The sequence below is a fragment of the Arthrobacter echini genome (assembly GCF_004803505.1).
GTDB lineage: Bacteria > Actinomycetota > Actinomycetes > Actinomycetales > Micrococcaceae > Arthrobacter_D > Arthrobacter_D echini.
On the sequence record NZ_SSWH01000004.1, the window covers coordinates 229,780 to 272,985 of the forward strand.

At 65.7% G+C, this 43,206-nt stretch carries 35 protein-coding genes and 1 pseudogene (1 of these 36 only partly in view); 16 read left to right on the top strand and 20 right to left on the bottom strand.

What is annotated here, in order from left to right:
• The 3 genes from ctaD to E8P82_RS06665 form a co-directional block, all read left to right on the top strand.
• Positions 1-1,476, top strand: partial view of an aa3-type cytochrome oxidase subunit I gene (gene ctaD, locus E8P82_RS06655; protein ID WP_136453702.1) — the 3' portion only. It extends 252 nt beyond the left edge of the window; only the last 1,476 of its 1,728 coding nucleotides appear in the window; its start codon lies beyond the left edge, outside the window; its stop codon occupies positions 1,474-1,476.
• Positions 1,473-1,874 carry a cytochrome c oxidase subunit 4 gene (locus E8P82_RS06660; RefSeq protein WP_136453703.1) on the top strand — a complete coding sequence of 134 codons (402 nt, stop codon included), beginning with the start codon at positions 1,473-1,475 and terminating at the stop codon, positions 1,872-1,874. Before ctaD ends, E8P82_RS06660 begins: the two co-directional genes overlap by 4 nt.
• A 135-nt stretch (positions 1,875-2,009) precedes the next feature.
• On the top strand, positions 2,010-2,795 hold the full coding sequence (locus tag E8P82_RS06665) for a GntR family transcriptional regulator (protein ID WP_136453762.1): 786 nt from the start codon (positions 2,010-2,012) through the stop codon (positions 2,793-2,795).
• A 337-nt stretch (positions 2,796-3,132) separates the two neighbouring features.
• Here the strand turns inward: E8P82_RS06665 and qcrB are convergent, their stop codons facing one another.
• The 4 genes from qcrB to ctaE all read right to left on the bottom strand — a co-directional run bounded on the left by qcrB (position 3,133) and on the right by ctaE (position 7,435).
• A complete protein-coding gene (gene qcrB, locus E8P82_RS06670; protein ID WP_136453704.1) occupies positions 3,133-4,815 on the bottom strand; it encodes a cytochrome bc1 complex cytochrome b subunit in 1,683 nt (560 codons plus the stop codon).
• Between the two features lies 1 nt (position 4,816).
• Positions 4,817-5,839 carry a cytochrome bc1 complex Rieske iron-sulfur subunit gene (gene qcrA / locus E8P82_RS06675; protein ID WP_246021030.1) on the bottom strand — a complete coding sequence of 341 codons (1,023 nt, stop codon included), beginning with the start codon at positions 5,837-5,839 and terminating at the stop codon, positions 4,817-4,819.
• Between the two features lie 78 nt (positions 5,840-5,917).
• The gene (gene qcrC, locus E8P82_RS06680; protein ID WP_136453706.1) at positions 5,918-6,709 is read right to left on the bottom strand and encodes a cytochrome bc1 complex diheme cytochrome c subunit; all 792 of its coding nucleotides are present in this window, start codon (positions 6,707-6,709) and stop codon (positions 5,918-5,920) included.
• Positions 6,710-6,796: 87 nt separating this feature from the next.
• Entirely contained in the window at positions 6,797-7,435 is a 639-nt protein-coding gene (ctaE, locus tag E8P82_RS06685; RefSeq protein ID WP_136453707.1) for an aa3-type cytochrome oxidase subunit III, read from the bottom strand.
• A 147-nt stretch (positions 7,436-7,582) separates the two neighbouring features.
• Between ctaE and trpD the strand changes: the two genes are divergently transcribed.
• The gene (gene trpD, locus E8P82_RS06690) at positions 7,583-8,644 is read left to right on the top strand and encodes an anthranilate phosphoribosyltransferase (protein WP_136453708.1); all 1,062 of its coding nucleotides are present in this window, start codon (positions 7,583-7,585) and stop codon (positions 8,642-8,644) included.
• A gap of 146 nt (positions 8,645-8,790) precedes the next feature.
• Here trpD and E8P82_RS06695 read toward each other — a convergent pair whose 3' ends face one another.
• The 4 genes and pseudogenes from E8P82_RS06695 to E8P82_RS06710 form a co-directional block, all read right to left on the bottom strand.
• Entirely contained in the window at positions 8,791-9,072 is a 282-nt protein-coding gene (locus tag E8P82_RS06695; RefSeq protein ID WP_136453709.1) for an Lrp/AsnC family transcriptional regulator, read from the bottom strand.
• A 119-nt stretch (positions 9,073-9,191) separates the two neighbouring features.
• Positions 9,192-9,731 (bottom strand): annotated as a pseudogene (locus E8P82_RS06700) (MOSC domain-containing protein); the annotation flags it as partial.
• A gap of 91 nt (positions 9,732-9,822) precedes the next feature.
• Positions 9,823-10,602: a glucosamine-6-phosphate deaminase gene (locus E8P82_RS06705; RefSeq protein WP_136453710.1), complete on the bottom strand. Its 780-nt coding sequence runs from the start codon at positions 10,600-10,602 to the stop codon at positions 9,823-9,825.
• Positions 10,599-11,336, bottom strand: a complete 738-nt coding sequence (locus E8P82_RS06710) for a FadR/GntR family transcriptional regulator (protein WP_136453711.1) — start codon at positions 11,334-11,336, stop codon at positions 10,599-10,601. The genes E8P82_RS06705 and E8P82_RS06710 overlap by 4 nt, the downstream gene beginning before the upstream one ends.
• Before the next feature lie 219 nt (positions 11,337-11,555).
• Between E8P82_RS06710 and E8P82_RS06715 the strand changes: the two genes are divergently transcribed.
• From E8P82_RS06715 to E8P82_RS06760, 10 genes are all read left to right on the top strand, one after another.
• Positions 11,556-13,166 (top strand): ABC transporter substrate-binding protein, encoded by a 1,611-nt coding sequence (locus E8P82_RS06715; RefSeq protein WP_136453712.1) that lies wholly within the window; start codon positions 11,556-11,558, stop codon positions 13,164-13,166.
• Positions 13,167-13,234: 68 nt separating this feature from the next.
• Positions 13,235-14,194: an ABC transporter permease gene (locus tag E8P82_RS06720; protein ID WP_136453713.1), complete on the top strand. Its 960-nt coding sequence runs from the start codon at positions 13,235-13,237 to the stop codon at positions 14,192-14,194.
• Between the two features lie 2 nt (positions 14,195-14,196).
• Positions 14,197-16,338 carry a dipeptide/oligopeptide/nickel ABC transporter permease/ATP-binding protein gene (locus tag E8P82_RS06725; RefSeq protein ID WP_136453714.1) on the top strand — a complete coding sequence of 714 codons (2,142 nt, stop codon included), beginning with the start codon at positions 14,197-14,199 and terminating at the stop codon, positions 16,336-16,338.
• A complete protein-coding gene (locus tag E8P82_RS06730) occupies positions 16,335-17,135 on the top strand; it encodes an ATP-binding cassette domain-containing protein (RefSeq protein WP_136453715.1) in 801 nt (266 codons plus the stop codon). The genes E8P82_RS06725 and E8P82_RS06730 overlap by 4 nt, the downstream gene beginning before the upstream one ends.
• Positions 17,136-17,155: 20 nt before the next feature.
• Positions 17,156-18,088, top strand: coding sequence for a dihydrodipicolinate synthase family protein (locus E8P82_RS06735; protein ID WP_136453716.1), 933 nt, complete (start codon positions 17,156-17,158; stop codon positions 18,086-18,088).
• A gap of 5 nt (positions 18,089-18,093) precedes the next feature.
• Entirely contained in the window at positions 18,094-19,059 is a 966-nt protein-coding gene (locus E8P82_RS06740; RefSeq protein WP_136453717.1) for an ROK family protein, read from the top strand.
• Complete coding sequence (locus E8P82_RS06745) at positions 19,043-19,717, top strand: N-acetylmannosamine-6-phosphate 2-epimerase (RefSeq protein WP_136453718.1); 675 nt, start codon at positions 19,043-19,045, stop codon at positions 19,715-19,717. The genes E8P82_RS06740 and E8P82_RS06745 overlap by 17 nt, the downstream gene beginning before the upstream one ends.
• 88 nt (positions 19,718-19,805) lie before the next feature.
• Positions 19,806-20,156, top strand: coding sequence for a Sec-independent protein translocase subunit TatA (gene tatA / locus E8P82_RS06750; protein ID WP_136453719.1), 351 nt, complete (start codon positions 19,806-19,808; stop codon positions 20,154-20,156).
• Positions 20,157-20,218: 62 nt separating this feature from the next.
• Positions 20,219-23,146 carry a sialidase family protein gene (locus E8P82_RS06755; RefSeq protein WP_246021032.1) on the top strand — a complete coding sequence of 976 codons (2,928 nt, stop codon included), beginning with the start codon at positions 20,219-20,221 and terminating at the stop codon, positions 23,144-23,146.
• A gap of 160 nt (positions 23,147-23,306) precedes the next feature.
• The gene (locus tag E8P82_RS06760; RefSeq protein ID WP_136453721.1) at positions 23,307-23,936 is read left to right on the top strand and encodes a hypothetical protein; all 630 of its coding nucleotides are present in this window, start codon (positions 23,307-23,309) and stop codon (positions 23,934-23,936) included.
• Positions 23,937-24,014: 78 nt separating this feature from the next.
• On the opposite strand, the gene efeB is transcribed toward E8P82_RS06760, so the two are convergent.
• Genes efeB through efeU form a run of 3 tightly spaced genes read right to left on the bottom strand, consistent with a single transcriptional unit; the run spans position 24,015 to position 27,366 of the window.
• Entirely contained in the window at positions 24,015-25,304 is a 1,290-nt protein-coding gene (gene efeB, locus E8P82_RS06765) for an iron uptake transporter deferrochelatase/peroxidase subunit (RefSeq protein ID WP_136453722.1), read from the bottom strand.
• Positions 25,301-26,467 carry an iron uptake system protein EfeO gene (efeO, locus tag E8P82_RS06770; RefSeq protein WP_136453723.1) on the bottom strand — a complete coding sequence of 389 codons (1,167 nt, stop codon included), beginning with the start codon at positions 26,465-26,467 and terminating at the stop codon, positions 25,301-25,303. Before efeO ends, efeB begins: the two co-directional genes overlap by 4 nt.
• A 35-nt stretch (positions 26,468-26,502) precedes the next feature.
• Positions 26,503-27,366 carry an iron uptake transporter permease EfeU gene (gene efeU, locus E8P82_RS06775; RefSeq protein WP_136453724.1) on the bottom strand — a complete coding sequence of 288 codons (864 nt, stop codon included), beginning with the start codon at positions 27,364-27,366 and terminating at the stop codon, positions 26,503-26,505.
• Between the two features lie 157 nt (positions 27,367-27,523).
• Between efeU and E8P82_RS06780 the strand changes: the two genes are divergently transcribed.
• Both E8P82_RS06780 and E8P82_RS06785 read left to right on the top strand, forming a co-directional pair.
• Complete coding sequence (locus E8P82_RS06780) at positions 27,524-28,168, top strand: NADPH-dependent F420 reductase (protein ID WP_168796505.1); 645 nt, start codon at positions 27,524-27,526, stop codon at positions 28,166-28,168.
• Positions 28,169-28,259: 91 nt separating this feature from the next.
• Complete coding sequence (locus E8P82_RS06785) at positions 28,260-29,147, top strand: aldo/keto reductase (protein ID WP_136453726.1); 888 nt, start codon at positions 28,260-28,262, stop codon at positions 29,145-29,147.
• A 235-nt stretch (positions 29,148-29,382) separates the two neighbouring features.
• Here the strand turns inward: E8P82_RS06785 and E8P82_RS06790 are convergent, their stop codons facing one another.
• From E8P82_RS06790 to E8P82_RS06830, 9 genes are all read right to left on the bottom strand, one after another.
• Entirely contained in the window at positions 29,383-30,432 is a 1,050-nt protein-coding gene (locus E8P82_RS06790; RefSeq protein WP_136453727.1) for a hypothetical protein, read from the bottom strand.
• A 31-nt stretch (positions 30,433-30,463) separates the two neighbouring features.
• A complete protein-coding gene (locus tag E8P82_RS06795; protein WP_136453728.1) occupies positions 30,464-31,093 on the bottom strand; it encodes a hypothetical protein in 630 nt (209 codons plus the stop codon).
• A 157-nt stretch (positions 31,094-31,250) separates the two neighbouring features.
• Positions 31,251-36,470, bottom strand: a complete 5,220-nt coding sequence (locus E8P82_RS06800) for an endo-alpha-N-acetylgalactosaminidase family protein (protein ID WP_136453729.1) — start codon at positions 36,468-36,470, stop codon at positions 31,251-31,253.
• A 102-nt stretch (positions 36,471-36,572) separates the two neighbouring features.
• On the bottom strand, positions 36,573-37,484 hold the full coding sequence (locus E8P82_RS06805) for a carbohydrate ABC transporter permease (protein WP_136453730.1): 912 nt from the start codon (positions 37,482-37,484) through the stop codon (positions 36,573-36,575).
• A gap of 3 nt (positions 37,485-37,487) precedes the next feature.
• Entirely contained in the window at positions 37,488-38,447 is a 960-nt protein-coding gene (locus E8P82_RS06810; protein WP_136453731.1) for a carbohydrate ABC transporter permease, read from the bottom strand.
• A 74-nt stretch (positions 38,448-38,521) separates the two neighbouring features.
• Positions 38,522-39,835 carry an ABC transporter substrate-binding protein gene (locus tag E8P82_RS06815; protein ID WP_136453732.1) on the bottom strand — a complete coding sequence of 438 codons (1,314 nt, stop codon included), beginning with the start codon at positions 39,833-39,835 and terminating at the stop codon, positions 38,522-38,524.
• Positions 39,836-39,975: 140 nt separating this feature from the next.
• Positions 39,976-42,186 carry a 1,3-beta-galactosyl-N-acetylhexosamine phosphorylase gene (gnpA, locus tag E8P82_RS06820; protein WP_136453733.1) on the bottom strand — a complete coding sequence of 737 codons (2,211 nt, stop codon included), beginning with the start codon at positions 42,184-42,186 and terminating at the stop codon, positions 39,976-39,978.
• 87 nt (positions 42,187-42,273) lie between these two features.
• A complete protein-coding gene (locus E8P82_RS06825; RefSeq protein ID WP_136453734.1) occupies positions 42,274-43,059 on the bottom strand; it encodes a DeoR/GlpR family DNA-binding transcription regulator in 786 nt (261 codons plus the stop codon).
• A gap of 25 nt (positions 43,060-43,084) precedes the next feature.
• The coding region (locus tag E8P82_RS06830; RefSeq protein ID WP_136453735.1) for an integrase core domain-containing protein at positions 43,085-43,206 on the bottom strand (122 nt) is incomplete at its 5' end.

The window sequence follows — 43,206 nt, forward strand, 5'->3', positions numbered from 1 at the left end:
ACGATGCACGGCACCGTGATGCTCCTGATGTTCGCCACGCCGTTGTTCGCGGGTTTCGCGAACGTGATCATGCCGCTGCAGATCGGTGCGCCCGACGTCGCCTTCCCGCGTCTGAACGCACTGGCCTTCTGGTTCTTCCTCTTCGGCAGCACCATCGCTGTCTCCGGGTTCATCACCCCGCAGGGCGCTGCCTCCTTCGGCTGGTTCGCCTACGCACCGCTCTCCAGCACCACTTTCTCCCCGGGCATCGGTGGTGACCTGTGGGTGTTCGGGCTGGCGCTGTCAGGGTTCGGAACCATCCTCGGATCGGTCAACTTCATCACGACGATCATCTGCCTGCGCGCGCCGGGCATGACCATGTGGCGGATGCCGATCTTCACCTGGAACACACTGATCACCGGCATCCTCGTGCTGATGGCGTTCCCCCCGCTGGCGTCGGCTCTGTTCGCCCTGGGTGCGGACCGTCGATTCGGAGCGCACATCTTCGATCCCGAGGCAGGCGGCGCCATTCTCTGGCAGCACCTGTTCTGGTTCTTCGGCCACCCGGAGGTCTACATCATCGCGTTGCCGTTCTTCGGCATCGTGTCGGAGATCTTCCCGGTCTTCAGCCGGAAGCCCATCTTCGGGTACAAGGGCATCGTCTTCGCGACCATCGCCATCGCTGCGCTGTCCATGACGGTGTGGGCGCACCACATGTACGTCACCGGAGCCGTGCTGCTGCCGTTCTTCGCGTTCATGACCATGCTGATCGCTGTTCCCACGGGTGTGAAGTTCTTCAACTGGATCGGGACGATGTGGCGGGGCTCCATCACCTTCGAGACGCCCATGCTGTGGAGCATTGGCTTCCTGGTGACCTTCCTCTTCGGAGGTCTTACGGGGATCATCCTGGCCTCGCCTCCGCTCGACTTCCACGTCTCGGACACGTACTTCGTGGTGGCCCACTTCCACTACGTGGTGTTCGGTACGGTCGTCTTCGCGATGTTCGCGGGCTTCTACTTCTGGTGGCCTAAGTTCACCGGGAAGATGCTGAACGAGCGACTCGGCAAGATCCACTTCTGGATGCTCTTCCTCGGGTTCCACGCCACCTTCCTGATCCAGCACTGGCTCGGTGTCGACGGTATGCCCCGACGCTACGCGGACTACCTGCCGGAGGACGGCTGGACCGCCATGAACCAGTTCTCCACGGTGGGATCCTTCGTCCTCGGCGCATCGATGATCCCGTTCTTCTGGAACGTGTACATCACCTGGCGGACCGGCAAGAAGGTGGACGTCGACGATCCGTGGGGCTTCGGGGCCTCACTCGAGTGGGCAACCTCGTGCCCGCCGCCGCGCCACAACTTCACCTCACTTCCCCGGATCCGTTCCGAGCGGCCGGCGCTGGACCTCCACCATCCGGAGCTGCAGCAGACACACACCCCCGACGAGAGTGCCGCCGGCTTCATGGGAGCGGCTGACCGACAGGACACGAACGCATGAAGATCGAGGCCAAACTCTTCTCCCTCCTCATGCCGTTCTTCTTCCTGGTCGGCACGGTGTATGGGTTCCTCGTCGAGTGGACGGAGCCGGTGGGCTTCCTCGCTCTCTACCTGACCGGTGGTCTGGCCGGAATGATCGGCTTCTACCTGGCCTTCACGGCCAGGCGGGTGGGGATGCGACCGGAGGATCGGCTCGACGCCGAGATCCACGAGGGATCCGGCGAGCAGGGACACTTCAGCCCCTGGAGCTGGTGGCCCCTCGTGCTGGCTCTCGCTGCAGCCACCGGATTCCTCGGAATCGCGGTCGGATTCTGGATCCTCTACATCGGGGTCGGCTTCGCGGCGATCGCCCTCGTCGGGTGGGTCTTCGAGTACAGCCGCGGGGACCACGCCCACTAGGACGAGGTCAGGCACGAGCAGATCGTCAATTCGAATCGGGAAGCCCGCCAGCGGCGGGCTTCCCGTCGTTCGGGTACTTCGCCACCGACGCCGCCGTCCGCGGTGGTGGGAAAACCGGCGTGAGGAGTCATCGTGATACGGCCGCGGCCTTTCGATGCCGAGCTCCTCGACGAGGACTCCGCCGAGGCGAAGCATGTGCAGCTCCGCAAGAGTCTGAGGAGCTACGTTCAGCAGCACGGTGAGCCGGGCGCGGCGATCCCGTCCGAGCGGCAGCTGAGCGAGTATTACTCCGTGGCGCGCATGACTGTACGCCAGGCCATCGATGCGCTCGTCGCCGAGGAGATCCTGGAACGCGTCGTCGGCCTCGGCACCTTCGTGGCGCGGAGCAAGCTCGACCTCCAGATGAAGCTCACCTCCTACACCGAGGAGATGATCCGCCGCGGCATGGTGCCGGACGCCCGCGTACTCAGTTTCGAGCAGCAGGCCGCGACGCCTCTCGTCGCCAGGGAGCTGCAGATCGAGATCGGCCAGCCCGTCATACGCTTCCGCCGACAACTCCTCGCCGACGGCGAGCCCATGAGCGTCGACGAGAATTTCATTCCCGCACATCGGGTCAGAGGGATTCTCGACGATCCTCCTCCGACCTCGCTCTACAACGTGCTGAGCGAGAAGTACGGACTCGTCATGGAGTGGGGCGAGGACACCATCGAAGCCACGGCTGCCTCACCCTCCATCGCCCGGCTCCTCAACGTGGAGATGAACGCGCCGCTGCTGAGGATCCAGCGACACGCGTACGTGGCACGCACCATGATCGACTATTCCGTGTCCTACTACCGGGCGGACCGGTACAAGCTCTGGGTGCCGCTGCAGCGTCCCGGGGTCAGGACACCCCGAGGGTACAGCTCCAAGCGCCTCGGCTGAGTCCGACGGCGAAGCCGAATATTCAGAAGCCACATACCGGTGGATCTCACCTCGTCACCGGCTGCCATATCGGCGACCACGAACGACCGCCGGCTGTACCCGCTTAACCAGGAGCAGGGACACCGTGGCGTCCTTCACCGGGCGAGCGGAGCGACGGGCGCGCTCCTCGGATCTCCACCGTCACGGCGCCGTGCACGAACTGCTGCGCCCAAGATCTCGAAAGGCAATTCTGTCGTGGCGAGTGCAGGATACAACTCGGTCGATCGGGTTGACCTCCAAGCGAACGAGGAGGGGCCCGGGCGCTGAACGCCCGGGCCCCTCCTCGTTGAACCGTGAACTACCGGCTGGCGATGGACTCGCGATCCTTCGTACCGGCGACCTCGTCGTGATGATCGTCGTGGGAAGCGGCCAGTTCGCTGGGCCGGACCGGAGCCACCCTGTCCTCGAAGAAGAACCGGGACAGACGGCCGTGGACCTTGTCGAGGCGGCTGACCTTCCCGTTCTCGTCCGGCGTCGGCTGCGATACCCGGGGCGAGTCGAAGCTCGTCAGCGTGTAGAGCTTGTAATCGTCGACAGGCTCGTGGACCTCGATGAACTCGCCGTGGGGCAGACGCACAATGCGCCCGGTCTCACGACCGTGGAGGGCGATCTCGCGGTCCTTGCGCTGCAGCGCCAGGGAGATCCGGCGCGACACCATGAATCCGAGGATCGGCCCGATGATCACGAGCGCTCTCAGCCAGTACGTGACGTCGTTGAGGGACACCATGAAGTGGGTTGCGATGAGGTCGGAGCTTGCAGCCGCCCACATCACGCAGTAGAAGACCACTCCCGCGACACCGATAGCGGTACGTGTAGGAGCGTTGCGCGGCCGGTCGAGCAGATGATGCTCACGTGTGTCCTTCGTGACCCACCCTTCGATCCAGGGCCAGGCGAACATCAGGGTGAAGAGGATGATCGCGGGTACCAGCGCCGGTATCAGTACATTGAGCGACAGTGCATTGGTTCCCCAGGGGAAGGGGATCATGAACTCGAGGTCGAAATTCCCGAGCGTCCCGGGCATCAGGCGTAGCGCGCCGTCGACCCAGCCGATGTACCAGTCCGGTTGCGTACCGGCGGACACGGGGGAGGGGTCGTACGGCCCGTAATTCCAGATCGGGTTGATGGTGAATGCTGCCGCGATAGCGGCGAGGACGCCGAACACGATGAAGAAGAAGCCGCCGGCCTTCGCCGCGTAGACCGGGCCGACGGGGTATCCCACGACGTTCGTGTTGGTCCGTCCCGGACCGGGGTACTGCGAGTGCTTGTGCAGGACCACCAGGAACAGGTGCAGCCCGATCATCAGCAGGATGACCGCCGGCACCAGCAGGATGTGGAGGACGTAGAGTCGCCCCACGATCGCCGTACCCGGGAACTCGCCACCGAAGAGGAAGAAACTCAGGTAGGTACCGATCACGGGGATGGCCTTCATCACCCCGTCGATGATGCGCAGACCGTTGCCCGAGAGCAGATCATCAGGCAACGAGTATCCGGTGAATCCGGCCGCCAGGCTGAGGATGAGCAGGACACAACCGATGATCCAGTTGAACTCACGGGGCTTGCGGAACGCACCTGTGAAGAAGACGCGCAGCATGTGGACAGCCACCGCGGCGACGAACAGCAGGGCCGCCCAGTGGTGTACCTGACGCATGAACAGTCCGCCGCGGACGTCGAAGGAGATGTCGAGAGTGGAGGCGTACGCCACCGACATCTCCACGCCCCGCAACGGCAAATAGCTACCGTCGTACTCCGTCTCGGCCATCGAGGGATCGTAGAAGAAGGTCAGGAACGTGCCGGAGATGAGCAGGATGACGAACGTGTAGAGCGCCACCTCACCGAACATGAACGTCCAGTGATCGGGGAAGATCTTGCGCCCGAACTCCTTGACGAGGCTCGAGCCGCCCACGCGCGAGTCGACATAATCGGTGACCTTGCCGACGCGCGTCTTCGGCACGAAGTCTTGCGTCGCAGTTGAGCTGCTCATGTCAGCCTCGCTCCCAGAAACTAGGTCCTACGGGTTCTTGAAAATCGCTCGAGGCGACCAGGTAGCCCTCGTCGTCCACCTCGATGGGCAGTTGGGGCAACGGACGAGCCGCTGGGCCGAAGATGACCTTCGCCTCCTGCTCGACGTCGAAGGTCGACTGGTGGCAGGGGCACAGCAGGTGGTGTGTGTGCTGTTCGTAGAGAGCTACAGGACAGCCGACGTGCGTGCAGATCTTGGAGTAGGCCACGATCCCGTCGTAGCCCCAGTCCTCGCGTCCGGGGGACGGGTTCAGATCGTTCGGATCGAGACGCATCAGCAGCACAACGGCCTTGGCCTTCTCCTCGAGCATGTCCTCGACCTCGTTGAGACCCTCGGGAATGACGTGGAACGCCGAACCGATGGTGACGTCCGATGCGCGGATGGGGGTGCCGCTGGGGTCGCGCGTCAACCGCACTCCGGTGTCCCACAGCGTCTCCTTGAGGACGTTGCCGGGAAGCGGACCGAGGTCGCGGAAGATCGCGATGGCGGGAAGAGGTGCCAGCAGGACCGCGCCGAGGAGCGTGTTGCGGATCAGGGGACGACGCTTGATACCGGATTCTTCGAGAATGTCGTTGACCATCTGCTCGGCGTCCTGGCGGTCGCTCTCCGGGCGGATGTCGTGACGGTCCTCGGTGACCTCGTGGTCGGGCATCAGGGTCTTGGCCCAGTGGACGATGCCGACGCCGATGCCGAGCATCGCGAATGCCGTACCCAGCCCGAGCGTCAGATTCTGCAACCTGAGGCGCTCGATCGTGTCGTTGAGGGGAATGAAGAAGTAACCGACGAAGAACAGGACGGTGCCGATGACCGAGATCGTGAAGAGGAGGGCGACCTGGCGCTCCGCACGCTTCTCGGCACGCGGGTCCCGGTCCGCGAGGCGCGGCCGGTGCGGCGGGATACCCGGGTTCTCGAACTCGTCCACCAGTTCGTTCGGCGAGCCGAATTCGATCGTCGTTCCCGGGGTGCCGTGACTAGCGTCGGCCATGATCCCTCGCATCCTTCATGGGCTGGTGAGTTGTTCGGCAGTATGCAGGTGATTCGTGACCGACGGGCTTCCGGATGGTCATGACGACCTCGATGTCAGCCAGACGGTGAAGGCGATGATGACGCCCAGCCCGGCCACCCAGATGAACAGGCCTTCGGACACTGGTCCGAGCGACCCGAGATCGGCGCCTCCGGGCGAGCCCTGCTCCCCGATGGTGTCGAGGAAGGCGATGATGTCCTGCTTGTCCTCGGGCGTGATGTTGGCGTCGTTGAAGACCGGCATGTTCTGCGGCCCGGTGACCATGGCCTCGTAGATGTGCTTCGCGCTCGTACCATCGAGCGCCGGGGCGTACTTGCCCCGCGTCAGGGCGCCGCCCGCAGCGGCAGCGTTGTGGCACATCGCGCAGTTGACGCGGAACAGTTCCCCGCCTGCAGCGGTATCGCCCTCGGACGCATCGAGGACGTCGTCGGAGGGGATGGCCGGTCCGGCGCCCAGCGAGGCCACGTAGGCGGCCAGCTGACGAGTCTGCTCCTCGGTGAACTGCACGGGCTTGACCTGCGCCTGGGGGCCGTCCATCTGCATGGGCATGCGGCCCGTGCCGACCTGGAAGTCCACCGAAGCCGCTCCCACGCCCACCAGGGACGGTGCGGCATCGGAGCCGGTTGCGCCCATGCCGTGGCACGACGCGCAGTTCGCGGTGAACAGCTTGCTGCCCTCTTCGACATCGTTCGCGGTGAACGAGGTGGTCTGCGCCTGCGCCTCGTTGGCGGTGCTGGCTGCGGCGTAGATACCGCCGGTCGTCAGGAGCGCCATGAGGAGCAGCGCGACTGCTGCCAGGGGGTGACGCCGCCGCTGGGAAAGTGCCTTCACGGATTACTTCCTGCCTCTTGTGGTACCAGAGCTTCTGGAGATCTGCATCGGATTCTACCTCTAGTAGAAGAACGTACGGGGGGTGAATTACTGAAGGAAGTAGATGATCAGGAACAGACCGATCCAGACGACGTCCACGAAGTGCCAGTAGTACGAGGTCACGATCGCGGACGTTGCTTCGAAGTGCCCGAACTGACGCGCCAGGAACGCCCGTCCGATGATCAGCAGGAAGGCGACGAGACCACCGATCACGTGGATACCGTGGAATCCGGTGGTGATGTAGAAGGCGGACCCGAACGGGTTGGACGAGAGCGAGACACCCTCGGACACGAGCTGCGCATACTCGTACGCCTGGACGGCGACGAAGATGGAACCCATCAGGAACGTGAGCAGGAACCACTCCACCATGCCCCAGCGGGAGATGGCGAAGGGGCCGCCGATCCGTCGCGGCTGGAGCCGCTCTGCCGCGAACACGCCGAACTGGCAGGTAACGGAGCTCAACACCAGAATGATGGTGTTGACGAGCGCGAACGGGACGTTCAGCTTCTGAGTCTCTACTGCCCACAACTCACCGGAGGTGGAGCGGAGGGTGAAGTACATGGCAAAGAGGCCTGCGAAGAACATCAACTCGCTCGACAGCCACACCACGGTTCCCACGGAAACCATGTTGGGGCGGTTGAGCGCGGGATGCGGCGCGGCGCTGGGGGCTTGGGTCGCGGAGGTCACGAGTTCATTATGTCCCCAAGAACAGCGCGATCACCAACACGAAACGGCCTGCATTTCGCGCCGGTGACTGGTAGTCGGCTGCCACGCCCGTGTTCACGCGGAAGTTCGCCGTCGCCGTCTTCTACATTTCGTAGATAATCTTGGACGGTGAGTCCGCCAACACCAGCCCCTTCGCCGTCCTCCACATGGCCATCGATCTTCTCGTCCCTGGTCGCAGGGAGGGATCTCGGGGCGGAGCAGAGCCGCTGGGCAATGGACTCGATCATGGCCGGCGAGGCGAGCCATGCGCAGATGGCCGGCTTCCTCATGGGACTGCGGGCCAAGGGGGAGTCCGTCGCCGAACTCGCCGGGCTGGTCCAGGCGATGCTCGATCGCGCCCACCGGATCACAGTGGGCGGACCGACCCTGGACATCGTGGGCACCGGCGGGGACGGCCTGAACACGCTGAACATCTCGACGATGAGCTCCCTCGTGGCCGTCGGTGCCGGGGCGAAGGTGGTCAAGCACGGGAACAGGGGAGCCTCGTCCGCCTCGGGCGCCGCGGACGTGATCGAGGCGCTCGGCGTCCGGCTGGATCTGGAACCCGCCAACGTCGCGCGGACCGCGGAGCTGGCCGGCATCACCTTCTGCTTCGCGCAGGTCTTCCACCCGTCGATGAAGCACGTGGCTGTGCCCCGGCGCGATCTGGGTGTCCCGACCACCTTCAACTTCCTCGGCCCGTTGAGCAATCCGGCGGGAGTGAGTGCACAGGCGCTCGGTTGCGCCGACGCGAGAATGGCACCGCTGATGGCGGGCGTCCTCGCGGGAAGAGGAGTCAGAGCGCTCGTGTTCCGGGGTGACGACGGTCGGGACAAGCTGACCACGAGCGGAACGTCGACGATCTGGGAGGTCCGCGACGGCGCCGTCCGTGCGTACGGGGTGCATCCGGGGGATTTCGGGCTGGATGTCGTGCCCGTCGATGCGCTACGGGGTACCACCGCGGGTGCCAATGCGGACGTGGTGCGGGCTGTTCTCGACGGGCAGGACGGGCCGGTGCGCGACGCCGTCGTGCTCAATGCCGCAGCAGGACTCGTGGCGCTCGACGAGCGGGCCGACGGGGACCTCGTCGAGCGGATCGTGCGTGCCATGGCCCGCGCACGCTCAGCCATCGACTCGGGAGCAGCAGCACGGGCGCTGGCACGGTGGATCGAGGTGAGCAGGTCCTACTGACGGGCGGTGAGGCAGAACCTGGCCGGCTGAGGACGCTACTGCAGCCGTGGGACAGGATCCACCGGGGACGGCCGGGTCGTCGAAGCCGCCTCGGCGAGCTGAATGGCTGAAGCTCCTCGGTGAGCTGTTCCCCGGACCTGCGAGGCTCAGTTGTCGAAGCCGAGGGAGAACGCGGCGTCGAGGTCGTGCTGGGAGTACGAGCGGAAGGCGATCTGGGTCGTCGTCGAGCGGATGCCCTCGATCTTCGACAGCCGATCCGCGATCACGTCGGCCAGGTCCTCGTGACGGCTCACCCGCGCGATGGCGATCAGGTCCCACTCGCCGGTCACCGAGTACACCTCGCTGATGCCCTCGATCTCCGAAATGGACTGGGCGCTCTCGGGGATGCGCGAGGCATCGGTCTGGATGAGGACGAAGGCGGTGATCATGGCGAGCCTTTCACGGAAGCCGGGGAAGTCGTGCTCCTACGCTACCGGTCGCCACAGGTCGTCGATGATGCCGGATTGTGCACCGAGCGAGCGCCGGACCGCAGCCGTCCGGGGAGGTCAGGGAAGCCGGCTCGGCGGACGGCGGCCGAGAGGTGGGCCCGGCTCGCGTCGAGCGCGACGTTGCTGACGAGTACCGCGGGGCCGCGGTGGACGAGTCCGTCAGTCAGCGGCCGGCACCGGATGCCGCCCCTGCCGCGCATCGCCCTGTGCGCCCCGGGCGCCAGTACCCTGTCCATCCAGACGCAGGGGTGCGCAGGACGACCGGCGTGGAACGCGACACTGTGGCCTGCCGATTCGAGCACGAAGTCCTCGCCCAGGAGTGGAGCGAGCTCCGCGCCGCGCAGGACGACGTTCCGACGGGGCAGGAGAGGATCGAAAGGTGCCTCGCCGAGTTCTCGTGCAATGTCCTCGAGTGCCTCGACGGCGAAGAGCGTCACGGCCGCGTCCATGTGCGCCGCCTTGCCGAAGAAACGATCGCCGACGATCCCCTTGCCGGCGACGACCCTCACACTGTCCTCGTCGGATGTCACGACATCGGCCGCGCCGTCCCGGGCTCGGCCGAAATATGCATGCTCGGGCGAGACCAGCAGGTGCAGGATCTCGACGTCGTACCGATACTAGTGGGCCATGGTGCAACGCTAGCCGGACGGGACCGGCCGGAGCCAACCGCCGGCATCCATGTCCCGGCGATCAGTTCCTGACCGTCTGATTGCCCTCCGTGTCCCGGGGCAGCAGCGCGGCGGCTTCCTCGTCGACGAGCACGGTCACATTTCCATGGAGCTGCAGGATGGACGCCGGACAACGAGGCGTGATCGGTCCGTGCAGTGCGTCGTGAAGTGCCTGGGCCTTACCGCTTCCCTGGGCGATCAGCAGAAGCGCGTGTGCCTCGCGGATGGTGCCGAGACCCTGCGTGAGGCAGTGCGTGGGCACCTCCGCCAGCGAATCGAAGAAGCGCTCGTTGGCCCGGCGGGTGTCCTCGGTGAGGCGCTCCGTCCTGGTGCGGGAATCCAGTGCTGCTCCGGGCTCGTTGAACGCCAGGTGCCCGTTCCGGCCGATGCCGAGGACCTGGAGGTCCACACCGCCGGCTGCAGCGATGAGCCGCTCGTAATCGGCTGCAGACTCCTCCAGGTCGTCGACATGCGGGTTCGGTACATGGACGGTCGACGGATCGAGTCCGAGGGGCTCGACGATCTCGCGTTCCAGTACCTTGACGTAGCTCTGCGGATGATTCGGCGGCAAGCCGACGTACTCGTCCAGGGCGAACCATCGCGTGGCGGCGAAGTTCCCCTTCTCTGCACTGAGGGCGGCGTAGAGCGGCGAGGGCGAGGAGCCGGTGGCGACGCCGATCACGGGCGCATCCGAGCCGCGCACCACTTCCATGACGAGGTTCGCCGCGGTCGGCCCGATGGTCGTCGAGTCGAGTCGGCGAACGACCGGAGGCGTGGTGCGGTGCAGTGCAGCGTGCGTCATGGTGCAACCCCTAATTTGGCGAGTTCGGCTCGGATTCCGTCGAAATGGCATCTCAGCCTGGTCGCGGCCAGAGCCTTGTCTCCCGCCTCGACGGCCTCGAAGATGCCGCGGTGCATGGCGGCGGTTTCCACGAGATTCAGGAACGGGTCCCCGACCAGTTCCGAATGGATCTTCCGGTAGACCTTCCAGAAGACGGACATGAGATTGGACAGCAGCTCGTTGTCCAGTGGTTCGAAGAGCTGATAGTGGAACTGCTCGTCCGTCGCCGTGAACACCTCGCCGCGCAGGGCCGCCGACTCCATCCTGCGCACGGATGCCTCGATGACACCGAGGTGTTCGGGTGTCATGAGATCCATGGCTTCCCCGATCAGACCAGCTTCCAGTGCCTGCCGGACGTCGACCAGCTGGGTGGCCTCCTGACCCTCGTGACGCAGGGACAACCTGCCGCGAAAGGTCAGCCCGTCGGTGAGCGCATCGAAGTTCCTCGGTGCGACGAACATGCCGAAACCATGGCGGATCTCGACCACTCCGAGTGCCTGGAGTACCTTCAGAGCCTCCCGCAGGGTGTTCCGGCCGATTCCGAGTGCCTGGGCGAGCTCGACCTCCGTGGGCAGCGGGTCGCCCGCGGAGAGGTCCCGTTCGAGGATCAGCTCCATGATCTCCGACTGGAGGGCACGGGATCGATTCTGTGCGCCGAACCGTGCTGGTGGAGCAGGAACGTCTGGCGGTGTCATGCACATGCTCCTGGATCGGCGAACGGAAGGGAGGGAACGAGTGGAACAGCGATGGACAGGGCGTCACTGCGCTCCCCACGTTATCGGACGTCCCATTTCCCGGAAGCCTCATGGCGCGGATGAACTCTATGCTTGACCGACGGCTGTGATGAACCTTACAGTTTCCGTAGTCGTTGGACATCCTACGTCCGATAAGTACCTGAAGGGTAAGGCACCGAGATGAGCAACAGTTTCGAGACCAGTGGTCTCGTCAACGATTCCAGTCGGCGGAACTTCCTGAAGCTGGCCGGCGTCATGGGCGCTGCGGCGGCGTTCGCCGGATCCGTGGCAGCCTGCAGCCCGGGCGGAAGTCCCTCGTCCGAGGGCGGCTCCGAGGAGGGCGAGGGCTCGATCCAGGCCGGCATCTCGTACCAGCTCTCCACCGGGTTCGATCCCATGCTCGCCACCGGTGCGACGCCGCTCGCGGCGAACCTGCATGTGTTCGAGGCCCTCGTGGAACTCCACCCGGCGACCCGTGAACCCTACCTCGGGCTGGCCGCGGAAGATCCGACCAGGGTCGACGACACCACCTACGAGGTGCAGCTCCGCGACGGCGCCACGTTCCACAACGGGGAGCCCGTCACCGCGTCGGATGTGGTCTTCTCCTTCGAGAGGGTTCTCGACCCGGCCAACGAGTCACTGTTCGCCGGTTTCATCACGTTCATCGACAGCGTCACCGCGACCGACGACACGACCGTCAGGTTCTCGCTGAACTACCCGTTCCCCGCCTTCAGTCAGCGCATCTCGGTCATCAAGATCGTCCCGGAAGCGGCCGTGAGCGCCGATCCCGCAGAATTCGACCTCAATCCCATCGGCTCGGGCCCCTTCAGGCTTGTGTCCGCGGTGAAGGAGGACAGAATCGAGTTCGAGCGGTTCGAGGACTACAACGGCGAGTACCCCGCCCGCGTCCAGGACATGACCTGGCTGCTGCTGTCCGATCCCGCCGCACGCGTCGCCTCCATTCCCTCCCGCACCCAGGCGATCGAGGACGTGCCCTACCTCGACGTGGACCAGCTGGCCACCTCGGTCGAGGTCGAATCGGTCCAGTCGTTCGGGCTCCTGTTCCTCATGTTCAACTGCGAGTCGGACACCTTCTCGGACCGGCGCGTGCGGCAGGCACTGCACTACGCGATCGACACCGATGCGGTCATCGAGAAGGCGCTGCTCGGCAATGCCGCGGCCGCGACCTCCTACTTCCAGGAGGGGCACCCCTCCTACAGCGAAGCCTCCAACGTCTACGGCTATGACGTCGACATGGCGACCTCGCTGCTCGAGGAGGCCGGCGCGCAGGACATCAACATCACGCTGACGGCGACCGACACGGGCTGGGTGGCACGCGTCGTCCCGCTCATCAAGGAGTACTGGGACGCCGTCGGTGTGAACACGACCCTGGAGATCCTCCAGTCGGCGGCGGTCTACGCGCCGGAGAAGGTCGACGGAGGGAACTACGACGTGCTCTGCGCACCGGGCGATCCTTCCGTCTTCGGCAACGACGGCGACATCCTGCTCAGCTGGTTCTACCGCGGTGGAACGTGGATGGAGAATCGGGCCCGCTGGAGCGAGACACCGGAGTACGCCGAGGTGCAGGAGAGACTGGACGAGGCTGCCCAGCTCGAGGCGGACGAGGCGCAGGCGGTCCACGCCGAGGTCGTCAACATCGTGTCCGAGGAAGTCCCGCTGTACCCGCTGTTCCACCGCCAGCTGCCTACCGCGTGGGACGACGAAGCCCTCGACGGCTTCCAGCCGTTGCCGACCACAGGCCTGTCGTTCATCGGAGTAGGACGCAACTAGCACGACCACGGTCCATGGGGCGCCGCAAGCGGCGCCCCATGGACACCCCCCGGATCGGAGTTCCCTGAATGGTCATGTTCATCCGCCTGCTCGCCCGCCGATTGGCAGTGCTGCCGATCATGTTGCTCGGTGTCACCATCATGGTCTTCATCGTCCTCTCCGTGATCCCTGCGGATCGGGCCACGGCGGTGCTCGGCGAGAACGCCAGTGAGTCGGCGAAGGAGGCCTGGCGTGAGGAGCGTGGGCTCAACGATCCGCTGATCGTCCAGTTCTTCAGATACCTCGGGGGAGTGATCCGGCTCGATTTCGGTGTGACCAATCCGCCGGAGGAATCCGTCGCCACCAAGATCGCGGCGGCGTTCCCCATCACTCTCCAGCTGACCTTCCTCGGGGTGCTGCTCGCCGTCGTGCTCTCCCTGACCCTCGGTATCGCCGGCGCCCTCTACCGGGACCGCTGGCCGGACCAGCTGATCCGGCTCTTCTCCATCGCCGCCATCGCGACACCGTCGTTCTGGCTGGCGATCCTCCTCATCCAGTGGTTCGCCCTGCCCGAGGGCTCGATCTTCCCCACCGGTGGTCTCGGCTGGGCCGACGAGTTCGGCTTCGTGGGCTGGCTCTACTCCATGGCACTGCCCGCCCTCGCACTCGGTATTCCGGTCTCGGCGTCGCTGATCAGGGTCGTGAGGACGTCGATGGTGGAGGAACTCGACCGCGACTACGTGCGCACTGCCATCGGCAACGGCGTGCCGTACCGCACCGTCGTCGCCCGCAACGTGCTCAGGAATGCACTGGTCACCCCGGTCACGGTGCTCGGTCTGCGGATCGGTTACCTGCTCGGAGGCGCCGTGGTCATCGAGAAGATCTTCAGTCTCAACGGCATGGGCGATCTGATCGTGGTCGGGCTGACCACCTCTGACACGAATCTCGTGCAGGGCGCGGTGCTGACCATCGCGGTCGCCTTCGTTCTCGTGAACATCGTCGTGGACCTTCTCTACCTCCTCATCAATCCCAGAATCCGGACGGTGTAAGCATGCGCAACTCACTAGCCGATCGACTCAGCGCCACCGGTGCCCGCTTCACCGCCCTCAACCTCAGTTCCAAGCTCGCGCTCGGGTTCCTCGTCTTCATCGTGCTGGTCGCGATCTTCGGACCGTACCTGGCGCCCTACGGTGAGAACGAGTCCGCCGCCCCGGTCGTGGCTCCGAACGGTGACTACCCCTTCGGTACGGACGGCCTGAGCTACGACGTCCTCTCACGCCTGCTGTACGGCGCACGGGTGTCCATCTCGATCGGACTCGGCGCGGTCGCCGTCGCGCTGATCCTCGGCTCGATCTTCGGTGCCGTCGCCGCGACCTCCCGCAGGTTCGTCAGCGAGACCGTCATGCGTGTCCTGGACGTCGTCATGGCCTTCCCCGGCATCGCCCTCGCAGCGGCCCTGCTCTTCGCGCTGAGGCAGTACTCGCTGGATCTGTTCGGGTCCACCGTCCCGGTCCTCATCATCGCGATTGCGATCGTGTACACACCCCAGCTGGCCCGGGTGGTCCGGGCGAACGTCCTGTCCCAGTACGGCGAGGACTACGTCCGCGCCGAGCGCGTGATCGGAGCCTCCCGCACCTACATCCTGATCAAGCACATCGCACGCAACTGTGCAGCGCCGATCCTCGTCTTCGCGACGGTCATGGTGGCCGATGCGATCATCCTCGAGGCATCGCTGTCCTTCCTCGGTGCGGGTGTACAGCAGCCCGCCGCGTCCTGGGGCAATGTGATGGCCGATGGACGGAACGTCGTCTTCAGCGGAGCGTGGTGGCCCACGACCTTCGGCGGCATCACGATCCTGCTGACGGTCCTGGCGCTGAACATCCTGGCCGAGGGGCTCACGGATGCCATGGTGAATCCGGGGTCCTCGAAGCGCCGCCGGAGCAAGGACAAGGACCCTCTCGCTCCTGCCGCGGTCGCGACGGCGGCTCAGCCGTCGGCCCTCGACTCCGAGGGTGTCTCGATGACGCAGAAGGACGGGGAAGCGGCCCGCACGGGCGGCGAGACCGCCATTCCCACCGGGCGTGGGGGCGGCGCCGACACTCCGGGGTCCCTCGAAGCCCTCTCGACCGAGCTGAACATGCTGGCCTCCGTCGAACGGCGCAGGAACGACCGGTTGCCGGCGGTCCAGGACGACGCTCCCGTCGTCCTGGAGGTCAAGGACCTCTCGATCCGCTTCCCCGAGCGGTACGGGGACACCGCCATCGTGGACAGGATGAGCTTCACCGTCCGCGAGGGCGAGACGATGGGCCTCGTGGGCGAGTCCGGATCGGGGAAGTCGCTCACCGCACTGGCGATCATGGGACTGCTCCCCCCGACGGCCCGGCTGTCCGGATCCATCACGTTCAACGGCAAGGAACTGCTCACGAACAGTCCACGTGAGCGGGACCGCCTGTACAGGGGCCTGCGGGGAGAGCAGATCGCGATGGTGTACCAGGACGCGCTGAGCTCACTGAACCCCTCGATGCTCGTCAAGGACCAGATGCGCCAGCTCACCCAGCGCAACGGTCGCAAGAGTCCCCGCGAGCTCCTCGAACTCGTCCAGCTCGATCCCGACCGCACGCTGAAGAGCTATCCGCACGAACTCTCCGGTGGTCAGCGTCAGCGCGTACTCATCGCCATGGCCCTGTCGCGGTCTCCGAAGATCGTCGTGGCGGACGAACCGACCACGGCCCTCGATGTGACGGTCCAGAAGCAGGTCGTGGATCTGCTCAACCAGCTGCGCGAGCAGCTCGGCTTCGCGATGGTCTTCGTCAGTCACGACCTGGCGCTCGTCGCGTCCCTCGCGCACCGCGTGACGGTGATGTACGCGGGCCAGGTGGTGGAGTCGGCAGACGTGCCGGAGCTGCTGACCAATCCGCGGCACGAGTACACCAAGGGTCTGCTCGGGGCGGTCCTGTCCATCGAGGCCGGTGCCGAGCGCCTTCACCAGATCCAGGGCACCGTCCCGTCGCCCAACGACTTCGCCTCCGGCGACCGGTTCGCCGAACGTTCGCTGCGCCCGGATGCCGATCCGGAGCAGGTGCTCGAGTTCGTGCAGGTGGGGGACGTGGACCACTACTGGGCCAGCCATGAGACGGTGAGCCACGGCTCCTCCGTTCTCGTCGACGACAGGACAGCGAGGCAGCAGCAATGACCGATACCACTCCCGTCCTCGAACTGAAGGACATCAAGGTCTACCACCGGGCGCGTTCCGGGTCCCTGTTCCGGCCGAACATCGTGAAGGCCATCGACGGGGTCGATTTCACGATCAGTCGCGGAGAGACCGTCGGCGTGGTGGGGGAGTCCGGTTCCGGCAAGTCCACGCTCGCCACGGTGCTGGTGGGGCTCCAGGAGCCCACCGCGGGCGAGGTGCTCTTCAGGGGTGAGCGGGTCAATACCCGTGCTTCCTCCTCGAAGAAGCTCTTCGGGCGCGATGTCGGCGTGGTCTTCCAGGATCCCTCCACTGCGCTGAACCCACGGATGACCATCCATGACATCCTCACCGATCCGCTGCAGGTGCACGGCATCGGGAACCAGAGCAGTCGTGAGGCGAAGGTGAAGGATCTGCTGCAGCTGGTCGGTCTGCCGCAGTCCGCCGCGGAGGTCACACCCAATCAGGTCTCCGGTGGTCAGCGCCAGAGGGTCGCCATTGCACGCGCGCTCACCCTGGATCCCTCGATCATCGTCGCCGACGAGCCGACCTCGGCCCTCGACGTGTCCGTGCGGGCCCAGGTGCTGAATCTGCTCTCGGACCTGAAGAAGGAGCTCGACCTGGGGATGGTCTTCATCTCCCACGACATCCAGACAGTGCGCTATGTCTCGGACCGCATCTGCGTCATCTACCTCGGCCGCATCGTCGAACAGGGTTCTGCCCACGAGGTCTTCGAGAACCCGACGAACGACTACACGAAGAGCCTCCTCGGAGCAGCTCCCAGCCTCCTGCACATCTGATACGAACACTGGAGAACATCTTGAACACCCGATCCACGCCCGGTTTCCACGGCGTCATCCCCCCCGTCGTCACGCCCCGCTCGAACGACGGCGCCGTCGATACCGGTTCACTCGAGAGACTGACGAAGTATCTGCTCGACGGCGGCGTGAGCGGACTGTTCGTCCTGGGCTCCTCGGCCGAGGTCTCCTATCTGACCAATGAGGAACGGGACCTCGTCGTGAGGACGATCGTGGGCGTGAACGCGGGTCAGGTCCCGGTGGTCGTCGGAGCCAACGAACAGACGACAGCGCGCGTCATCGACGAGGGACGACGACTGATCGACCTCGGGGCCGATGCGATCGTCGCCACGTCGCAGTTCTACGCCATCTCGGACCTGCGCGAGACGGAGGCACACTTCCGGTCGCTGCATGCCGCGCTCGACGTCCCCCTGCTGGCCTACGACGTACCCGTCCGGACTCACTTCAAGCTGCCGCTCGGTCTACTGGTGGCCCTCGCCCGGGACGGCGTGCTCGCGGGTGTCAAGGACTCCTCGGGCGACGACGTCTCGTTCCGCCAGCTCCTCCTCGCGACCAGGAACATCGAGAACTTCGACGTCCTGACCGGACACGAGGTCGTGGTCGACGGAGCTCTCCTCGGCGGCGCGGACGGAGTGGTACCGGGGCTCGGCAATGTCGATCCGGCGGGCTACGCGGCGCTCTACGACGCGAGCCGCCGGGGTGACCACACGGCTGCGGCACGCGAGCAGGACCGCCTGGCCGAGGTCTTCAACATCGTCTATGCGCCCACACCGGGACGTGTATCACCGGGGGCCGCGGGTCTGGGCGCATTCAAGACGGCGCTCATGCTCCTGGGTGTCATCGACACGAACGTGATGTCCGAACCGATGGTACGGCTCGACGAGGACGAGACGGCTCTCATCCGCACCGTCCTCGAGAACACCGGACTGCTCTGAGCCCCGTGCCACACGTCGTCGGCCTCGACCTGGGAGGCACCAAGATCGCAGGCGGGGTCGTCGATGTGTCCGGAGGTCTGGCGCTCCACCGCGAGGTTCCCACACCGGCACGGGACGGCGCCGAAGCCGTCCTCGATGCGGCCGCGTCCCTCGTAGCGACACTCGTCAGCGAGGCCGGAGCGCAGGACCTGGTCGTCCAGGGGCTGGGGATCGGCTCGGCAGGGGTGATCGACTCCGACAGCGGCGTCGTCGTCTCCGCCACCGACGCGATCACGGCCTGGGCCGGCACGCGACTCACCGCAGGACTCGCCGCACGGACGGGTCTGCCCAGCACGGCGATCAACGACGTCCACGCGCACGCCCTGGGCGAGAGCTGGCTCGGGGCAGGCGCGGACGCGGAGAGCATCCTGTTCGTCGGCATGGGCACGGGTGTCGGTGGCGGTTTCGTACTGCGCGGCGAAGGCCTCGAAGGTGCCACCCACACGGCCGGCCATGTGGGCCACATCGCATCCCCGCTCGCGTACGACGACGGCGTACCGCTGCCCTGCACCTGCGGAGGTGCCGGGCACGTCGAGGCAATCGCATCAGGACCGTCCATCCACGCCCTGTTCCAGCGACTCGGTGGCACCTCCGCGGCGGACACGCGCGCCGTCTATCGACTCGCCGTCGCGGGAGACCGGCATGCCCTTGCCGCCGTCCAGCGTGGTGCAGCGGCAGCCGGTCAGATGATCGGCGGACTCGCCAATGTCCTCGACCCCCACGTCGTGGTCGTCGGGGGAGGACTCGCCTCGGCGGGTCCGCTCTGGTGGGACGCCATGCAGGATGCCGCACGGCAGGAACTCCTGCTCCCGCTGCTCGGCCTCGACATCGTCCCGGCCGAACTCGGCACCACGGCCGCCATCCGGGGAGCGGCACGCCGGGCCCTGGCGCTCATCGACATCCCTGAAGGACACCATGCTGCAGCTCGATAGTCTCCGTTCCTCCTTGATCGTCTCCTGCCAGGCGTATCCCGGCGAACCGATGAGGGATCCGCGAACCACCGCGCAGTTCGCGCAGTCCGCCGTCATCGGTGGAGCAGCAGCCGTGCGGGTCCAGGGCATCGCCGACATCCAGGCCACCCGATCGGCCGTCGAGGTTCCCGTGATCGGACTGTGGAAGGACGGGCAGGAGGGTGTCTTCATCACGCCGACCGTGCATCACGCACTGGCCTGTGCGCAGGCGGGCGCGCACATCGTCGCGCTCGACGGCACCCGGAGACCACGTCCCGACGGACTCTCCTTGCAGGAGACCATCACCAGGGTGCACGGCGGATCGAACGCTTTGGTGATGGCCGATTGCGGCTCCCTTGCCGACGCACGCGCCGCGGAAGAGGCCGGTGCCGACCTGATCGGCACCACTCTCGCCGGATACACCGGAGAACGGCCCAAGACCACCGGCCCCGATCTCGATCTCCTGCGCGAACTCGCGGGATCCGGTCTGGGCGTACCGATCATCGCCGAGGGCCGTATCCACACCCCTGCCCAGGGGCGTCAGGCACTCGACGCGGGCGCTTTCGCCGTCGTCGTCGGCACCGCCATCACCCACCCGGCCACCATCACGGACTGGTTCGCCTCGGCGCTGTCGGCATGAGCAGCTCCACCATGCCTGCGCGTTCCATCATCCCGACGGATTCACCCGATCAGTTCTCCCTGCAGACCCCCTCGAAAGGACACCACTCATGAGGCTCGAAGGCTGGCACATCGTCATCGTCGTCGTTCTGGCGATCGTTCTGTTCGGCGCTCCCAAGCTCCCCGGACTTGCGCGGAGCGTGGGGCAATCGCTGCGCATCTTCAAGTCCGAGGTCAGGCAGCTCAAGGATGAGAACACCACGGCTGGATCCGGGCACGACGAGCACGACGTCACCGATGTCACCGACGCGCACCGGCAGGACCCTCGGCCCAGTGCTGCGCACACCGCGCAGCCGGCGTCCACGCACAGGCACACGGTCCAGGACGAGCACCCGGTCCAGGACGAGCACCCGGTAGGTCGGGCGCAGCACAGCGGTTCCTCGTCACCAAGCGTCCCGTAGTCCGGTGTACCTACCCTGAGTCATCCCCACCGGGAGAAGTTCCCAACCATCTGGAGGACGTCGTGAAGGAAACAAGAACGAACCGCAGGGCAGTCCGGACTCCCGCAGCGGTCCTGCTCGGACTCGGACTGGCGTTGGGACCGGTGGTTCCTGCCTCCGCGGAGCCGGCACCGATCAAGGGACCGGCAGGAGATCCGGGGACGTTCTCGGAGGAGAACAGCGGCGAAGAGTTGATCGCTCCTTTCGCTTCCTACCGGATACCCGCGCTGGCGTACCTCGGCGACGGCGTGGTGCTCGCCTCCTGGGACGGCCGCCCCTTCAGCGCCGCGGACGCACCGAACCCCAACTCGATCGTCCAGCGACGCAGCGTCGACGGCGGGCGCAGCTGGGGACCCATCCAGGTCATCGCGGCCGGATCGGTCACCGCAGGCGGCGAGGAGACCCCGCGGTTCGGCTACAGCGACCCCAGCTACGTCGTCGACGAGGAGACCGGGTCGGTGTTCGCGTTCTTCGTCCACTCCAAGGACCAGGGCTTCCAGGGGAGCGCCTTCGGCAACGACGACGCCAACCGGAACGTGATCAGCTCCGCCGTGATCGAGTCGACGGATGGCGGTCTCACCTGGTCACAACCGCGACTGATCACCGGCGTGACGAAGCCGGCGTCGAATCCCGCGAATCCTCAGCCGGGGGACATCCGCGGCAACTTCGCCACCTCGGGTGAGGGTATCCAGCTGAAATACGGTCAGTACGCCGGTCGCCTGATCCAACAGTATGTGGGAGACACGGTGCAGCCGAACGGGTCCCGTACCATCCAGGCCTACAGTGTCTACTCCGACGATCACGGCGCGACGTGGCAGAAGGGTTCGAACGTCGGGGTCCAGATGGACGAGAACAAGACTGTCGAGCTCTCCGATGGGCGGGTCATGCTGAACTCCCGTGACAGCGGCGGTGGCGGGTACCGGAAGGTCGCGATCTCCACCGACGGAGGGCAGAGCTACGGCCCGGTCACCGTCGACCAGGAGCTTCCCGATCCCACCAACAACGCCTCGATCACGCGACTGTTCCCCGATGCTCCCGAGGGATCACCGGATGCGAGGAAGCTGCTGTTCTCGAACTCGAACAGTCAGTCCTCCCGCAGCAACCTGGCGGTTCGCGTCTCGTGCGACGACGGGCAGACCTGGCCATCGATCCGCGGTGTCCGCTCAGGCTTCGCCGCCTACTCCACGCTCGAGCGGCTGGACGAGGGACGCATCGGGTTGCTGTACGAGTCGAGTTACTCCAACGGCATCACCTTCGCAGGGTTCGACGACGCATGGCTGAACTACACGTGCGCGCCGCTGGAGGTCGCCGACATCGAGGTCACCCTGGGTGAACCGATCGAGGTCCCGGTGACCATCACGAACCAGGAACAGGACGAGCTCTCGGGACAGGTCACCATCGACACACCGACGGGATGGACCGCTCCTCCGGTCGATGTCCCGACCATCGCTCCCGGCGCAACGGCGACCGTCACCGTGACGCTGACCCCCGCGGCGAACGCCTCACCGGCCTCCACGCTCGACGCGGTCTTCACGTCGAGCCAGGGCGGTGAGTCACGGACCACGTTCCGTGCGGCAGCCGATGCGGTCGGTCTGACGATCACCGGCGCGGCCGCAACCCCTGATCGGGACCTGACGACCACTCCGTACCAGGTGGGGGACCGCCTTGCCTACAACCTGACGGTGAGGAGCACCGCCACAGTGGCGACGAACGCCGTTCCGGTCGCCGGCACCTTCGACGTCGGGTTCCTCCCCACCGGGGCACCGAATTGTCGGTACCGGAACCTGGGAGCAGGCAGCGCCTTCACCTGCACCACAGCGCGGCACACCGTGACGCAACAGGAGCTCGATCAGGGGTACTTCGTTCCGAAGGCCACCTTCGAATCCACTTCCACCTCGAACTCGGCGCTGACGACGACGGTCAATTTCACGGGAGCGCCGGTCTTCCTGACCGCTGCGGGCAAGGAGAAGGCCCTGGCTGCCGACATCGTCGGATCACGCACCGATGATACGCGGGACCTCGCGGCCAACCGCTACGCCGCCGGTGAGAAGGTGCCGTACTCCTTCCGCATCACCAACACGGGTCTGGTCACAGAAGCCGTGGCACCGACGTCGGGCAACTTCACGCCGCTCGTGCCGCCGGGTGCGGGCAACTGCCGGTACTCCGTTCTACCCGTCGGGCAGAGCTACACCTGTGGCACACCGCGTCACACCGTGACGGAGCAGGAGGCTGCGGACGGGTTCTTCGTTCCGCTGACCGAGTGGTCCCTGACGGCATCCGGCTTCGCGGCGAAGCAGCTGACCATCGACGGCGGTGAGGTAGATCTCGCCGAGCGCAACCCGGCTCTGTCAGCCGGCGGTGTGGAGACCTCCATCGTCGACACCGACGGTGACGGGCAGGACAGCGTGGGCGACGAGGTCACGCAGACAGCGGTCATCACGAACAGCGGCAATGTGAGACTCATGGACGTGACGGCGGACGGCTGGGACGGCGAGGGTGACACTCTGACCGCCGACGAGGAGACAACACTGACCAGGTCCTTCGCCCTGTCCGAAGCACAGGTGGCCGACGGCGAGATCGCACCGGTCGACACCCCAGTCACAGGGTCGAATGGTTCCCTGACCGCTCGGGCAACCATCACCGCCGAGGCGTACTCGCTCATGGTCCAGGGGTCTCCGGTGCGTGCGTCGGTGGTGCCGCGGTGTTTGGGGGGGAAGGTGTATGTGTATGTGTCGGTGCTCAATGAGGGTGCTGGTCCGGTGGATGTGCGGGTGAGCTCTGATGTCGGGGTGAAGTCGTTCCGGGGTGTTCTGCCGGGGAAGTCGGGGTCGGCGGCGTTGAGTGCGCGGGCTGCCTTGATCGGGGATGGTCGGGTCGGTGTGGCGGTGACGGGCGCTGATGGGGTGGAGAACGAGTTCTCGGTGGCGTACGACGCGATCAGCTGCCGCTGAGACCGGGGTGGGGGGTGCCCGTGGGGTAGGGGTGCGGGCACCCCCCCTTGTTCCCTTTCTCTTTTGGCTTGTGTTTTTGTGGCGGTTTGGCTTGTGGTCTCGTGATGGTGTGCGTTTCTGGGGTTTTGTAGTGTTTCTCGTGACGATAGGACAGGACGATATGAAGACGATGAGTGTGGTGGGCCGGGTGTCGGCGGTTGGTTTCGGTGCGGTGCTCCTGGCGGCGGCAGGTACGGCGATCGCGGCGGCGGATGAGGATTACGGGTCCTCGGATGTCGATGTGCGGGTCGAGGTGCCGGCGATCGAGACTCCGGGTGTGCTGGCGTTGACGATCGATAGTGAGGGTACGGCGGTGCTGGAGGAGAGTGGGTCCACGGATCTGGTGCGTCAGTTCACCGGGACCCTGCCGGCGGTGACGGTCTCGGATACCCGTGATCCCCAGGACATCCAGGACGGGGCAGTCTGGTATGTGCTGGGAACGGCGACGGACTTCGTCGGTGATGAGGGTCAGGCGGATATCCCTGCGGCGAATCTGGGGTGGGATCCGCAGATCCTCACCGATGACTCCGACGGGCTGGTCTTCGCCGGTGAGGAGGTCGAGACCGTGATCGATGGTGGTGAGGGTCTGGGCCCGGAAGCCGATGATGCCGAGCTGTTCGCCTCGACCATCGATTCCCGGGCCACGGCACCAGGGGCCTGGACAGCCAACGCGTCCCTGTTCCTGCGCACGACACCGGACGTCGCTCCCGGCAGCTACGCCTCCACCATCACCCTCTCCCTCTTCGAATAACCACACCACGTCCGCATTCGCCGACCAGCGGGTACGGCGGTCACGGGCCGGCTTGCGTCGAGCGAACGAACGGCTGGCCTATGCGAAGAGGCTCTGCCCCAGGTAGGTGCCCTCCGTGGCGCCGGGAGGGATCGCCCACAGCCCGGAGCCGGTGTGCTCGAGGTATTCCATGAGGGCATCGTCCCTCGACAGGGTGGTCTGCAACGGCACATATCGGCTCTGCGGTTCGCGAACGAACGCGATGAAGAACAGTCCGGCATCGAGCCGGCCCAGAGCGTCGGCTCCGTCGGTGAAGTTGTATCCGCGTCGCAGCATCTTGGTGCCGTTGTTGTGGGTCGGATGCGCCAGCCGCACGTGGGAGTCCATCGGAATGATCGGCCCGTCCCGGCCCGCCAGGGCGAAGTCAGGTTCGCTGAACTCGGTGCCGCCGGACAGGGGCGCCCCGTCGACCCGGTCGCGTCCGATGAGGGTCTCCTGCTCCCGCAGGCTCGTGCGGTCCCAGGTCTCGATCCGCATACTGATACGTCGGGCCACCAGATAGGAGCCGCCGGTCAGCCAGGATGCAGCGGGGTCGTCCGCCTCCTGGACCCAGACGAAGTCGGCCAGGTCCTCGGGTTCCTCGGCCTTCAGATTGGAGGTTCCGTCCTTGAAGCCGAACAAATTGCGGGGAGTGGCCTGCGCCGTGCTGGTGGACGATGTACGGCCGAAGCCGAGCTGCGCCCATCGCATGGCGACCGTCCCGAACCCTATGCGGGCGAGATTGCGGATGGCGTGCACCGCCACCTGGGGGTCGTTGGCGCAGGCCTGGACGCAGAGATCACCATCACTACGAGCCTCGTCGAGATTGTCCGCGGGGAAGTGGGGCAACCTGCGCAGTTCCCGTGGCTGGCGGTCCCTCAGCCCGAACCGGTCCACGCCGTCCTTCTCGAACAGACTGGGACCGAAGCCGATGGTGATGGTCAAACCGGCCGTGTCCAGGCCCAGGGCCTCGCCCGTGTCGTCGGGCGGGGCGTCATAGGGCAGGGGTGAACCGGCACCCACGAGTTCCCCCGCGGTCATGGCGGCAGCCGCGTCGGTCCAGGCCCGCAGCAACTCCACGAGCGCGTCGCGGGAATCGGTGGTGACATCGAAGGCGGCAAAATGTAGCCGGTCCTGTGCCGGGGTGACTATTCCGGCCTGATGCTCGCCGTGGAAGGGGTACCTCAGCGCTGTCGTGGAAGGCTTGTCCTCCTGAGCATGCGCGACACCCCAGCCCGCAACGCCCGACGCCCCTGCAATGGCCGTGACGCCGACGGCCCCGAAGAGTCCTCTGCGCGACACGCCACCCTGGGCGCGCCCCGTTCTGTCGTCGTCGCGTTTCGGGGTCACAGGATGATGGCTCCTGTCATCTTCGAGAGCGGTTCACCGAGAGCATTCACGGCATCCGAGAGCTCCTTGCGTTCGGACGCCCCGACAGTGTCGTAGAAGACGAAGCCACCGTCATCGGTTCGGTACTGATCCAGGAGTTCCTGCAGCGTGTCGAAGCGGGTGCCGATCTCCTCCGACAGGGCCTCGTCCTTCGCGTCGAGGAGCGGCTTCACGCCCTCGTACGCGACGCGGGCGCCGTCGACATTGGCCTGGAAGTCGTACAGGTCGGTGTGGGACCAGATGTCCTCCTCGCCGGTGATCTTGCCCGCCGCGACCTCGTCCAGCAGACCCTTGGCCCCGTTGCCGATGTCGCTCACGGTGTAGGTCTGGTCCTGCAACCGCTCGTTGAGGAGCTCCGTGTTACTCATCAGGTCTGCTGCGACGGGCTCCCGTGCCTGGGCACTCAGCGGTTCGTAGCCCGACGCCGGCGGCCACAGATCCTTCTCGATACGGTGCCAGCCGGTCCACTCCTGTCCGGGCTCCAGATCGGCCTCGCGCAGATCCATCTTCGGGTCGAGATCGCCGAACGACTCCGCCACCGTTTCGATCCGCTCCCAGTGCTGGCGGGCAGTGGGGTAGAGGCTGCGCGCCTTGTCGTCGTCACCGGCCGTATAGGCAGCGAGGAACGCCTCGGTGGCGTCCACGAGTTCCTGTCCCTGGTCGCGCACGTAGGCGCCGTACTGGGTCTCTGCGGCCGTGATATCGGCTTCATCGACGCCCTGCACCGACAGGTCCTCCCCGGATTCGGTGACCGTGAAGGCGCTGCGGATACCTTCGCCCTGCATTCCGGGTTTGCAGGCCGTGACGTACTCGCCCGCGGGGGCACGAACCACCAGGTCACGCGTGAGCCCGGGCCCGATGTTCTCGATCTCGCCGACGATACGCAGTCCGTCCGACCCGTAGAGATAGAACTCCGTGACCTCGTCGCCCTCATTGCTCACCCGGAAGGCCAGATTGCCGGATCCCACCTCGGTGGCCGAGACGTCGCAGTTCTCGGCCGTCGATGTCACGGTGATCGGTCCGTCCTCACCGGTGCTGGCCGGTGCGTTCGCCTCGGTCAGCCCGCAGCCTCCGAGTGAGAGCGCGATCGCAGAACATGCCAGCGGGACGAGTGATTTCTTCATGCGTATTCCTTCGAAGGACGAGAACAGGGCGACGCTCAGGCCGCGGCGGGGGAGTGCTCGCGGCGGACCGGTGCGTCGACAGTGGCTGGGCGACGGATGTGGACCAGGAAGAGTGTGAGGGTGGGCACCACGTACAGGATCCACGCAGCAGCCTCGAGCCAGGTCGTGGCAGGGGAGAAGTTGAACACGCCCTTGAGCAGAGTGCCGTACCAGGAGGAGGGCGGGACCGCGGCGCTGACGTCGAAAGCGAGGTTGTTGAGACCGGGGAGGATTGCGGCTTCCTGCAGGTCGTGAATTCCGTAGGCCAGCACTCCACCCACCACCACGATCAGGATCGCCCCGGTCCACATGAAGAAGGTCGACAGATTGATCCGCAGCACGCCGCGGTGGAAGGCGTAGCCCAGCACCACTGCGCTCAGGATCCCGGCGAGCGCACTCAACAGGGGAGCGACGGTCGTGCCGCCGGTTCCTGCTGCAGCTTCAGTGGCTGCCCACAGGAAGAGCGCCGTCTCCAGACCCTCGCGACCGACGGCGAGGAACGCGACGAGAGCGAGGCCCGCACCACCCACTCCTGCGGCGACGTCCACCTTCCCGCGCAGATCGGCGGAGAGTCCCCGAGCGTTCCTCGCCATCCAGAACAGCATCCACGTCACGAACCCGACGGCCACGATGGAAAGGATCCCGCCGATGGCTTCCTGCGCCTGGAACGTGAGACGCCGAGGTCCCCAGGTCAGCACAGCCCCGAAACCAAGGGATACGACGGCAGCCAGCGCAACACCGGCCCAGACCTGCGGCAGCAGGTTGCGGCGACCGCTTCTCACGAGATAGGCGATGAGGATGACGACCACCAGAGTGGCTTCCAGTCCTTCGCGCAGCCCGATCAGGTAATTTGCGAGCATCGTCCCTCCAGGGTTAGGCATGCCTCACCTAAAGTAGATCGTGAATGGCGATCATGCGCAAGTGGAAAAACCCGGCCCGGTGCCGGCGCCGCGGAATATGCTCACGCGCACTCCGGTTCAGAGACGTACTACTTCCGACACGACAATGGAGGCTCCAATGACAACGGCAATCATCGGAATCGGCAACATCGGTTCCCGCGTGGCACGCAATCTCGTGGAGGGCGGCGAGCGCGTCATCCTGACGTCTCACGACCGGTCCGCTACCGACTCCATGGCGGAGGAACTCGGCGAGCTGGCCTCGTCGGCGACCACCGAGGATGCTGTGGAGCAGGCCGACGCCGTCGTCCTCGCCGTCTCGCTCGACGCGGAGAAGGACCTGGTGTCCGCGTTGGCCGGGAAGCTGGAGGACAAGGTGGTCATCGATCCGTCGAACCCGATCGCTCCTGATAGCCAGGGAGGTTTCACCAACGCGTTGCCTGAACGTCAGACGGCAGCGCAGATCGTCTCGGGCCTGTTGCCTGCCGGAGCACGGTACGTCAAGGCCTTCGGCACCCTGAGTGCTGACGATCTCGGCTCGGCGTCCCGTCGATCCGGTGATCGGGTTGCCCTGTTCTACGCGACGGATGACGATGCGGCGGCCCGGACCGTGGAAAGGCTCATCGCTGCCGCCGGCTTCGATCCGGTGAGAGCCGGAGGGCTGGATGCTGCCGGACGACTCGAGATGTTGCGGGGGGACCTGCACCAGCACGGCGGTCTCGACGGGAAGCTTCTCAGTGCCGATGAGGCAAGGGCAGCTGTCTAGGAGCTGCTCCAGGAAAGACGAGACGTAGGGCGTTCACCTGATCGACCGGTGAGCGCCCTACGTCTCGTGTATCACACCGAAAAGAACGTGCATGGGAAAGGTGATCGTGACCGACGCAGGACGGCGACCGGCAATGGCAGCAGGACACGTCGACGTCGGCGGCCGGGCCGTGTCCCGCATCGGCTTCGGAGCAATGCGACTACCCGGTGTGTGGGGCGGACCGGCGTACCGCGAGCCGGCGCTGGCGGTCCTTCGGCGCGCCGTCGAACTCGGAGTCCAGGTCATCGACACGGCGTGGTACTACGGTCACGACGTCGCGAATCGTCTCGTGGCGGATGCCCTTCGACCCTACGGAGACGTGGTCCTCGCCACGAAACTCGGCTACGGGAACACATCGCGCGGGGGACTGTCGGTCGCAGTCCGACCCCAGCAGCTCCGGGACGGGAACGAACGCGATCTCCGTGTGCTGGGAGTTCAGACGGTTCCCGTGACGCACCTTCGCTGGAGTGGACCGGACGTCGCCGACGGCGTCCACTTCGACGAGGCACTGGGGACCATGCTCGAGCTGAAGGCCGAGGGGAGGATCGAGCACATCGGCCTGTCCAATGTCGCGCTCGCGCAGCTGAAGCGCGGACTGGAGCAGAGTGCCATCGCGACGGTGTCCAATGCGTTCAGCATCGGTGATCAGCAGGACCACGACGTCCTCGACCTCTGCACGGAGGAGTCCATCCCGTATCTGCCGTTCCTCCCGCTCGGCCCGCGAGGGGGAAGAACCCATCCGGCTGTCACCCGGATGGCGACGGACCTGGGTGTGACGCCGGCACAGGTGAGCCTGGCGTGGCTGCTGGGGCGTTCCCCGATGATCGTCCCGATTCCGGGAACCGGGCGGATGTCACATGTGGAGGAGAACGTCGCCGCGGCCGGCCTCGTGCTCAGCACCGAGTCCCAGCAGAAGCTCGACGCCGTCGGGTCGTCCTGAGCGTCAGCGGTCACCCGGGTGGAGTGGAGGCAGCTGCGCTCCGGGGGAGCCCCGGGATGTTCGAATCAGACCCACGACCAGGTCCCTGGTCCGTTACTTGACATAATGTAGATTATCGGCGATTTGGATTCCCGGAGCGATGGCCGGAAACAACTTCTCCGGAGCAGAGTTCGCTGCGCGTCATGCTACGCATCGACAGCCAGGTCAAGGCGACGTCAGACATTGCCTGATGGTGTCAGACGTCGGCCGAGGGTGCGGACGCTTCCCGTCGACCTTCTGCACGGGCTTGTTCGAGCTGCGCCGCGATGGCCTTGCGTTGCCTGCGTCTGGTGACGATGAACATGACGATGATACCCGCAGCAATGATCAGTGTGATCAGCTGCGGCCAGGGAACGGCGACGACGGACACCGTCTCCTGCACCTGGACCGGATCCGTCGATTCGGCGTCGAGGACGGGGCGTCCCTCGGCGCGGATCGAGACATGCAGTACGGCCAACGGCCAGATGTTGTTGACCTCGACGGAGGCACGACTGACCTCCCCGGGTGCTATCTCGGCAATCTTCGGAGCAGAAACACTCGTAAGACCGGCTCCGAAGACCATCTCCACGATAATCTCGGGGCTGATGCCCAACCGGATGTTTCCCGCGTTCTGCAGGGCGTAGTCGACATTCACCGTGCCCGGTCGGAAGGGATTCCAGCTCATCGAGTAGCGAGCTGCGACCTTGGCCGTCAGGTCCGGGACGAAGTCCCCCGACACGCGCGTCATGACCCTGAAGCCCACACGACTTTCGATGCCGACCGCCGCTCCCCCGTCGGTCGTCCCGCTCGAGAAGATACTCGCCGAGACACCCGCGGGATGGTCACCGGGGGAAGCATCAGCCGGAACGGTGACCGTGAACGGGACCGTCACCTCGCCGCCCGCGGGTACGACGACCGAATCCGTGATGTCGATCCAGAGCCCGGCGTCGGTGGAGGGCGTTCCGGCGTCCAGCATATTGAAGCGGCCCGTATCGGTGAAGTAGCCGTCCGCGGACTGCAGGCTGAACTCGACCTCACGGTCACTGAAATTCTGCACCTGCGCGTATTCGGTGACGGACGCTCCTGGGTCGAGCTCCAGCTCGACCCAGGAACGCCCGTCGGACCCGTTCTCCCCTGCCGGCCGCAGCGACCAGGTGACTGCTTCGTCGGATGTCTCGGTTGCCACCGCCGGGACGGTGGGACCCAGCAGGACCACCAGCAGGCCCATGATGACTATCAGGACGGCGGACAGAGATCGGTCCTTCAATCAGTCGATCCTTTTCACTGCTCGGAGATGGTTATTCGAAGAGGGAGAGGGTGATGGTGGAGGCGTAGCTGCCGGGAGCGACATCCGGTGTCGTGCGCAGGAACAGGGACGCGTTGGCTGTCCAGGCCCCTGGTGCCGTGGCCCGGGAATCGATGGTCGAGGCGAACAGCTCGGCATCATCGGCTTCCGGGCCCAGACCCTCACCACCATCGATCACGGTCTCGACCTCCTCACCGGCGAAGACCAGCCCGTCGGAGTCATCGGTGAGGATCTGCGGATCCCACCCCAGATTCGCCGCAGGGATATTGTCCTGACCCTCATCACCGACGAAGTCCGTCGCCGTTCCCAGCACATACCAGACTGCCCCGTCCTGGATGTCCTGGGGATCACGCGTATCCGAGACCGTCACCGCCGGCACGGTCCCGGTGAACTGACGCACCAGATCCGTGGACCCACTCTCCTCCAGCACCGCCGTACCCTCACCATCGATCGTCAACGCCAGCACACCCGGAGTATCGATCACCGGCACCTCGACCCGCACCTCCACATCCGAGGACCCGTAATCCTCATCCGCCGCCGCGATCGCCGTACCTGCCGCCGCCAGGAGCACCGCACCGAAACCAACCGCCGACACCCGGCCCACCACACTCATCGTCTTCATATCGTCCTGTCCTATCGTCACGAGAAACACTACAAAACCCCAGAAACGCACACCATCACGAGACCACAAGCCAAACCGCCACAAAAACACAAGCCAAAAGAGAGAACAAAGGGGGGTGCCCGCACCCCTACCCCCACGGGCACCCCCCACCCCGGTCTCAGCGGCAGCTGATCGCGTCGTACGCCACCGAGAACTCGTTCTCCACCCCATCAGCGCCCGTCACCGCGACACCGACCTGACCATCCCCGATCGAGGCAGCCCGCGCACTCAACGCCGCCGACCCCGACTTCCCCGGCTGGACACCCCGGAACGACTTCACCCCGACATCAGAGCTCACCCGCACATCCACCGGACCAGCACCCTCATTGAGCACCGACACATACACATACACCTTCCCCCCCAAACACCGCGGCACCACCGACGCACGCACCGGAGACCCCGGGACCGTGACGGCATCGGTCCACTCGGATCGTGCTCCCTCGCCGGTCTCGTTGACCGCCGCGACAGCGAACCGCTGCGAGGTACCTGCCTGCAGACCGCCGACCCGGAAGGTCGTCGTGGCTGCGTCGACCGAACCGATCGGCTCGTCGGAGCCTTCACGGTAGATGCGGTACTCGGAGATGTCGGAGCCACCGTCCGACTCGGGTGCGGTCCAGGAAAGGACCACTCCGTCGTCGTCGACGACCGCCTCGACATCGCGAGGAGCACCCGGTGCCTGCGACTCGTCGTCGCAGTCCGGATCCGCGGTGCGCTCACCCGGTGCGAACCCGGTGGGAGGCGTGCCGCCCGTGCCGTAGACCCTCAGCTCGGCTGCCGCAGCGAACTGCAGACCGTTGTGGGAGCTCAGCGCGTTCAGCTTCACGTACCGGACGTCCACTTCCGGGAAGTCGACGTTCTGGTACGAGGCGGAATCCGCCTGGAAGGCGCCCGCGGCGACCTCGGTCCAGTTGGTACCGTCCGCGGAGACCTGGACCGTGTAGTCCTGGATCCGGCCGTTCTGCCCGCCGGAGGTGCGATTCAGGTAGCCCAGGCCGTCGACCGAATAGGTCGATCCGAGGTCCATCTGCACCCAGTGCGGGAAGGGCGTCGGCGTCCAGGACGTGTGCCAGAGCGTGCTCGTGTTGTTGTCGAAGGCGTAGCGGACATTGCCTTCCGTGGCATTGTTCGGCTGCTGCGACGAGGCCGTCGGAGTGATGGAGCTCAGCGGCACCGCGGCGCGCTCGGCGACCCTGAGATTCAGGTACCCCCGGACGGTGCGAGGTTTGCATTCGACGTCGTACGTCGCTGCAGCAGAGATCTCCACGACGCCCGGAGCCGTTCCTGCTGCAGGAGTCAGCAACCACTGTGTGCTCACCGTCTCCCCCGGTGCCACGGAGTCGAACAGATTGCCGTTCTCCTCGGCGACCTGGGCCGTCCAGCCCTCCGGGACGTCGGCGAGGGCCACACCGATGTTGGTGACCGGCGTGTTCTCCGAGTTGGTGAAGGTCGTCGTCAGGGTGCTGGTGACACCAGGAGCGAACTCACCATCGGAGCCGTCGACCGTGACGCGTGCACAGCCCGGCTCGTCACCGGTGGCCCCGAGATCCCGGATCACGACGTCGTCGATCACCAGGTCGGAGCCTGTGGCGGTGCCGGCCTTGGACAGTCCGACCCAGTCCGAAGCACAGGACGCGATGAAGTTCTGCGTCAGGCGCTTGGTCTCGTTCGCGAATCCGAGCGGCGTGGTACGCAGGGTACTCGAGGTTCCGGCCTCGACGTCGTCGGTGCCCAGGACCCAGGAGTACACGTTCGCATTGCTGGACTGGTAGGACAGGCTCACCTCGTACTCATGGCCCGGGATGAACGGAGCCCGCGCCGGGATGGTCCGGTACAGCAGGCCGTCCGACTCGTAGTGGGCCTTCAGCGAGTGTGCCCCGTTGAGGACGTCGTCGATGGCCTTGCCCTTGATGGCACCGGTGTTGAACGGTGCATGCGCGTTCTTCCATTCCTTCTGCGTGAAGGGCAGATTGAGTCGGCTGATCGACGTCGCGGCATCACTGAGTCCCGAAGCTCCTCCGCGGACGAACGGCCCCCAGCCGGGCTGGTTGTCCTCGAAGTCCCAGAACAGTGCGTCCTCGGGAACGTCGATCGGCTCACCGATGGTCTCGCCCTCGTCCAGCGTCTCGATCTTCTGCACACGCAGATCGTCGATGGTGACGGCCGGGTCGCCTTCGGCTGCCGACACACCGATCGTGACCGTTCCGCTGTCCGGTGCGGTGAACTCGACCGTTGCGCGCTGCATGTACGTGTTGTGCTTGGTGTCGCTTCCCACGTAGTTGCGGGCAGGAGTGACCTCGAACCGATTCTCGGCGTCGACGCCATCACCCGTGACCGTCAGCGCTGTGGAACGCTCTGCCCTCGGACCGATCTCCACGTAGGCACCGAGCGCGTAACGGGCGCCGGGTTCCAGTCCGTCGACCTGCTGCGAGATGCCCGACTCGTCGATCCCGAGCCGGACGACGGGATCGCCCTTCGGCGTGCGGATGATCTCCGCTCCCCCGGTGGGTGACCAGGGGTCCAGGGAATCTCCGTTGAAGCCGGGATCCACAATGCCGGTGTGCTCTCCGAAATCGACATCGGACACAGGAGGGGCAGTGCCCACCGGTACGACGACGTAGGGCGTGTTCGCGTCCGCGGTGAGCGTGAGCTCGCCGTCCTGCGCGCTCACATCGGCGACCTTCACCCGTCCGCTGTCGGTCAGCCTGTACTGCACGAAGTCGGTGACACCGTCGAACGCGTCGGTGAGCGTGAACGCTCGGGTCACGCCCGTTCCCGAGTACAGGTACATCTTGTCGGCGTCGAGCGGTGAACTGATGCCCTCGTCGTTCGTCTCGCCCCAGGGCAACAGGTAGGTGTCGCCGCGCAGCACCTCCGCGCCGTTCTGGGTGACCACACGGGTGCCGTCCTCGATCCGGGCTTCCACCGGTGCCTCGAAGGTGGCCCTGACTCCCTGCTCGTACGAGGTGATCGGGAAGTGCTGGAGGTACTTCGTCGGAAGATTCTCCTTCCAGATCCCCTCGTAGTAGACGTTCCAGTCGTCCTTGGCGCTCCAGCCTTCGAAGTCGCGCAGGACGGTGCCGCCCAGCAGCGGATCCACGTTCCACACGTCGCGGTTCGTGTTGCCGATGAAGCGGACCATGGCGGAATTGATGCCCTTGTTGGTCACGCCGCCGTACTGCTTGTCACTGGCCCAGTGCGACCAGATGGAGTCGCCCTCGAAGCTGTAGGCCCACTCGGAGGCGAGTTCGAAGCCCATGCCGTGGAGCTGGCTCGCCAGCGATTCGGCGAGCCAGCCGCTCGAGTAGTACACGTCGATGTAGATCGTGTCGAGTCCTGGGACCTTGTCCCGGAGCTCCTGGAAGCGATCGAGCACGTGCCCTTCGCCCAGATCGTAGCGCTGGTCGATGAGGTGTGACTGGTTCAGCCAGTTCCAGCCGAGACCCTTGCCCTGGATGAGCCGCTCACTGAAGGCGTCGGCCTGCTCGTACACCTCCGTCGTATTGACGTGGACGGCGAAGTCGGCGTTGTAGTCGTCCCCTGTCTCGACCAGGGAGTTCATGTCCTCGAGCCCGCCGGCGCGTTCGTTGAAATTGCTGCCGTAGTCGGTGTTCGCGCTGTCGTGACCCTCACTCGTGTAGCCCTTCAGCAGTACCCACTGGCCGAGGTCATCCGTGGCCAGGGAGATGCGCTTGGTGTTGTCGAGGGTCTTCAGGAACGGATTCGTCGTCTCGCTCGCGATGTTGAACGGGATGCGCTGCGCGACACGCTCGGGGACGCGATCGGCGCCCTTCGGCGCGGGCAGCACGTCCCGCAGCAGGATGGCTGCGTCCTGCCAGTCGACTCCGTTCACACCGTTGCGGTCTCCGGTCACCACGATCTCGGCGCGCGGGTTCTCGTAGCGAGCCACGCGCTCGTCCGTTGCACCCCGCGGCGCCCAGACCCAAGCGCCCGATGCGAGCTGTGCATGCCGCACGCCGTCGGCGTCGGCGGTGATCTGCGTGCTCAGGCGGGAGTTCGTCGCGGTGCCGGCACCCTGCTCCTGGTCCGGGGTGGCGTTGGAGTAGACGCTGGCCGCGAGTGCGTCCGTCGACACGAAGGCGTACGGTGCCCCGACGCTTGCCGCATCGGTGTTCGTCTCGTCGGTCAGGGAGATGAAGCGGTCCGCCGTCCGGGTGGAGTCGGTATCGATCCTCGTCCGTGACAGCGAGGCGCCGTCATCCGTCGAGGACACCCGGACGAGGGACTGCCCGGGAATCGCGATCGTGTTCACGGAGGACTCCTGCGCCCCGCTGATGTCCTCGATCTCGAAAACGACCCTGCCGTTGCCGGCCACCGTGATGGTCGAGGTGATCTCCAGATCTCCCAGGCCGGGAACGGTCGACACATAGCGGGCCGTCGCGTCGTCGACAGCCTCGAACGCCGTGGTCGCCTGCTGGTCCACTCCGTTGATCCGGAACCCGCTGAGCAGTTCCGGCTGTCCGGCGAGGGATTCGCCGTCGAGGCTGTAGGAGAGCGCCTGCGGGAATTCCTCGGCGACGGTGACGGTGAAACCGTCCGCGGTGAGGTCGTGGGCGGTTGCGTCGCCGGCCGGCGGGACCGGCCGTGCCAGTTCGACCGCCCGGATGATGCTGGCTGCGACGATCCCACCGGTCTGATAGGAGGAGGTGAATTCGACCTTGACGTACCGGCCGGTCACGGCGTCGGCGAACTCCGCCTGCTGCATGGTTCCGGGAGCATTCGCGAACTCGCCGGTCGCTACCGGATCGCCCCACCCCTCCGACGCTTCCGGGTCGTCCGCGACGGATGCGTCGGAGGATACGTAGACGTCGTAGCCCTTGGCCTGTCCGACCCCCGACTTCATCGCGTACTGCAGTTCGGTCAGGTCCCGTTCCTTGCCCGTGTCGAAGGCTATCCAGTGCGGGAAGGGGTCTGCCGCGATACCGTCCGCGTACTTCACGGTCCACTCCTCGGCGAGATCATCCGTCAGGATCGCCGCAGCGGTCCCGTCCACTGCCGGAGGCGCGGGGTACGCCGGCGATTCCGAGCTGAAGCCGATGATGGTGTACTGGCTCGCCGGGACCACCGTCGGAACCGGCGCTTCGGGAGGATCGGTCGGCTCGGGAGGATCAGTCACGGTGGCTCGCGGCTGGACAGAGCCGGCGAGACGGTACGGAACGGGCGGGGCCGACTTCGGCTGCACCGAGACGGGTGCCGTGCTTCCCACTCTCGTAGCGACCGGCAGGCTCGCGGCCTGTGCTGGAAGCGGCACCAGTGCCAGGGTGAGCCCGGCCACTGCCGCGCAGACCAGCGAATTGCGGGCCTTCGATGATGCTCTCACGAAGGGTTTTCCTCTCGATGACGTCTTCGTCCGATACGTGGGATGACTGATCGCTCGTCCATGACGACGCGCGGCGTCGACCGATGGTGGGCCCGCGCGGACCTACCCTTTCACTGCCCCGGCGGTCAGACCGGAGCGCCAGTAGCGCTGGAGGGTGAAGAAAAGGATCACGAGCGGGACGACGCCGAGCAGCGCGCCCAGCATGACCGCTCCCTTGTCCGGAGCGAAGTAGCTGATCATCCCGTAGAGCCCGAGTGTCACGGGCTTGAGCTCGGGCGAGGAGATCATCATCAGCGGCAGGAGGAAGTTGTTCCAGGTGGCCACGAAGATGAAGAGGAACATCGTGACCATCGCCGGCGTGAGCAGGCGCAGGACGATCGTGAAGAAGATCCGCGCCTCCCCTGCACCGTCGATTCGTGCTGCCTCGAGAACCTCGTCGGGGACCGACGTCTGGGCGTACACGACCCCGAGGAACACCCCGAACGGCGAGACACAAGAAGGGATGATGATGGACCAGACCGTGTTCGTGGCACCGACCGCATTGAAGACGGTGTACAGCGGGATGGTGAGCAGTGCGATCGGCATCAGAAGCCCGGCCATCGTGGCGGCAAGCATCGTGCGACGTCCGGGGAAGACGAATTTGGCAACCGCGTACCCCGCCATCGTCGAGATGAGGGTGCCGACCACGCCCGCGGTGAGCGAGTAGAACAGGGAGTTACCGACCCAGCGCCAGAAGAGCCCCTGGGTCCAGGACATCAGTGACTCGTAGTTCGTCCCGAGATTCATGTCGGCGAACCAGAAGCCGAAGGTCGAGGCCAGATCGGAGTTGCTCTTCGTCGAGGCGACGATCAGCCAGATGACGGGGAGCAGGAAGTACAGCGTGACGAGAGTGAGGACCACCGTGGTGACCACCCGCGATACCGGGCTCGGGGCGATCGACCTCGGTGGCTGGTCCTCCACCGACTTGATCTGCCGGCGGATGGGCTTCTCGGCTGCTTCGACGATGCTACTCACGGGTTAGTCCCTCCTGCGCTGTAGGGAGGCGTACACGACCGCGAGCACTCCGGCGATGATGGCCATGAGGATGGAGATGGCATTCGCGGGTCCCGAGCCCGATGGCGAAATGGTGCCGGTCATGGTGTTGTAGGCCATCATCATCGGCGTGTAGTCCTTGCCCATCCAGGGATTGACGGTTTCCAGGATCACGGGCTCGTTGAAGAGTTGGATGGTGCCGATGATGGACAGCAGGACTGCCAGCAGGGCAGCACCACGGACACTGGGAATCTTGATCCGCGTGGCGATCTTGAAGCCGGATGCTCCGTCGATCCGTGCCGCCTCGTACAGGTCGTGCGGGATGGCCTGGAGCGCGGCGAGGAAGATGAGCATGTTGTACCCCGTGTACGTCCACGTGGTCATGTTCGCCATGGAGAACAGGATGGTTCCGGGGGTCATGAGATCGACCCAGTCCGGCAGCCAGGGCAGGAAAGGTGACAGTGACGGAGTGTAGAGGTAGAGCCACATCATCGCCGCGATGACGCCGGGGATGGCGTAGGGCAGGAAGTACGACAGCCGGAAGAAGCCCACCCGTCGGACCAGGAAGGAGTCGAGGAGGAGAGCCAGAACCAGCGCGAGGCCGATCATGATGGGGATCTGGATGCCGGCGTACAGCACCACACGCCCCATTCCCCTCCAGAAGGCGGTGCCGCTGGCCGCTGTGATGAAGTTGTCCAGTCCTACGAACTGCTCGACGACGCCGCCGCCGCCGAACAGGCCCTCGTTACGTGGCACCTGGGCGAAGAACGCAGAGCGTATGGCGACCACGATCGGGATGACGAACACGACGATGAACAGGATGGCGAACGGCGCCATGAAGAGCAGACCCGTTCGCGCCCCGGGATTCCGCCTGCGCCGGGTCCTCGGTTCAGGGCTTCTGGCTCGCGTAGGCGGCTCGGAGGCAACTTCGGTAGCCGAACTCATCGTCGTGCTCCTTACATCGAGCGGGTATGACGGTGGTGCGCCAGGTGCTGATCCTGGCGCACCACCACCGGCTGCTACTCCGAGACGGGAAGACCCAGATTCTCCAGCGTCGCCACCGCCGTTGTCTGGGCGGTCTCGAAGATGTCGGTCACCTGAGCATCTCCCGCGGCGACGTTGGAGGCCTCCTCGCTCATGGTCACGAGGGAGGAGAAGCCCGGTGCGTAGGGGAAGTCCGGGTTGAGATTCTCGGTCGCCACGGCCAACTCGCCCATGACGTCCTGTCCGCCGAACTGGCGGGTCATCTTCTCCGGGGTCTCCACCTCGATGTCGGCGGCGGGGACCAGGCCCTGCGAGGCGAGGAAGTCACCGCTGGTGTTCAACCAGTCGAGGAACTCCAGGGCTGCCTCGGGGTTCTCGCATCCATCCATGACCGCGACCCCGGAGCCGCCGTCCGGACCGCTCATCACGCCGTTGCCGTAATCGGGCAGCTGCGCAACACGCCATTGCCCCTCGGCCTCGGTGCCGTCCAGATCGTCGAGCAGGAACCCTGCCTCCCAGGCGGCACCGACATGGCCGATCAGAGTTCCGTCGGTCAGCGCCTGGGTGAAGCCGTCGCCCCAGCGCTGCTGCACCAGCACCTCGTCGTTGTCCAGCAGATCCTGCCAGAGGGACGCCACGTTCTGCGCGCCGTCGCCGTTCGCGTTGACGACCCACGCGTCGCCGTTCGTGCTGAACCACGTGTCGCCCGCCGCGGCCGCCTGTGCAGAGAGCCAGTACTGGCCCTCGTCGGGCATGAAAGCTGCGATGTTCTTTCCGTCTGCCGCCGCAGTTTCCGCAGCGGCCCGGAATTCGTCGAGATTCGTCGGTACCTCGATACCCAGGTTCTCGAATTCCGTCTCGTTGTAGTAGTACACGAGCGGCCCGATGTCCTGCGGGAGCCCGACGGTCGCGTCACCGACCTGCATGAGTCCTCGCGCACCCTCCGAGAAGTCCTCCTCGTAGGCAGCGGCCTCCTCGGTCACGTCCGCGAGCAGGCCCTTCACATAGGCCTCGGGTACTTCCGCGTATCCCATCTGCGCGAGGCAGGGCCCGTTTCCGGCATTGATGTCGGTCTCGAGCCTCACGGACATCTCGGCGGCCTCGCCGTCGAACTTCGTCGGCTCGACCTGGATCCCGGGGTTGGCCGCGTTCCACTCGTCCACCTGCTCCTGGACCGTGGTCATGCCCTCACCGTCAGGGAGCCGGTGGGTGTAGGTGATCGTCACGGGATCGCTCTCCGAGGGTGCGTCCGCCTCGGTCGACGAGTCGCCACAGGAGGCGAGTCCCAGGGACAGGAAGCCGACGGTGGCCAGGAGCGCCGCGCGCTTCGTTCGGGTGACTGGTGTCATGGGTTGACCTCTCAACATCGTCGTTGGGCTAGCCGCCCACGTGACTGGATTCACAGAATTTACGCAGTATCTCCAGAGTTGTCTCAAGATGACGCCCTGCCAGTATATGACGTGAATCACGTCGCATCAATCACGTTCGATCACTTTCCGGTAACTGCTCCTGTCGCAGCCCGCATATCGTCCTGCGTGAACCAGCGGCTCTCGCCGGGCGCCAGGGAGACGGCGGTGCTGCCGAGGGGTGAGTGCACGACGCTGTGCACGCTGTCATGGGATGCATTGCAGACCAGTAGCTGCTCACCTTCGCCGTAGTACGCCACCTCCATCCGGGCATCCTCCGCCCACCCGAGGTCGGCGAGCTCGTCCTCGCGATTCACGGCCCAGTAGAGCGCCCGGTGGAGCAGACGCGCGTTCGAGCTCGTGTAGGGCAGCCCGGCCAGATACACGGAGCGGCCGCGCCCGAACGGGTGTACTGCGGCTCGGACGGTGCCCTCATGCATGGCGAGCACCGTGGTGTCGGTGCTGGTGACGACGACGTTCTCCGCACCGTCCCCGGAGTCGAATGCGTCCTCGAGATCATCGATGATGAAGTGGTCCTCGGTCGGCTGGTCGTACCGCGTGGTCGACAGCGACCAGCCGAGCTCACGATCCACGCCGAAGATGTCGGAGAGCTGCAAAACCGCTCCGCCGCCGGCAGCCGCGCTCGGTTCCCCGACGCCGATGAGTCCGCCTCCCTGTGCGACGAACGCGCGAACGGAGGTCTGCAGGGCCGGGTCACGCCAGAGCTCGCCGCCCGAGTAGGCTGTCCCGGCCGCCCCTGCATTGATGAGCACGCCGATGTCCGAGGGCACCGACGCACGGATGTCGTCGAACGACAGGAACCTCACCTCGAAGGGCAAGCCCGCAAGGGATTCGATCACGCCGACATACGACTGTGTCTGCCGGTAGGGCAGTGCATGGGCGACCATGTGGGTCTGCCAGCTGCGCAGGCTGCCCCAGGCATTGATGATCCCGACGGTGAACGGGGCGTTGTCCGGTCGCCGGCCCCCGGAGCGATCGTGGATCTCACGGAACTCGTCCGCGATGGCCTCCACCCGGTCCACGAAGTCGGGGTATTCGAGTGCCAGTGACAGATACCCTCCGTAGCCGATGCGATCGAGAGGCGAGCGGACCACGGCTCGCCGAGCGGTCAACCAGGCATCGAGGGCTTCCCGTGCGGGCTCTCCCCCGGGCCTGAACGTGTCCGGGAACAGGTAGGGCAGGAAGCGACCCTCGCGGTACCGGACGCCGGGGATGTCGGAGATCATGCGGCACGTCGCGGCCGAACCGACCGATCCCACCACGGCGTCCAGACCCGCATCCGGGAAATGAGGACCGTACGGCTCGGTGCCGATCCAGTTGTCTCCCAGGAACATCATCGCTTCCTTGCCGGCCTCGTGGGTGAGGGTGGTCAGCTCACGGACCCGCGAGGTCACGAAACGGTGCTGGAAGTCGATCCACGCACGGAAGGTGGCGGTCGGTACCCGGAAGGGTGAGTTGTAGTAGCCCTCGTCGATAAAGTCCTCGGCCCTCAACCGGATACCTGTCTCGCGCTCGAACTCCTCCATGGCAGGCACGGACACCGAGGCCGAGTAGCCGAACCAGTCGACGTAGCGTTCCCGGGCATCGGCTCCGAAGACGAGTGTGAAGTGGTAGAAGAACGTCGTGAACCTGACGACGTCGACCTCCGGGTGATCCTGGAGCCAGTGCGCCAGGGAAGAGCGCATGTGCTGCCAGGTCTCGTCGTGGCGGGCATCGTAGGGCTGTTCCTTGACCTTCGTCGGATCCGACGCCCAGTCGTTGGTGACGTAGTTGTACATCTGCGTGGAATCCCAGAGCTGGAACGCCAGGAACGACACGGTGTACACGTGGTGCGGTTGTGCCCGGGGGATCTCCACCACGGTGTCGGCGCCGTCACCGAGCACTCGCCACTCCTCGGCAGCCAGAGTCCGCCCCGCCGTACGATCGAGCACTTCCCACCACCGCGAGATGTCGCACGTCGTGTCGGGGGCGATCTGGTCGGCGAAGTAGCCGGACAGGATGCGGATCCGCAGCGGCCCCTCGGCCGGGGCAGGAACGCGCGGGGACATCAGGTAGAGCTGCGTCCGCTGCTGAGGGTGCGACCGGGCCCAGTCCTCGTCGCCGCGGGCGACGAAGTAGGTGGCGTACACGCGCGTCGCGAGATCCTGCACCGATTCCGGCAGCTCGGTGCCGTCGGAATTGCGCACGGCATCGGCCCCGAGGCGCTCCAGGAGGGCGGGCAGCTGATCGTCGAGGCCGCGTTGGATGGGAAGGGTGAGACGTCCAGTGGACATGGTGCTACTCCAGTCGGAAGAAGGGTCGGGGAACGGCATCGCGATCACGGCCGAACAGGCTCACACGGGGAGCACGCATCCGGGTCCTCACGCGATGATCAATGTGACGCCGGACGCCTCGAGCGCCGTGACGGCCGAGTCCTTCACGCCGGAGTCGGTGACCAGGACCTCGACCTCCTCGAGACGACAGATCCGTGCGAATGCGGTCGTCCCGATCTTGCTCGAGTCGGCCAGGACGACCGTGCGGCGCGCCATCGCCGCCATCTCGGCGTTCACGGCCGCCTCGCCCTCGTGGTGCGTGAACAGGCCGTGCTCGAGATCCAGTGCGCTGATCCCCAGGAACAGGGTGTCGATGCAGATGTGCGGCAGCATGAGGGATGCCAGCGGTCCGATGAGTTCGTAGGAGCGGCCCTGCGCGACACCACCGGTGACGACGATGCGCAGCTGCGTCCGGACCATGAGGTCGTTGGCGATGTTCACCGCGTTGGTCACCACCGTCGTCAGCGTGTCGTCGAAGCGCGCATCACCGGCAACCCTGACGCCGAGTTCCTGAGCGGCGCTCGTCGTCGTCGTTCCGCCGTTGAAGGCGACGACATCGCCGGGAGAGATGAGGTCGGCAACCTTCCGCGCGATCGATGCCTTCTCGCGCCAGCGATGCACCGTCCGATAACGCAACGGGAGATCCCCCGAGCTCGAATTGACCATCGCGCCGCCGCGGGTACGGATGATCAGCTGCTGGGCGGCAAGGGAATCCAGATCGCGTCGGGCGGTCGCGGCGGAGACGTCGAAGCGCTCCATCACCTTCTCGACATGGACCGACCCCTCGTCGATGACGAAGTCGATCAGCCGGGACAATCTGTCCTCGCGCTCCATCACCCTCCCTCGTGATCCTTGACGGCTAGCTGTTCTTCCCACGGACGTTGTGTACGCGGTCGATGGGTGATTTGCCTTTGATGCCGGTATGGGGTCTGTGGTGATTGTAGTCGTGGATCCAGGCTTGGTAGGTGTCGGCTCGGGCGG

What these genes read in the sequence shown, in the direction of transcription:
- E8P82_RS06780 (WP_168796505.1), top strand. Translation starts at nt 27,524, where the DNA reads ATGACAACGGCAATCATCGGAATCGGCAACATCGGTTCCCGCGTGGCA.
- E8P82_RS06795 (WP_136453728.1), bottom strand. Translation starts at nt 31,093, where the DNA reads ATGAAGACGATGAGTGTGGTGGGCCGGGTGTCGGCGGTTGGTTTCGGT.
- qcrB (WP_136453704.1), bottom strand. Translation starts at nt 4,815, where the DNA reads ATGAGCAGCTCAACTGCGACGCAAGACTTCGTGCCGAAGACGCGCGTC.
- E8P82_RS06825 (WP_136453734.1), bottom strand. Translation starts at nt 43,059, where the DNA reads ATGGAGCGCGAGGACAGATTGTCCCGGCTGATCGACTTCGTCATCGAC.
- tatA (WP_136453719.1), top strand. Translation starts at nt 19,806, where the DNA reads ATGAGGCTCGAAGGCTGGCACATCGTCATCGTCGTCGTTCTGGCGATC.
- E8P82_RS06720 (WP_136453713.1), top strand. Translation starts at nt 13,235, where the DNA reads ATGGTCATGTTCATCCGCCTGCTCGCCCGCCGATTGGCAGTGCTGCCG.
- E8P82_RS06745 (WP_136453718.1), top strand. Translation starts at nt 19,043, where the DNA reads ATGCTGCAGCTCGATAGTCTCCGTTCCTCCTTGATCGTCTCCTGCCAG.
- E8P82_RS06785 (WP_136453726.1), top strand. Translation starts at nt 28,260, where the DNA reads ATGGGAAAGGTGATCGTGACCGACGCAGGACGGCGACCGGCAATGGCA.
- E8P82_RS06815 (WP_136453732.1), bottom strand. Translation starts at nt 39,835, where the DNA reads ATGACACCAGTCACCCGAACGAAGCGCGCGGCGCTCCTGGCCACCGTC.
- E8P82_RS06710 (WP_136453711.1), bottom strand. Translation starts at nt 11,336, where the DNA reads ATGACACCGCCAGACGTTCCTGCTCCACCAGCACGGTTCGGCGCACAG.
- qcrA (WP_246021030.1), bottom strand. Translation starts at nt 5,839, where the DNA reads ATGGCCGACGCTAGTCACGGCACCCCGGGAACGACGATCGAATTCGGC.
- E8P82_RS06760 (WP_136453721.1), top strand. Translation starts at nt 23,307, where the DNA reads ATGAAGACGATGAGTGTGGTGGGCCGGGTGTCGGCGGTTGGTTTCGGT.
- E8P82_RS06695 (WP_136453709.1), bottom strand. Translation starts at nt 9,072, where the DNA reads ATGATCACCGCCTTCGTCCTCATCCAGACCGATGCCTCGCGCATCCCC.
- E8P82_RS06715 (WP_136453712.1), top strand. Translation starts at nt 11,556, where the DNA reads ATGAGCAACAGTTTCGAGACCAGTGGTCTCGTCAACGATTCCAGTCGG.
- E8P82_RS06660 (WP_136453703.1), top strand. Translation starts at nt 1,473, where the DNA reads ATGAAGATCGAGGCCAAACTCTTCTCCCTCCTCATGCCGTTCTTCTTC.
- E8P82_RS06730 (WP_136453715.1), top strand. Translation starts at nt 16,335, where the DNA reads ATGACCGATACCACTCCCGTCCTCGAACTGAAGGACATCAAGGTCTAC.
- E8P82_RS06705 (WP_136453710.1), bottom strand. Translation starts at nt 10,602, where the DNA reads ATGACGCACGCTGCACTGCACCGCACCACGCCTCCGGTCGTTCGCCGA.
- E8P82_RS06810 (WP_136453731.1), bottom strand. Translation starts at nt 38,447, where the DNA reads ATGAGTTCGGCTACCGAAGTTGCCTCCGAGCCGCCTACGCGAGCCAGA.
- E8P82_RS06725 (WP_136453714.1), top strand. Translation starts at nt 14,197, where the DNA reads ATGCGCAACTCACTAGCCGATCGACTCAGCGCCACCGGTGCCCGCTTC.
- efeO (WP_136453723.1), bottom strand. Translation starts at nt 26,467, where the DNA reads ATGAAGAAATCACTCGTCCCGCTGGCATGTTCTGCGATCGCGCTCTCA.
- efeU (WP_136453724.1), bottom strand. Translation starts at nt 27,366, where the DNA reads ATGCTCGCAAATTACCTGATCGGGCTGCGCGAAGGACTGGAAGCCACT.
- gnpA (WP_136453733.1), bottom strand. Translation starts at nt 42,186, where the DNA reads ATGTCCACTGGACGTCTCACCCTTCCCATCCAACGCGGCCTCGACGAT.